The sequence below is a fragment of the Salinarimonas sp. NSM genome (assembly GCF_052380005.1).
In the GTDB taxonomy this organism is placed as follows: domain Bacteria; phylum Pseudomonadota; class Alphaproteobacteria; order Rhizobiales; family Beijerinckiaceae; genus Salinarimonas.
In genome coordinates this window covers 1-44,192 of record NZ_JBQTCJ010000043.1, presented here as the reverse complement: position 1 = coordinate 44,192, position 44,192 = coordinate 1, and the positions used below count along the sequence as shown (strand labels likewise).

The following is a 44,192-nucleotide window of genomic DNA, read 5'->3' as shown; positions in this document are numbered from 1 at the left end:
AGGTTGGCGTGGCCCGGGTCCTGGACGAGCGCGAGCCGGCGCTGCACGGCCGCGGCCTCGACCTCGAGCGCGAGGAAGACCTCGACGGCGTCGCGCACCTCCGTGGCCGTACGGGCGGTGTCGAAGGCGAGATCGGCCGAGAGGCCGGTGAAGGGGACGACCGTCGGCTCGGGCCCGGGCTCGAGCGTCCGGGGCGGTGCGAGGGCGGTCGGCTCGAGGCCGGCGCCGCGCATCAGATGGGCGAGCGCCGAGCCCACCGGCGCGTCCGCGAGGACGAGCGGCGTGCCGCGCCCGCGCGAGAACCGCAGCATCGCGTCGAGCACCGGCCCGGCGGCCTCGGCATCGAGGAGCGGGGTCGCGGCCGGCAGGAGGTCGACCCGCCAGGGCACGAGCCGCTTCGCGCCGAGCGGGCTGCGCGCGCCCGTCACCGGCGCGACGCCGACGAGGCGCGCACCGCTCCAGACGAGCAGCGTCTGAAGGTGGCGGCCTTCCGGCAGATGCCGCGCCGCCGCCGCCAGCAGCGCGTGCTCCGCGAAGGGGCTCGGCACCAGCGCCCGGCGCGCCAGCGCCGTCCAGGGTGCGGTGATCGCGTCGAGATCGAGGGGGCCGCGCAGCTCGATGCCGAAGCCGCCGACCTCGACGCGGGGGATCGCGGACGTCTCCGGCCGATGGCGCGTGCCGCCGCGGGACGTCTGGCCGAGGGGGGACGCGGACGCGAACATCATGACGGTGCTCCTGCCTGATCACGATCGTCCCGCTCCGGGACGACGGGTCGCTCGAAAGCCGTGCGCGCCGTTCACGTTTCAGAAACCATGCCAGCGCGGGCCGCGGGCACCGGCGGCGCCGCTGGACCCCCGCGCCTCGTCGCGCTAGGACGGCGCGTGCCCGACGCCCCCGCCCGCTCCCTCCGCCTCGTCGTCCACGCCGCGCTCCTCGTCACCGGCGCGGCGACGCTCGCGCTCGAGCTGATCGCGTCGCGGCTGCTCACGCCCTACGTCGGCGGCGGGCTCGTCGTCTGGACCGCGATCCTTTCGGTGACCCTCCTCGCGCTGGCGCTCGGCTACCATCTCGGCTCGCGCTGGTCGGCGGACGCGCCCGCGCGGCGCTTCGCGCGCATCCCGGCGCTCGCGGCGATCGTGCTCGGGCTCACCGGCGCGCTCGCGCCGATGCTGCTGCCGCAGCTCGCCGTGGGCGGCGCGCTCACGGGCGCCTTCGTCGGCGTGGTGGTGGTGCTCGCGCCGACGCTCGTGCTGCTCAGCGCCATGGGGCCGCTCGCGATCGCGCTGCTCTCGACCGGCTCCGGCGATTCGGGTGCGGGCGAGGTCTTCGCCATCAGCACCGTGGGCTCGGTCGCCGGAGTCTTCCTCGCGGCCTTCGCGCTCCTGCCCTTCATGGCCCCGCCGGCGACGCTCGCCGTGCTCGCGGGCGCGCTCGTCGCCGTCGCTCTCGTGGCGGCGCACCGTCTCGGCGAGCTGCGGGCGGTCGCGATCCTGCTTCCCGGCGCCCTCGCGGCGATCGCGCTCGCGGGCGCCGCGCTCCTCGCGGCGCCGGCCGCGGTCGCATTCGGCCCCTATCGAGTGACGCACGTGGCGACCGAGCGCAGCGCGCACGCGACCGTCATCGTCGCCGACGTGACCCGGCCAAGCCGCGACGGCGCGGTGCGGCTCTATCTCGAGGAGAACCAGGTCCAGAGCGCGGCGGGCCGCGACCTGCCCGGCACGCCGCTGCTCTATGCCGCGATCGCGCAGGCGCTGATCGCGCAGACCACACCGCCCGGGGGACGCGTGCTCGTGCTCGGCCTCGCCGGCGGGGTGATCGCGAGCGACCTCGCCCGGGCGGGGTTCGCGGTCACCGCGGTCGACGTCAACCCGGCCGCGGCGGACGTCGCCCGGCGCTGGTTCGGCCTCGCGCCGGAGATCGACCTGCGCATCGCCGACGCACGCCTCTTCCTGGAGGACTGCGAAAGGCCCTTCGACGCGATCTTCATCGACGTGTTCTCGGGGCTCGAGATCCCGGAGCACCTCGTCACCCGCGAGACCTTCGCCGCGGCGGACGCGTGCCTCGCGCCCTCCGGCGCCCTCGTCGTCAACGCGGTGGTGCCGCCCCTCGACACCCGGCCGACGCGCCGGCTCCTGGCGGCGATCGCGGCGGCGACGGGCGGCCCGCTCGCCGTCTACGAGGACGCGCGCGGGGCGGCCGGCCGGCTCAACCGGATCGTGCTCGCCGGCCCGGCGGCGCGCTCCGCGCCGACGCTCGCGCTGGCGGACTACCCGAGCGATCTCTTCGCCCGCGCGCCCCGCCGGCTCGTGCCCGAGCTCGTCACGCCCACCGACCTCGCCGGAGCGGCGCCGCTCACCGACTGGAGCAACGACTTCGCCCTCGCCATCGCCCGCGCGACCCCGGCGCCGTCGGTCTTCCCCGTGCCGGCGTCGTGGTATTGAGGTGGGCGTCTGCCGATTATGGAGAAGAAGACGTTGGTGGAGCTGAGGGGATTCGAACCCCTGACCTCTGCAGTGCGATTGCAGCGCTCTCCCAACTGAGCTACAGCCCCGACCGGTCGGGCCGGACGTCGAGGGCGGCGCTTGGGGGCGCCGCCGTCCGGGTGGGCGGTTGATAGAGGGGTCCGCCGCCGCTGTCAACGCGATTCGCGCGGGTCGCAGCCCGGCTCGCCGTCCCTCGCCCGAGGGTCGCGACGCCGGGTCGCTTCGCGCATTGTTTCGCGCGGCGAAGCCCGCTAAACGAAGCGCGGCGGTCCGCGGCGGGCCGCGGGACCCGTAGCCAGGACGACCTCATGATCGCGCTCTTCCAAACGATCGACCTGATACTCGGCCTCTTGACGTGGTTGATCATCGGGTCGGCGATCCTCAGCTGGCTGATCGCCTTCGGCGTCGTCAACATGAACAACGACGTCGTGCGCACGATCTACGACGTGCTGAGCCGGCTGACCGAGCCGCTGCTGCGGCCGATCCGGAGCATCCTGCCCAACCTCGGCGGCATCGACATCTCGCCGATCGTGCTCCTGCTGATCCTCTTCTTCCTGCGCAGCTTCCTCATCAACGACGTCGCGCCCGCGATGATCTGAGCCGCGCCTCCCGATGGGACGCGGCCGTCTCCGCGGGCGCCGTCAGGAGGGCTTGCCGCGCTCGCGGATGTAGTCCTCGCTCGTGCGCGGGCGGGGGCGCTCGGTCGCGTGCGGGTCGAAGCTCTCGTTCACGACCGCCTGCACGCGGCAATCCTCGCACATCTGCAGGACGCGCAGGCGGCGCTCGCCGTCCTCGCCGGCGAACATCCAATGGCGCCCGCCGAGCTTCTCCATCACGCGCTCGATCGTGGAGCGCGTCCCGAAGGCCTTGCCGCATTCCACGCAACAGAAGGGCTCCTCCTCCTTGATCACGCGCTTGGGCGCGTCCCAGGCGGCGAAGTCGAGGCGGGGCTCGAGCGTGATCACGCCCTCAGGGCAGGTCGCGGCGCACAGGCCGCACTGCACGCACAGGCTCTCGGTGAAGCGCAGCATCGGGCGCTCGGCATTGTCGGAGAGCGCGTCCGCCGGGCAGGCGGAGACGCAGGAGAGGCAGAGCGTGCAGCCCTCGACGTCGACCACGATCCCGCCGAAGGGCGCGCCCGCCGCGAGTGGCACCACCGGCACCGGGGCCGGCGCGACGCGGTGGAGCTCGCGGAAGGCGATCTCGAGCAGCTGGCGCTTCTTCGGCTGGGCGAGGAACGAGGCCGGCACCGCCGCGCCCGTCCCGGCGCGGGCCTGCGCCGCCTCGCGCACGGCCGCGCCGAGCGCGTCCGGATCGTCGGTCTCGATCACGGCGACGGGGGTCTCGCCGAAGCCGAGCGCCGTCAGGATCGTGCTCACCGTCTCCACCGTGCGCGCGAGCCCGTCGAGCGGGTGCTTGGGCTTCGCCCGCGCCAGTAACAGCACGCCCGCCGCGCCGTAGGCGAAGAGCGCCGCGAGCGTCTCCGGCCCGATCTGGGTGATCTCGTTGACCGCGACGGGGATCACGCGCGCGGGCAGGCCGTCGCCGAAACGGGCGAGCGCGTCGATCAAGGGCTCGCCGTGCTCGGCGTCGTGGAAGAGCACCACGGCGTCCGCCCCGCCCGCCTCGCGATAGGCGCGCATCATCACCCGCAGCCGCGCCACGAGGTCGCCGGCGCCGGGGAGCGCGTAGGAGGCCGCGCCCGTCGGGCAGGCGGCGGCGCACTGCCCGCAGCCGGCGCACACCGCCGGGTCGATCGCGACGTGATCGCCGGCGGGCGTGATCGCGCCGGTCGGGCACAGGTCGAGGCAGCGCGTGCAGCCGACGATCTTCGAGCGGGAATGCGCGCACAGGCCCGCGTCGAAGTTGACGTAGCGCGGCTTGTCGAAGGTGCCGACGAGGTTGGCCGCCTCGAACAGGACGCGCTCGACGGCGACCGGGTCGCGCGGGTCGGCGCGCAGGTAGCCCGGGCGCAGGTCGTGGGCGGGGAAGAGCGGCGTCCCGCCGGTGAGGTCGACCACGACGTCGCAGGCGGACGTCGCGCCGTCGCGCGCCGGCCCGAAGACGAGGCTCGCGCGCGAGGCCGGCGAGGGCGCGGCATAGTCGTCGATCGTGAGCTCGAAGGCGCCGAGATGGCCCGTGGCGTTGCGCACGCGCCCCTTCAGGACGGGGAAGTCCGCCCTCCGAGGGGGCGCGATCGCGCCGGGTCGCTCGAGCAGCACGGTGACGTCGAGGTGGTCGGCGAGGCGCCGGGCCGCCTCGATCGCGACCTCGTCGCGGCCGAGCACCAGGGCGACGCCCTCGCTCTCCAGCGTGACGAGGGCGGCGTCGGCCATCGGCACGCTCGCCATGGCGAGGAGCGCGGCCATCTTCGGCCCGGCGGCGGCCGCGTCGGCGGACCAGCCGCCGGTTTCGCGGACGTTGGCGAGCGCGTAGGCCGCGGCGTCGCCCGCCGCCTCGGCGGCCTCGGCGAAGGCGGCCTCCTCCTGGGTGCAGCCGATCGTCACCGGCGCGCCGGTCGCGAGGGCGGCCTCGAGGCGCCCGATCTCGGCACGGCAGAGCTGCGTCGCCGTCTCGAGCCGCCCGCCGCACCCCGCCTCTACGCCCTTGGCGAGGGCGTCGGCGTCGAGCGGCATGGTGCGCTCGCAGGAGCAGGCGAAGACGATGCGATCGGGCTGTGACATGACGCTGCGGACCTTCGGGAGCGTGGTGCGATGCTCTTGCCCCAAAACGGTTTATATTGGAATAGACCCAAGGAAGGGCGCTGGATAGCCGCCCAGACGAGGAAACGCCGCGTGCCGTCGTCCCACATGGTCGCAGCCGCCCCCGGGCTCGACCTTCCCCCCCTGTTCACCCCCGTGCGCCTGCGCGAATCGGGCGACGCCTTCGCCCACGCCAGCGCGATCGCGGCCGAGGCCGAGGCCGGCGCGGGCACGTTCGTGCATGTCGGTCGCTACGATCTCGTGGAATTCGCCGTCGTGCTCGAGCCCGAGGAGCCCCTCGCCTCGGCGCGGCGCGCCGTCTTCGCGGGCATGGCCGCGCTCGCCGACGCCATCGCGGCGCATTGCCCGCCGGAGAAGGCGGTGGAGTTCGTCTGGCCGGACACGATCCTCTACGACGGTGCGCTGATCGGCGGCGGCCGGCTCGCGTGGCCGGATGAGTGCGCGGAGGACGAGGAGCCGGCCTGGCTCGTGTTCGGTGCGCAGCTCATCGCGGCGCGGCTGATGGTCGGCGAGGCCGGGCTCGCCCCCGATTCGACCTCGCTCGAGGAGGAGGGCTTCGCCGATCCCCACGCCCTGATGGGCAGCTTCGCACGCCACCTCATGCTGCACGTCGACGCCTGGACGAACCGCGGCTTCCGCAAGGTGGCGGACCCGTATCTCGCGCGGCTGAAGAAGGAGAAGGCGGGCGAGCGGCGCGGGATCGACGGCAACGGCGATCTCCTCGTCCATCGGCACGGCGTCGGCGGCGCCGAGCGCCGGCCGCTCCTGCCGGGCCTCGCCGCTTGCGCCTGGTACGACCCGAGCCGGAAGGGACCTCGACTGATGGGGCCGCGCCCGTGAAGCTGCCGCGCACCATCCGACTCGATCCGTCCGACACCTTCGTCTTCGCCACGCCGGCGGAGCCGGGGCGCTTCGCCGTGACGGGCTCGTTCCTGTTCCTCGACGCCGACCCGGAGACGATGACGGGCAAGGAGCGCGCCGCCTTCCGCGCAGGCTTCGCCGACGTCGAGGCGCTCGGCTTCTCCACGCTGGTGACGGTCGTCGCCGCCACGCCGCAGGAGCACGGCGAGGCGGTCGAGGCGCTCGCGCGGCAGATCGCCGTGCGCTTCGCCGCGCCGAGCCTCGAGCACGCCCGCGCCGCGGCGGCGGAGGAGATCGCCTACGCCGCCTCGTTGTGCGAGGAGCACGCCGAGGGCACGCTCATCGCGCTGCATCGGACGATCCGAGACGGCCGGCTCGTCGAGCAGTTCCGCACCCTGCGCCATCGCGACGCTGGCGCGCCCGGCGCCGACCGGCTGCACAGCCACGCCAAGGCGTTCATCGTCGTCGAGAGCGAGGACGAGGACGCGCCGGACGAACGCGTGGATCTCGTGGACATGATGAAGGGCCGCGCGCCATGAGGGAGTTCTGGGTCTCGAGCGGCCACCACCTCACCCGGCGCACGCCGGAGGGCGCGTTGGCGGTGACGGACGAGCTGCTGCTCGCCTATCTCGCGCGCCCCGAGATCCTGCCGCCGGAGGAGGCCTGCGACGCCGAGCGGGCGCTCCACGCCGCGCTGATGCGCGAGCCGCGCCGGCCGATCGCGCCCGCGGAGATCGCGGCGCTCGCCGACGCGGACGCACGGGAGAACTGGGAGTTCCTCGCCGGCTTCCGCGACCGGCTCGTCGCGGCGGGCACGGTGGAGGCGGCGTATGCCGGCATCGTGCGCGCGGGCGCGGCGGTGCCGCCGCTCTTCCTGTCGCAGATGGTGCACCTCGTCCTGCGCAACGCGCTCGACGGCTGCGGCGACCCCTACACCCTGCGCGCCGCCGAGCTGTTCTTCCGCCCGCAGAGGGTCTCGACCTGGGAGGGCGCGACGCTGCTGGCCGATCTCGAGCTGATCGAGGAATTCGAGGGCAAGGCGCCGGTCTCGCCCCTCGTCGGCATGCTCGGCAAGTCCATGGCCGACGAGCTCGACGTCCTCGACGACGGCAATTCCTGGACCTACTGGAGCCGCTCGGACGCCCACACGATGGCGCTCCCCCTCGGCTCCGCGCCCAAGGCCCGCGCGGGCCTCGCACGGGCGATCGAGGCCTTCGTGTCGCACATGCACGGCGTGTCCTGCACGGTGACGCCGGTCGAGCGGATCGAGGACCCCTCCTGGCGCTGGTTCGTCGGCCTCGATGCGGAAGCGACCGCCATCGGCAACCGCCTCTGGCGCGGCGAGCCGGTGGGATACGACGACCACGCGCGCATCCTGTGCCTGCTGCGCCTCGATCTGGGCAACGACGCGTCCGTCGAGCCGCGGGTGAAGGGCGCGCCGGTCTGGCTGATCCTCGCCATGAGCGACGACAAGGTGGTGCGGGTGAAGCCGCAGAACCTGGTGACGGGGCTGCCGCTGGTGGGGAGAACGTCATGACCCACCTCACCCTCGGCATCGTCGCGCGGCGACGTGAGACCGGCAATCGCTGGGCGCCCGTGTCCTGGGCGCCCTCGGCCGTGCTGCCCACCGCGCCGGAGACCGCGCCCTGGACGCGGCTCGCCTCGCAGGGGACGCAGGAGACCTGGTACGTGGGGCCCGCCACGCTCGATCTGCACCCCGGCGAGACGGCGCACTATCGCGACAATCTCGGCTCGGGCCGCCCGTCGGTCTGGGTGGCGCTGCGGCGCGACGGCGAGCGGCTCGGCGTCGCCGCGGTCAGCGTCGACCCCTACGAGGGCGAGGCGCTCGCCGGCGACGAGGCGCTCCTGCTCGAGGCGCTGCCGATGCCGGCCGAGGTGGAAGCGCTCGTGGCGGCCTTCGTGGCCGCGTTCCACGTCGAGCGGGAGTTCTACAAGCGCAAGCGCAAGCCCGCCGACCCGAACGCGCTCGCCCGCCGGGCACCCCGCGTGCTCGGCCTCGATCCGGACGAGGAGGACGGGCGGTGAGCGGGGAGGGCTTCCTCTCGCGCTGGTCGCGCCGAAAGCGGGAGGAGCTTCGCGAGCCGGCGCAGGAGCCGCAGGCGGACGCCGCCCTCCCCGCGCACGCCCCCGAGCCGGAGCTGGAGCCGACCCTCTCCGAGGAGGAGCTCGCAGCCCTTCCCCCGGTCGAGACGATCGACGCGACGACCGACATCACCGGCTTCCTGCGCAAGGGCGTCCCCGCCGCCCTGAAGAACGCCGCGCTACGCCGCGCCTGGGCGACGAACCCCGCGGTGCGAGACTATCTCGATCCCGCCCGCGAGTACGCGTACGACTGGAACGTCCCCGGCGGCGTCCCCGGAGACGGGCCGCTCGGGCCGGGCTTCGACGCGAAGGCCCTGGCGGATCGGCTGTTCGGCAGGCGCGAGCAGGACGTCGCCGAGGCGCCGCACCCGCCCGCGGAGCCCTCCGCCGACATGCGCGAGATGCCAACACCGCCTGAGCAGAATGCGCAACACAATAGGGACACAAATCACACGGAATCCGCGGAGGTCCCGACCGGGTACACGGCGCCTCCGACGGAAAGCACGGCCGCGCTTGAGTTTCGCGAGCCGGCTGCGGACCCTGTGCCGGCTCCGCCGCGTCGGAACGCTGCGGAAACCCGCCCGCGCCCGCGCCGTCACGGCGGCGCGACCCCCGTCTAAAGTCGTTCAAAAGAAGCTTGCCGAGGAACTATAGCCACGTACTATGGAACCGTTCGAAGGAGGCCGTCCCGAGAAGGCGGCAGGACGAGAAGACGGACTGGGGAAGCGCATGCGGGACGAAGGGCTCGATCTGGCGATCCGCGCCGCGGGCGGCGTCGGCGCACTCGCGCGCACGCTCGGCATCTCGCAGCCCTCCGTCTCGAACTGGAGCCGCATCCCGGCCGAGCGCGTGCTCGCGGTCGAGACCGCCACGGGCGTCTCGCGCTCGCTGCTGCGCCCGGATCTCTACCCGCAGGGGGGTGAGGGCGACGAGCCCGAGGGCGCGGTCGACGAGATCGATCTCCTGCGCGGCCGCGAGTACGACCTCCTCGCCCACCTGCTCGGCAAGGCTCCCACCGCGCAGACTCTGGAGGCGCTGCGCGGCCTCAAGGGTGATTCGAGCCCGCTCGGGATGGCGCATCTGGCGCTCGCCGATGCGGCGGCGCGGATCACGCCCGAGGCTGCGAGCCGCGAGTATTTCGATCTCTTCGTCGGGCTGGGGCGCGGCGAGCTGCTGCCCTACGCCTCCTTCTATCTCACGGGCTTCCTGCACGAGCGGCCGCTCGCCGCGGTGCGCGCCGACCTGAAGTCGCTCGGTCTCGAGCGCGAGGGCGGGCTGAAGGACCCGGAGGACCACATCGCCATCCTCTGCGACGTGATGGCCGGCCTCGCCGGGCGTCGCTTCGATGCGGAGGACAGCGCCGAGCGCGGCTTCTTCGAGCGGCACCTGAAGCCGTGGGCGCCGCGCTTCTTCGCGGATCTGGAGATCGCCCCGTCGTCGCGGCTCTACAAGGCCGTCGGCGTGGTGGGCCGGACCTTCCTCGAGATCGAGGCGGAAGCCTTCGAGATCGGGGACTGAGCGGGACGGGCGCGTGCGCGGGCGCGCCGGCTGACGATCGGAGGCGGTCCGCACCGCCCCAGGGAAACGGGTCCGCCCCCCCCACGGATCCGATGTGGAGGACCGGGAATGCGCAAGACGCAAACGGACGAGAGCGCCCGCGAGGCGCTCGATCGGCGCGGCTTCCTGCGGGCCGTCGGCGGAGCCGGCAGCCTCGCGGCGGCGGTCGTCGTCTCGCCCCTCGCCGGCGGCGAGGCACAGGCGACCGAGAGCGCCGACGAGAAGGTCAAGGCGCGCTACCAGGAAACGGCGCACGTCCAGGCCTTTTACCGCACCAACCGCTACTGAGGAGGCGGGTTCCATGCTCGTCAAGCGCAAGACGCAGGGCACGTCCGGCGAGGCCCGCCGCGCCCGCCATCCCGCCATCGTCGCGGGGCTCGTCAACCAGGCGATCGATCGCCGCACCTTCCTGCGCCGCTCCGGCCTCGCCGTCGGCGGGCTCGCCGCTGCGGGGACGCTCTCTCTGGGCGCGGTGCGCAAGGCCGAGGCCGGCCCGATGGTCGAGGGCGTCGCCGTCGAGACCCGCAAGAACATCTGCACCCACTGCTCGGTGGGCTGCACGGTGATCGCGGAAGTCCAGAACGGCGTCTGGGTCGGCCAGGAGCCGGCCTGGGAGAGCCCGATCAACCGCGGCACGCACTGCGCCAAGGGCGCGTCCGTCCGCGAGCTGGTCCACGGCGATCGCCGCCTGAAGTACCCGATGAAGATGGTCGGCGGGCAATGGGTCCGCACCACCTGGGACGAGGCGCTCACCGAGATCTCGGCGAAGCTCGGCACGATCCGCGAGCAGTCCGGCGCGGACAGCGTGTTCTGGCTCGGCTCGGCGAAGTTCTCCAACGAGGGCGCCTACCTCTACCGCAAGCTCGCCGCGTTCTGGGGCACGAACTCGGTCGACCACCAGGCGCGCATCTGCCACTCGACCACGGTGGCCGGCGTCGCCAACACCTGGGGCTACGGCGCCCAGACGAATTCCTACAACGACATCCGCAATTCCAAGACCATGATCATCATGGGCGGGAATCCCGCGGAGGCGCACCCGGTCTCGCTCCAGCACGTGCTTACGGGCAAGGAGCAGAACCAGGCGAACATGATCGTCATCGATCCGCGCTTCACGCGCACCGCCGCCCACGCCACGGAGTACGTCCGCATCCGTCCCGGCACCGACATCCCGGTGATCTGGGGCATGATGTGGCACATCTTCGAGAACGGCTGGGAGGACAAGGACTTCATCGCGCAGCGCGTCTACGGCATGGACGAGGTGCGCAAGGAAGTCGCCAAGTGGACGCCGGAGGAGGTCGAGCGCGTCTCCGGCGTGCCGGGCGAGCAACTGAAGCGCGTCGCCGAGATGTTCGCGACGCAGAAGCCCTCCACGCTGATCTGGTGCATGGGCGCGACGCAGAAGACGGTCGGCACCGCCAACGTGCGCGCCTACTGCAACCTGCTGCTCGCCACCGGCAACGTCGGCTCCGAGGGCACGGGCGCGAACATCTTCCGCGGCCACTGCAACGTGCAGGGCGCCACGGATCTGGGCCTCGACGTCACCTCGCTGCCGCTCTACTACGGCCTCGCCGAGGGCGGCTGGCGGCACTGGGCGCGTGTCTGGGAGGTCGAGTACGACTGGCTGCAGGCCCGCTTCGACGAGGTGCCCGCCAAGGGCGGCCGCGAGGGGCGCGACCGCAAGGCCAACATGGAGACCCCCGGCATCACCACCACCCGCTGGTTCGATGCGGTCATGCTGGACCCCGAGCAGGTCGACCAGCGCGACAACATCAAGGCGATGATGGTGTTCGGCCACGGCGGCAACACCGTCACGCGCATGCCCGAGGTGGCCGAGGGCTTGAAGCGCCTCGATCTCCTCGTCGTCGCCGACCCGCACCCGACCACCTTCGCGGTGCTCGGCGAGCGGACCGACAACACCTACCTCCTGCCGATCTGCACCCAGTTCGAGTGCTCGGGCTCGCGCACGGCCTCGAACCGCTCGATCCAGTGGGGCGAGAAGGTGGTCGAGCCGATCTTCGAATCGGCGAACGACTACTGGGTGATCTACCAGCTCGCCGAGAAGCTCGGCTTCGCCGACCGGATGTTCAAGAACATCACGATGGTCGATGGCAAGTTCGGCCCCGAGCCGCAGCCCGAGAGCGTGCTCTCCGAGATCAACCGCGGCGGCTGGTCCACCGGCTATTGCGGCCAGTCTCCCGAGCGGCTCAAGGCGCACATGGCCAACCAGGGCGCCTTCGACCTCGTCACCCTGCGTGCGCCGCGGGACGTGGCGGACGTCGGCGGCGACTATTACGGACTGCCCTGGCCGTGCTGGGGCACGCCGGAGATCCGCCATCCCGGCACGCACATCCTCTACAACACGAACCTGCACGTGAAGGACGGCGGCGGCGCCTTCCGCGCCCGCTTCGGCGTGGAGCGCGAGGGCGTGACGCTGCTCGCGGAGGGCTCGGCGCCGATGGGCTCGGAGCTGACCGACGGGCATCCCGAGTTCACCTACGGCGTCCTCAAGACGCTGGGCTGGGACGGCGACCTCACGCCCGCGGAACGCGCACGCATCGAGCGTCAGGGCGGCGAGAACGCCGATGCGGTCTCCTGGTCGACCGACCTCTCGGGCGGCATCCAGCGAGTCTGCCTCGAGCGCGGCGCGATCCCGTTCGGCAACGGCAAGGCCCGCGCCATGGCCTGGAACCTGCCCGACCCGGTGCCGGTCCATCGCGAGCCGATCTACACCGCGCGCCCCGACCTCGTGGCGCAGTACCCGACCCGCGACGACTTCCGTCAGCAGCGCGTGCCGAACATCGGCCACACGGTGCAGAAGACGGCGATCGAGAAGAACGTCCCGCGCGACTTCCCGATCATCCTCACCTCCGGCCGCCTGGTCGAGTACGAGGGCGGCGGTGAGGAGACGCGCTCCAATCCGTGGCTCGCCGAGCTCCAGCAGGACATGTTCGTCGAGATCAACCCGGCGGACGCGGCCGAGCGCGGGATCGCGGAAGGGCAGCTCGTCTGGGTCACCGGCCCGGAAGGCGGCGCGAGGACGCGGGTCAAGGCGCTCGTCACCGAGCGCGTCGGCCGCGGTGTGGCGTTCATGCCCTTCCACTTCGCCGGCTGGTTCCAGGGCGTCGACCAGCGCGCGAAGTACCCGCAGGGCACGGACCCGATCGTGCTCGGCGAATCCGTGAACACCGTGACCACCTACGGCTACGACCCCGTGACCGGCATGCAGGAAACGAAGGTCACGCTCTGCCAGATCGCGGCCGCGTGATCGGAGGATATCGACAATGGCTCGGATGAAGTTCCTCTGCGACGCGGACCGGTGCATCGAGTGCAACGCCTGCGTCACCGCCTGCAAGAACGAGCACGAGGTGCCCTGGGGCATCAACCGCCGTCGCGTCGTCACCATCAACGACGGCACGCCCGGCGAGCGCTCGATCTCGATGGCCTGCATGCACTGCACGGACGCGCCCTGCGCGGCCGTGTGCCCGGTCGACTGCTTCTACACGACGGCGGACGCGGTCGTGCTGCACTCCAAGGACCTGTGCATCGGCTGCGGCTACTGCTTCTACGCCTGCCCGTTCGGCGCGCCGCAATACCCGCGCGTCGGCAATTTCGGCTCGCGTGGCAAGATGGACAAGTGCACCTACTGCGCGGGCGGGCCCGAGGCGGACGTGACGATGGCGGAGTACGAGAAGTACGGCGCCAACCGTCTGGCCGAGGGCAAGCTGCCGATCTGCGCGGAGATGTGCTCGACCAAGGCGCTGCTCGCCGGCGACGGTGAGATCATCGCCGAGATCTACCGCGAGCGCGTGGTCACCCGCGGCTACGGCTCGGGCGCCTGGGGCTGGCAGACGGCCTACAAGGAGACGGTCGCGATCTGAGGCGCGGCTCGACAGAGGCGGCGGGGCGAGGCTCCGCCGCCGGACCGCCTCGTATTCGATAGGTTAGGGAAGGAACGTCCCATGCTCCGCGCGAGCCTCACCTCAATCGCCAAGGCCGGCCGCGTCGCGCTGGCGGCGGTCGCGCTCCTCGGCCTCGCCGCCCTCGCGGCGCCCGAGCCGACCCTGGCGCAGTCCGTCAACCCCACCGCCTCCGCGGTCACCGAGGAGCAGCTGCTCCAGGCGCTCCAGCCCGGCGGCGAGATCGCCGGCCGCGTCTCGATCCCCGACCAGAAGGCGACGGGCCTGATCAAGCCCGGCGGCCAGGACTGGCGCGCCTTCCACCAGGGGGCGATGTTCTGGATCACCGCGATCGCGCTCGTCGGCATGCTGGCCATCGTCGTCGCCTTCTACGCCGTGCGCGGCAAGATCACGATCGATTCCGGCCTCTCGGGCATGAAGATCCTGCGCTTCAACGCGTTCGAGCGCTTCGTCCACTGGCTCACCGCCGGATCCTTCCTGATCCTGGCGCTGACGGGGCTCAATCTCGTGCTCGGCCGCTACGTGCTGATCCCGCTGTTCGGACCCGAGACCTTCGCCACGGCGACCCAGCTCGGCAAGTACGCGCACAACTACCTCGCTTGGCCGTTCATGGCGGGCCTCGTGTTCATGCTCGCCGTGTGGATCAAGGACAACATCCCCGACCGCACGGACGTCGCGTGGCTCAAGGCCGGCGGCGGGCTCCTGAAGAAGGGCGTCCACCCGGAGGCGAAGAAGTTCAACGCGGGGCAGAAGGGCATCTTCTGGTCCGTCATCGTCGGCGGCGCGGCGCTCTCCGTCACGGGCGTGCTGCTGCTCTTCCCCTATCTCGCCGGCGGCTATGCCGACTGGCAGCTCGTGCAGATCATCCACGGCGTCGTGGCCGCCGTTCTCGTCGCGATCATGGTCGGGCACATCTACATCGGCTCGGTCGGCATGCAGGGCGCCTTCGACGCCATGGGGTCCGGCGAGGTCGACCTCAACTGGGCGCGCGAGCACCACTCGCTCTGGGCCGAGGAGGCCCGTCGCAAGCAGGGCGGCGCCTCCGCAGGGACGCCCGGCGCGCGACCGGCGCCGCAGCCCGCCGAGTGACGGGTCCGCGGCCTCGCGCATAGCGACACGAACGAAGGCCCGGCGCGGGGGACCGCGCCGGGCCTTCGCATGTTTCGGATCGGCCGCGCCGGTCAGAGCGCGAAGGGCGTCCCCTCGCCCGTGCCGGGAACGCGGAGCCAGTGGGCCACGGCGGCGCCGATGTCGGCGAAGCTCTCCCGCCGGCCCAGATCGCGCGACGCGATCCCCGGCCCGAAGGCGAGCACGGGCACGTGCTCGCGGGTGTGGTCCGTGCCGGTCCAGGTCGGGTCGTTGCCGTGGTCGGCGGTGAGCACCACCAGATCGCCGGGCGCGAGCGCCGCCTCGATCTCGGGCACGCGCGCGTCGAAGTTCTCCAGGCAGGCGGCGTAGCCGGGCACGTCGCGGCGATGCCCGAACTCCTGGTCGAAGTCGACGAGGTTGGCGAAGACGAGCCCGCCGTCCGGCAGCCGCGCGAGGGCCGCGAGCGCCGCGTCGAGATTCGCCGCGTTGCCGTGGCCCTTCACCTCCTCGCCGGTGGCGCGGTGGGCGAAGATGTCGCCGATCTTGCCCACCGAGACCAGCGCGCGCCGCTCACGCGCGAGCACGTCGAGGAGCGTGTCCGCCGGCGGGGGCAGCGCGTAGTCCCGGCGGTTGCCGGTGCGCTTGAAGCCGCTCTCCGGGGTGCCGACGAAGGGCCGGGCGATGACGCGCCCGACCTTGTACTCGGTGCACAGCTCCCGGGCGATCTCGCAGACGGCATAGAGGCGCTCGAGCCCGAAATGCTCCTCGTGCGCGGCGATCTGGAAGACGGAATCCGCGGACGTGTAGCAGATCGGCGCGCCGGTGCGGATGTGCTCGGCCGCATGCTCCTCGATGATCGCCATGCCGTTGGCGTGCTTGTCGCCCAGAATCCCCGGGAGCCCCGCCCGGGCGATCAGCGCGTCGGTCAGCGCCTCGGGGAAGGTGGGCTCGGTTCGTGGGAACGTTCCCCAGGCGAAGTGCACCGGGCAGCCCATGATCTCGTAGTGGCCCGACGGCGTGTCCTTGCCCGCGGAGGTCTCCACCGCGAAGCCGAAGGCGCCGGCCGGCCCGCTGGGCGGCGGCGCGAGCTCGGGCAGCGACGCGGCGTCGCCGGTCGAGGCGGCGTGCGCGAGGCCGATGCCGAGCCGCGCGAGGTTCGGCACGCGAAGCGGTCCCTCCCGCAGGCCGACGCGGTCGCCGCGCCCGTCGCGGCAGGCCGCGACGATGTGGCCGAGCGTGTCCGATCCGGCGTCGGAGATCTCGTCTCCGTAGGCATACGCGTCCTCGGCGCCGCCGATTCCGACGGAGTCGAGGACGATGACGAGGGCGCGGGGCATCGTTCGGGCTTCCTTCCTTGCACGCGAGGCTAGCCTCCGGAGGCCGGGATGTCATCCGGCCCATTCCCGTCGTCCAGGCCGCGAACGCGATCTCCCCGGATCGCGGCGAGCTTGGCCATTCCCTTGCAACCCCTGGCGAAAACGCCCGCCGGACCCCGTGGCGTGAGACTTCGTTAACCCTATCGCGCTCTCATCGGAGGACAGGCTGCGGGTGCTTCGTCCCGTGCCGCTTCCGTTGACGACCATACACGCCCATGGTATCCCAAATCATCCCGGTCACGGTGCTTCGCCAGCCGCACGGATGCCGCTCACGCGGCCCCGAGCGTATGCGCGCGCCCTCGTGGACGGGCTCCGGCGGCGTACCTGCCGGCGGGTTCGGTTCGGGGAGCGTCAGGGCGGCCGATGAACCGCTTCGTATCCAACTTCACCAATCGGCTGGATGCGAAGGGGCGCGTCTCCATCCCGGCGCCGTTCCGGGCCGTGCTGGCCCGCGACGGGTTCGAGGGGCTCTACGTCCATCCGGCGCTCGACGCGCCGGCACTGGATGCGGGGGGCAATCGTCTGCTCGAGGAGATCGACGCGTTCCTGTCGAGCCTCACGCCCTATTCGGACGAGCGCGACCAGCTTTCGACGGCGCTCTTCGGGACGAGCGAGATCCTCAAGGTCGACACGGAGGGACGAGTCATCCTGACGGAGAGCGTGAAGGCCCATGCGGGGATCGCGGACAGCGTGAGCTTCGTGGGCCTGGGCCACAAGTTCCAGATCTGGGAGCCCGAGCGTTTTCGTGCGCATCTGGAGGAGGCGCGTACGAAGGTGCGGGAGCTCAAGCGATCGATCGGAACGGCCGCGCTCGGGTCGTCCTCCAGGCCGGGGGACGCCGCGGCGGGAGACGGTTCTCCGGGAGCACGAGTGCGATGACGGGCCGCGGCGACGGCCTGGCCGGAGCCGCTGGCGGACCGGCCCGTCACGCACCCGTGCTCCTCGCGGAGGTGGTCGCGGCCCTCGCGCCGGCCGCGGGCGGCACGATCCTGGACGGTACCTTCGGTGCCGGCGGCTACACGCGCGCGCTGCTCGATGCGGACGCGCGCACGGACGTCGTCGCCCTCGATCGCGACCCGACGGCGATCGCCGGCGGCGCCCCGCTCGTGGCAGCGTATGGGCCGCGCCTGACCCTGGTCGAGACCCGCTTCGGCGCGCTGGAGCGGATCGCCGCCGAGATCGCGCCCGACGGCCTCTCCGGCGTCGTCCTCGACATCGGCGTCTCCTCGATGCAGCTCGACGAGGCCGAGCGCGGCTTCTCGTTCCGCACCGAGGGCCCCCTCGACATGCGCATGGAGCAGTCCGGCCCCAGCGCGGCGGACATCGTCAACGAGGCGGACGAGACGACGCTCGCCGACATCTTCTACCACTACGGCGAGGAGCGCCGCTCCCGAGCGATCGCCCGGGGCATCGTCGAGGCGCGCCGGAAGACGCGCTTCGAGACGACGACGCAGCTCGCCGACCTCGTCTCGCGCTTCGTGCGCGCCGAGCCGCACGGCCCGCACCCGGCGACGCGGACCTTCCAGGCCCTGCGCATCGCCATCAACGACGAGCTGGGCGAGCTCGTGCGCGCGCTGCACGCCGCCGAGCGGGTGCTCGCGCCCGGCGGGCGGCTCGTGGTCGTCACCTTCCATTCGCTGGAAGACCGGATCGTCAAGCAGTTCCTCGCCGCGCGCGCCGGGCGGACGCCCGCCGGCTCGCGCCATCTCCCTGCGGGCGAGGCACCGCAGCCGAGCTTCCGCCTCGCGACCAAGGGGCCGGTCGTCCCCGGGGAGGCCGAGCTTTCCGCCAACCCGCGCGCCCGCTCGGCGAAGCTGCGCGCCGGCGAGCGGCTCGACGCCCCCGCGCAGGCGCCCCTCTCGGCGCTCGAGACCCTCGCCACCCTCCCCGCCCCCGCCCGTCCGCGAGCCCGCCGATGATCAAGATCCTGCACGTCGCGGCGATCGCGGGGCTGATCGGCTCGGCCGTCTGGGCCTACTCCATCAAGTACGAGACCATCCGCCAGACCGAGGAGCTCACGCGGCTGGAGCGCGAGATCGCGCGCGAGCGCGAGATGATCGCGGTGCTGCGCGCCGAATGGGCCTTCCTCAACCGGCCCGACCGGGTCGAGGCGCTGGCGGACGCGCACCTGCCCGAGATCGTGCCGTTCACGGTCGAGCACCTCGCGCGCTTCGAGGACCTGCCGGAGCGTCCGCCCGCGGCCGACGAGATCGGCGCGAAGCTCGAGGCGCTCGGCCTCGCGGCGCCCACGGCGACTCCGGGCACGACGGGCTCGATCCCCGCCCGCGCCGCCGTGACGCCCACCACCCGCACGCCTGCGAGGTAGACCGTGCCCACGCGTAACGCGACGCAGCGACAGACCACCGAGCCGGAGGCCGCCGCCTCGCCGCGTCGGGGCTTCATCGGCGGGCTGTTCCGGCTGCGCGCCGACAAGAGCCGCGCGCGCATCGCGCTCGGCATGGTCTGCTTCGCGGGCCTGTTCGGCATCATCGCCGGGCGGCTCGTCCTGCTCGGCATCGAGCCGGACGCCGAGACCGGGCCGCGCCGCGCCGCCTCGAGCGAGATCGGCACCGTGCGTCCGGACATCCTCGACCGCAACGGGGAGATCCTCGCCACCGACATCACCATGGCCTCGGTCTTCGCCGAGCCGCGCAACATCATCGATCCGGACGAGGCGACCGAGCTGCTCACCGCGGTCTTCCCCGACCTCGACGCGACCAAGCTGCGCGACGAGCTCTCGACGGATCGCGGCTTCATCTGGGTCAAGCGCGAGATCACGCCCCGCGAGCAGGCTGAAGTGCACGCGCTCGGCATCCCGGGCGTGGGCTTCCTGCCGGAGAACAAGCGCGTCTACCCCAACGGCGTGGCCGCCGCCCACGTCCTCGGCTTCGCCGACATCGACAACGTCGGCATCGCCGGCATCGAGCAGTGGATCGACGCGCAGGGCCTGGCGCTCTCCGGTGACGAGATCGCGCCCGGCGAGAACCCGGACCCCGCGCCGGTGCGGCTGTCGATCGACCTGCGGGTGCAGCACGCGGTGCGCGCCGAGCTCGTCGCGGCCATGGAGAAGTTCTCCGCCATCGCCGCCGCGGGCCTCGTCCTCGACGTGCGCACCGGCGAGGTGATCAGCCTCGTCTCGCTGCCCGACTTCGACCCCGGCGTGCCCACGGACGCGCTCCAGCCCGACCGGATCAACCGCATCAACGTCGGCGTCTACGAGATGGGCTCGGTGATGAAGGCGGTGACGACCGCCCAGGCGCTGGAATCGGGCCGCTTCACCATCAACTCCGTGATCGACGCCCGCGGCTCGCTGCGCTTCGGGCGCCAGACGATCAGCGATTATCGCGGCGAGAACCGCCCGCTGACCGTGCCGGAAGTGTTCATCCACTCCTCCAACGTCGGCACGGCGCGCATGGCGCTGGCACTCGGCCCGCAGCACCAGCAGGACTTCCTGCGCGAGCTCGGCCTGCTCGGGCGCCTGCGCACGGAGCTCGCCGAGAGCGCCGCGCCGATCGTGCCGGGGCGCTGGGGCGAGATCAACACGGCGACGATCTCCTTCGGCCACGGCATCGCCGTGCAGCCGCTCGCCGCGACGATGGCGACCGCCGCCATGGTCAACGGCGGCTACCTCATTCCGCCGACCTTCCTCCAGCGCGCGGAGGAGGATGCGCAGGCGATCGCCGACCAGGTGATCTCCCGCGAGACCAGCGAGGCGCTGCGCTACGTCATGCGGCTCAACGCCGAGCGGGGCTCGGCCCGCTCCGCGGCGATCGCCGGCTTCTACGTCGGCGGCAAGACCGGCACCGCCGAGAAGGTGGTGGACGGCCGCTACGCCCGCGACAGGCGGCTCAACACGTTCTTCGCGGTCGCGCCGGCGGACGATCCGCGCTATCTCTTCCTCACCATCCTCGACGAGCCGAAGGCGCTGCCGGAGACGCACGGCTTCGCGACGTCGGGCTGGAACGCCGCCCCGACCACCGGCAAGATCATCGAGCGCGTCGCGCCCATGCTGGACATCCCGCCCCGCTTCGATCCGCCCGTCTCACCCTTCCCGACGATGGCGCGCGCGGGCGCCTGGGGGACGACGCAGTGAGCTGGAAGCGGCTCGCAGACCTCCTCGACGAGACCCCTGCGGAGCTGGCGGGCGTCACCGTCTCCGGCGTCGCGGTCGACAGCCGGGTTGTGACACCGGGCGGCCTCTTCGTCGCGGTCCCCGGCACGAAGGTCGACGGCCTGCGCTTCGTGCCCGCGGCGATCGCCGCCGGCGCGACGGCGGTCGCCGGCGAGGCCGCGCGGCCCGCCGATCTCGACGCGTCGGTCGCCTGGGTGCGCGTCGCGGACGCCCGCGCGGCGCTCGCCCAGGCCGCCGCGCGCCTGCATCCGCGCCAGCCGGAGACGATCGTGGCCGTCACCGGCACGGCCGGCAAGAGCTCGGTCGCCGACTTCGTGCGCCAGATCGAGGACGCCCGCGGGAACGCCTCCGCGAGCCTCGGCACGCTCGGCATCGTCACGTCCGCGGGCGCGAGCTACGGCGGGCTCACCACGCCCGATCCGGTCGCCCTGCACAGGACGCTCGAGCGGCTGGCCGGAGACGGGATCACCCACCTCGCCGTGGAGGCGTCCTCACACGGCCTCGACCAGAAGCGCCTCGACGGCGTGCGGCTCGCGGCCGCCGCCTTCACCAATCTCGGCCGCGACCACCTCGACTACCATCCGACGATGGAGGCCTACTTCGAGGCGAAGATGCGCCTGTTCCGGGTGCTGCTTCCCGCGGATCGGCCGGCGGTGATCAACGCCGACGGCGACTGGTCCGACCGCGCCGAGGCGGTCGCCCGCGAGACCGGGCGGCGCGTCCTCAGCACCGGCGTGAAGGGCACGGACCTGCGGCTCTTGTCGGCGACGCGCACCGGCTTCTCGCAGCGGCTGCGGATCGCGCACACGGGCGGGGAGACCGAGGTCGACCTGCCCCTCATCGGCGATTTCCAGGTCGAGAACGCACTCGTCGCCTCCGGGCTCGCCATCGCGGCGGGCGCCGAGCCGGAGGCCACGTTGGCGGCGCTCGCCCGCTTGCGCGGCGTACCCGGGCGCCTCGAGGCGGTCGGAGAGACGAACGGCGCGCTGTGCCTCGTCGACTACGCCCACAAGCCGGACGCCCTGCGCCACGTGCTCGCCACGCTGCGGCCGTTCGCCACGGGCAAGCTCGTCGTCGTCGTCGGCTGCGGCGGCGACCGCGACCCCGGCAAGCGGCCGATCATGGGTCGTGTCGCGGTCGAGGGCGCGGACGTCGCGATCGTCACCGACGACAACCCGCGCAGCGAGGATCCGGCCGCGATCCGCGCCGCGATGATGGCGGCGGCGCCGGAAGCGCGCGAGATCGGCGATCGCGCCGAGGCGATCCGCGCGGGCGTGGCGATGCTCGGCCCGGGAGACGTGCTGGTCGTCGCCGGCAAGGGCCATGAAACCGGCCAAATCGTGGGCGACCGGACTCTGCCGTTCTCCGACCACGCCGAGGTTCGGGCGGCGATCGAGGCGAGGACGCGATGACGACGAACGACGCGCGGACGCACACCGCCCCCCCTCTCTGGACGGGTGCCGCCGCGCGCGATGCCATGGGCGCGACCGTGCACGGGACGCTGCCCGGGCGGATCGAGGGCGTCTCCATCGACACGCGCACGCTGGAGCCCGGCGACCTCTTCGTCGCCATCGTCGGCGAGAGCAACGACGGGCACGCCTACGTCGCCGACGCCTTCGCGAAGGGCGCGGCGGCCGCGCTCGTGGCGCACGACCGCGCCGCGGGGCTCGCCGGCACGGGGCCGCTCTTCGCCGTTCCCGACACACTGCGCGGGCTCGAGGACCTCGGCCGCGCGGCGCGGGCGCGCACGAGCGCGAAGATCGTCGCCATCACCGGCTCCGTCGGCAAGACCGGCTCGAAGGAGGCGCTGCGGGTCGCGCTCGCCCGTTCCGGCCGCACCCATGCCGCCCAGGCGTCGTACAACAATCACTGGGGCGTGCCGCTGACGCTCGCGCGGATGCCGGCGGACGCCGAGTTCGGCGTCTTCGAGATCGGCATGAACCACGCCGGCGAGATCGCGCCCCTCTCGCGCATGGTGCGCCCCCACGTCGCCATCGTCACCACCGTCGAGGCGGTGCACATCGAGAACTTCCGCGACGTGCGCGGGATCGCCGACGCCAAGGGCGAGATCTTCCTCGGGCTCGAGCCCGGCGGCGTCGCGATCGTCAACCGCGACAACCCCCATTGCGACCGGCTGATCGCGCTCGCCTCCGCCGCCGATGCGGGGCGAATCCTCACCTTCGGCGAGGACGCGCGCGCGGACGTGCGGGCCGTGACCATCGTCACCCGCCCCGATCTCTCCATCGTCGACGCGAGCGTGCTCGGCCAGCGCTGCGCCTACCGGATCGGCATGGCCGGCCGGCACATCGCGCTCAACACGCTCGCCCTCCTCGCGGCGGCGAAGGCGCTCGGGCTCGACGTCGCGCTCACCGCGCTCGCGCTCGCCGACGTCGAGCCGCCCGCCGGGCGCGGCGCCCGGCGGGAGCTCGCGCTCGTGGGCGGCACGGTCACCCTCGTCGACGAGAGCTACAACGCCAACCCGGCCTCCGTGCGCGCGGCGCTGGAGACGCTCGGCCAGATGGAGCTGCCCTGGCGCGGGCGGCGCATCGCCGTGCTCGGCGACATGCTCGAGCTCGGCCCCGACGGGCCCCGTCGGCACAGTGAGCTCGCCCCCGTCGCGCTCGGCGCGGGGGTGGACCTCGTCTTCACCGTGGGCGAGCTGATGAAGGGCCTCCACGCGGCGCTGCCGCCCGAGCGCCGCGGCGGCTGGGCGGCGACCTCGGAGGGGCTCGTCGGCACCGTCGTCGGCGCGCTCAGGCCGGGCGACATCGTGATGATCAAGGGATCGCGCGGCGTGCGCACGGAAAGGATCGTCAAGGCGATCGAGGAGCGCTATAGCGAGGCCGCCGCGCCGCGCGCGGCCGCCGAGGCCGCGCCCGTGGGGCGCCGAGGATAACCCGCTCCCATGCTCGTCTGGCTCTCCGAATTCTCCGAGACGATCGGCCTGCTCAACGTCCTGCGCTACATCACCTTCCGAACGGGGATGGCGACGGCGACGGGCTTCCTGTTCGTGTTCTGGTTCGGCCCCTCGATCATCGCGGCGCTGCGCGTGCGCCAGGGCAAGGGCCAGCCGATCCGCGAGGACGGGCCGCAGTCGCACCTGCTGACGAAGCGCGGCACGCCCACCATGGGCGGGCTGATGATCCTGGCCGGCCTCATCGTCTCGACGCTCCTGTGGGCCGACCTAGAGAACGCCTACGTCTGGATCGTCCTGATGGTGACCGTCGGCTTCGGCGCGATCGGGTTCTACGACGACTACCTGAAGGTGACGAAGCAGTCCCACAAGGGCTTTTCCGGCCGCTCGCGGCTGGCGATCGAGGGGCTGATCGCCGGCACCGCGATCGTGGCGATCGCCTACACGGCCACGCCGGCGCTGGCGAACCACCTCGCGCTGCCCTTCCTCAAGGACGTGCTCCTGAACCTCGGCTGGTTCTACGTGGTCTTCGGAGCGCTCGTGATCGTGGGCGCCGGCAACGCCGTGAACCTGACCGACGGGCTCGACGGGCTCGCCATCGTGCCGGTGATGATCGCCACCGCGAGCTTCGGCTTCATCGCCTACCTCGTCGGCAACGCCATCTTCGCGAACTACCTGCAGATCCACTTCGTGCCCGGCACCGGCGAGCTCGCCGTGATCTGCGGGGCGCTGATCGGGGCCGGGCTCGGCTTCCTGTGGTTCAACGCGCCCCCGGCGCAGGTCTTCATGGGGGACACGGGCTCTCTCGCGCTGGGCGGCATGCTCGGCACGATCGCGGTGGCGACGAAGCACGAGATCGTGCTCGCCATCGTCGGCGGGCTCTTCGTGCTCGAGGCAGCGTCCGTGATCATCCAGGTCGTGTCCTTCAAGCTCACCGGCCGGCGCGTCTTCAAGATGGCGCCGATCCACCATCACTTCGAGCAGCTGGGCTGGACGGAGCCGCAGGTGGTGATCCGCTTCTGGATCATCGCCGTCGTGCTCGCCATGGTCGGGCTCGCCACGCTCAAGCTGCGTTGAGGAGAGCCGCGCGATGACGCCCGTGACGACCTTCGCCGGGCGGTCGGTCGCCCTGTTCGGGCTCGGCGGCTCGGGGCTCGCGACGGCGCGGGCGCTCGTCGCGGGCGGCGCCGCCGTCGCCGCCTGGGACGATGCGGAGGCGAAGCGCGCCGAGGCGGCTGCGGCGGGCGTCCCCGTCGTCGACCTCGCCCAGGCGGACTGGGCCGGGTACTCCGCCCTGGTGCTCTCGCCCGGCGTTCCCCTCACCCACCCCGCCCCGCACTGGACGGTGGAGAAAGCGAGAGTGGCGGGCATCGAGATCATCGGGGACATCGAGCTGTTCTGCCGGGAGCGTCGGGCGGTCGCGCCGGACGCGCCCTTCGTGGCCATCACCGGCACGAACGGCAAGTCGACGACCACCGCGCTCCTCGCCCACGTCCTGCGCGAGGCGGGCGTCGACGTCGCCATGGGCGGCAACATCGGCACGCCGATCCTCGCACTGCCGCCGCCCTCCGAGGAGCGCGTGCACGTGGTCGAGGTGTCCAGCTTCCAGATCGACCTCGCGCCCACCCTCGACCCGACGATCGGCTGCCTGATCAACATCACCCCCGACCATCTCGACCGCCACGGCACGCTCGAGGCCTACGCCGCGATCAAGGAGCGGCTCGTAGCGGGCGCGCGCACGGCGCTGGTGGGCGTCGACGACGACCTGACGAACGCCATCGGCAAGCGGCTCTCCGAGCGGGAGGGGTCGGACGTCTACCCCGTCTCGGCGCGGGGCGAGCGGCCCTGGGGCTTCTTCGCGTCGGGCACCGAGATCCGCGCCCGCAACGCCGGCGAGACGCTCGCGGACGCGCTCGTGCTCGCCGATCTCGCGGGCGTCGAACCCCTGCGGGGGCGCCACAACGCCCAGAACGCCGCCTTCGCCTGCGCCGCCGCCTGGCTGTCCGGCGCGCCGCCCGAAGCGATCGCCGCGGCGGTGCGCACCTTCCCCGGCCTCGCCCATCGCATGGAGCAGGCGGGCGCGCGCGGGCGGGTGCGCTTCGTCAACGATTCGAAGGCGACGAACGCGGACTCGACCGAGGTGGCCCTCGCGGCCTACGACCGCGTCTTCTGGATCGCCGGCGGCAAGCCGAAGGCCGGCGGCATCGCGTCGCTCGCGCCCCATTGGGGAAAGATCGCCAAGGCCTACCTGATCGGCGCGGCGACCGATGCGTTCGCCGCAACGCTCGACGGGCATGTCGCCTACGAGCGCTGCGGCACGCTCGACGTCGCCGTGGTACGGGCCGCCGAGGACGCGGCGGCGACGGGGGAGGACGAGGTCGTCCTGTTCTCCCCGGCCTGCGCGTCCTTCGACCAGTTCCGGAATTTCGAGGAGCGCGGCGAGCGGTTCAAGGCACTGGTGGCCGGGCTGGGGTGAGGCTGGCCTGCGCTGCCTCTCACCCCTGCCGCACCAGCACCCGCGCCCCCACCGGCACGCGCTCGTAGAGATCGACGATGTCCTCGTTGAGCATGCGCACGCAGCCCGAGGAGACGGCCTCGCCGATGGACCAGGGCTCGTTGGTGCCGTGGATGCGGAAGAGCGTGTCGCGGTCGCCCTGGTAGAGGTAGAGCGCGCGGGCGCCGAGCGGGTTCTCGAGGCCGCCTTCCATGTAGGTCGGCAGGTCGGGATTGATGCGCAGCATGTTGTCGGTGGGGCCCCAGCCGGGCCAGACGCCCTTGCGGCCGACGCGCGCCGCGCCGCGCCAGGAGAAGCCGTTGCGGCCGACCCCGATGCCGTAGCGCATCGCCTTGCCGCCCTCCTCCACGAGGTAGAGGAAGCGCCCGTCGATATCGACGACGATCGTGCCCGGCGCCTCGCCGCCCGTGTAGGAGACCTGCTGGCGCATCAGCTCGGGGCGCATCAGCGAGCGGTTCACGAGCGGGATGTCGAAGGGCTCGTCGTCCCTGTAGCCCGTGTACCAGGCGGTGGTGCCGTCGAGCGAGACCGCCTGCGCGAGCACCGCGGGGGACACCCAGTCCCCCCGCGCGGGCCCATCCGCCGTCGTGGCGGTGTTGCACGCCGCGAGGGCGCCGATCGTGAGCACGAGGAGGAGACGCGCGAGCATGGAGGACGGACCCGGGAGAGCGATGGCACGCGCCCGCGTGAATCGCGAGCACCCGCATGGTTAAGGAACGTCCTTAAGGATCGCTTACCGCACCGCAAGCGCCGCCATGGGGGCGGAGTGTTTTCCTCTGTCGCTGTGGCCTTATTGCCGCATGTAGAGGATGCGCGCGCGGATGGTGCCTTCGAGCGCCCGCAGCGCGGAGAGGATCTCGCGGCTGTCGGCGGGCACCCCGTCCACCTCCACCACCACGTAGCCGATCTCGCCGTCGGTCTGGAGATACTGGCTCGCGATGTTGATGCCGCGGTCGGCGAACACGCCGATGAGCCGCGAGAGGATGCCCGGCACGTTCTGGTGGACGTGGATGTAGCGCGTGCCCCGGGCGCGCCCGGGCAGCTGGGCCTGCGGGAAGTTGACCGCGCCCACCGTCGCGCCGACGTCGGAATACTCGACGAGCTTGCGCGCCACCTCGACGCCGATGCGCTCCTGCGCCTCGACCGTCGAGCCGCCCACGTGCGGCGTGAGGATGACGTTGTCGATGCCCTGGAGCGGGCTCTCGAAGGGCTCGTTGTTCGAGCCCGGCTCCTTGGGGAAGACGTCGACGGCGGCGCCGCGCAGGTGCCCGTCCCGGAGCGCCGCGGCGAGCGCGTCGATGTCGACCACCGTGCCGCGGGAATTGTTGATGAGGTAGGCGCCCGGCTTCATGGCGCGGATCTCGCGCGCGCCGATCATGCCCTCGGTCTCGGGCGTCTCCGGCACGTGCAGCGTGACCACGTCCGCCTTCGCGAGCAGCTCCTGGAGCGTGTCGACCGGCTCGGTGTTGCCGTGGCGCAGCTTCTCGGTGCGGTCGTAGTACATCACCCGCATGCCGAAGCTCTCGGCCAGCGTCGAGAGCTGCGAGCCGATGTTGCCGTAGCCGACGATGCCGAGGCACTTTCCGCGCACCTCGTGGCTGTCGGTGGCGGACTTGTCCCACCCGCCCTCGTGGGCGGCGTTGGAGCGCGGCACGGCCCTGCGCATCAGCATGACGACCTCGGCCAGCGTCAGCTCCGCCACCGAGCGGGTGTTCGAGAACGGCGCGTTGAACACGGGCACGCCCCGCAGGCGGGCGGCGTCGAGGTCGACCTGGTTCGTGCCCACCGAGAAGCACCCGACCGCGATCAGCCGGTCCGCGGCCTCGAAGATCTCGCGCGTCAGCTGCGTGCGCGATCGGATGCCGAGGATGTGGACGCCCTTCACCGCCTCCTTCAGCGATTCCCCGTCGAGCGCCGTCTTCAGCCGCGTGATCGAGGCGTAGCCCGCGGCCTCGAGCAGCGCGACGGCGCTGTCGTTGACGTTCTCGAGCAGGAGGATGCGGATCTTGTCCTTGGACAGGGAGAGCGGAGCGGTCATCGAGCAATCTCTGGTGCGTGTCGGCGCCGGCGCGGCACGGCTTCCATGTCGCAGCCGCGGGTGGAGGAATCAAGGTGGGGCGGCGCATGGGGGGCCGGCGTGGGGCGCTGCCGTTTCGTCCACGATGTTCGTGTCTCACCCGACGCGACGCGCCCCGTCGAACGGACTAGGAAGAGGCCCGACGCAGCCGAGCCGATGCCCTTTCGATGTCCCAGCCCGCCACCGAGCCCTCCCCCGAAGCCTCCTCCAAGGCCTCCTCCAAGGCCTGCTCCAAGCCCGAGACTCTCTACGACGCCATCGGCGGTGCCCCGGCGGTCGCCGCGCTCGCGGCGCGCTTCTACGCGCTGATGGACGTGCTGCCGGAGGCCGCGGCCTGCCGCGCGATCCATCCCGAATCGCTCGAGGGCAGCGAGGAGACGCTCCGTCTCTACCTCACGGGCTGGCTCGGGGGGCCGCCGCTCTACGTCGAGCGGCGCGGGCCGCCGATGCTGCGCCGGCGGCACCTCCACGCCCCGATCGGCACCGCCGAGATCGAGGGCTGGCTCGCCTGCTTCGAGCGGGCTTGGGCGGAGACGGTGCCGGATCGCGCGCTCGACGCCGTCCTGCTGCCCAAGGTTCGGGCACTAGCCCGGCACATGCGCAACCAGGACGCCTGACGCGTCGCCGCGGCCGGCGTCAGCCGCGGCCCTCGACGATCTCGCGCTCGCGGAAGACGAGCGGGCGCGCCGTCGGGCGCCCGGTCTTGCGGCGGGTGAGAAAGCGCGGCCGGCGCCCGGACAGGAGCCCGTGGCGGCGGCGCTGGCGAACCTCGCCGAGCGCGAGCGGCCCGATCTGCGGATAGGGCGCGGCGAGGCTGCCGTCGGGGTTCTGGATCATGAGCGGCAGGCCGCTCTCCTGGCCGAGCCGACGCCACACGGCGACGATCTCCTCCTCGTCGAAGCGGCCGAGCACGGTCGCGATCTCGCCCGTGCGGGCGATCGCCGCGATCTCGAAGGCCGGCGCACCGGCGGGCTCGTCCGCCCCGCGCTCGGCGATGCGCATCGCGAGACCGGCGAGGCGGCCCGGAGGCACGCACAGGCCCAGCGTGTCGCAGGCGCTCTCGTCCGTCTCGAGAAAGCCGGAGCCGTCCATCGGGACGGCTCCGGCCGCGTTTGATCTGTCCGCCATCATGCTCGACGCCCTGTCAGCGTTGGGTGGCCGGCGGCTTGTTCTTGGATGATCGCCGCTCGATCCATGAGCCGATCATGCGGATGCTTCGCGTTCGCGGGCTTAAGCTTTTCGGTTAAAAGACGCTCAATCCGGGCGATGCTGAACGAATGCTTGCGAGGTTTGTGGAAAATCGCGGCATCGACCCGGCCACGGCGGCCGCCGAGCTTGCGTCCGCCCCGCCGCGTCCCTACCTTCGTCGATGAGCGGACGTGCCGTCGCGGCCGCCGCGGACGAGACCTCGATGCCCCTTTCCCCACAGACACGCGCCGATCTCGCCTCCGCCCTGGAGGAGGCCGCCCGCGAGGCGGGCGAGATCGCCCGCGGCTGGTTCCGCGAGGGCGACAAGACCACCGCGCGGGTCTGGAACAAGGCCGGCGGATCGCCTGTGACCGAGGCGGACGTCTCCGTCGACGCCTTCCTCAAGGTGCGGCTGTCGCAGATCCTGCCGGAGGCCGGCTGGCTCTCCGAGGAGACGCGCGACGATCCGGCGCGGCTCGACAGGCGCCTCGTCTGGATCGTCGACCCGATCGACGGCACCCGCGCGTTCCTGAACGGCATTCCGGACTGGTCGGTGGCGATCGCGCTGCTCGTCGACGGCGCGCCGACGCTCGGCGTCGTCCACGCCCCGGCCCGGGAGGGCTTCTACGAGGCGCAGGCCGGCGCCGGCGCGCGGCTCAACGGCACGCCGATCGCCACGGGCGTCCGCGAGGCGCTGGCGGGCGCAAACGTGGCCGGTCCCAAGCCCATGGTGGACGCGCTCGCGCGCCGCAGCGGCCCCTTCGGCGCCGTCACCAAGGTGCCCTCCCTCGCGCTGCGGATCGCGCGCGTCGCGTCAGGCGAGCACGACCTCGCCCTCGTGACCGCGAACGCACGCGACTGGGATCTCGCGGCCGCCGATCTCGTTCTCGCGGAGGCGGGCGGCACGCTGTCGGACCCGACGGGCGTCGCGCCGGTCTACAATCGGCCGGAGCCGGTGCACGGGGTTCTCGTCGCGGCCTCGCGCGCCTTGCATCCGCGCCTCGTTGAGGCCATGACGAGCGACGATACCGACACGCGGCGGCCGGCCGCCGCGGGCTGAGCCCGCGCTTCGCGGCCCGCCCCGTGCTTCCGGGCGACCGCGACGCGCGAGCCCCGAGCGCAACGAGAGCAGCATGACCGAGATCGACACCCGCGCACCCACGCCCGCTCAAACCGCGGCGCAGCCCGCCGCCCACAAGGGCGAGCAGCTCCTCCACCTGGTCTTCGGCGGCGAGCTGGACGACCCCGAGCACGTCCGCTTCCGCGACCTCGACGCGCTCGACATCGTCGGCATCTACCCCAATTATGCAACGGCCTTCGCCGCCTGGAAGGCGAAGGCTCAGGCGACCGTCGACAACGCCCATATGCGGTACTTCATCGTCCATCTGCATCGCCTGCTCGAGCCGCCGGTCGGCTGAACCACGGGCCGGCCGAGAAAAGTAACGGGCATGTCCCTCCTCAAGCGCATCGGCAGGCATCCGCGTGTCCAAGCCGCGGCGGGCTACGCCTTCGCGCGCTACCTCGGGCTCGTGCGCCTGACCAACCGCTTCACGATGGATCCGCCGGACGCGCACGATCGCGTCGGGCCGCTGATGCCCGTGATCGCGGCGATGTGGCACGGCCAGCACTTCCTCGTGCACCTCGCCCGGCGCCCGCAGGACCCCACCGCCTGCCTCGTCTCGCGCTCAGGCGACGGCGAGCTCAACGCCATCGCGCTCGAGCATCTGGGCGTGCGCCCGATCCGCGGCTCCGGCGATCGCGGACGCGGGCGGGTGCGCGAGAAGGGCGGCGCGCAGGCCATGCGCGCCATGCTGCGCGCGCTCGCGGGCGGCGAGAGCGTGGTGATGACCGCCGACGTCCCCAAGATCGCCCGCCGCGCCGGCGAGGGCATCGTCACGCTCGCGCGGCTCTCCGGCCGGCCGATCGTGCCCGTGGCCGTGGTGACGAGCCGGCGCAAGGTCTTCGACAGCTGGGATCGCGCGGCGCTCGGCCTGCCCTTCGGGCGCGGGGCGATCGTCATCGGCGATCCGGTCTTCGTCGCGCGCGACGCCGGGCCGGACGCGATCGAGGCCGCACGCCGGGCGGTGGAGGCGGGCCTCGACGGCGTGCATGCGCGCGCCTATGCGCTCATCGGCGCGACGGACCCGGGATGCGACCTGCGCGCCGCGCCCTCGGGAGGCGGCGCATGAAGCGCGGCTCCCGGCTGCTCGCGGGCTATCGCCTCGGCGTGTCGCTCCTCACCCCCGCCGCCGCCGGGCTCCTGCTGTGGCGGCGCGGCAAGGGCAAGGAGGACCCGGCGCGGCTCGGCGAGCGCCGCGGCCATCCGGGCCGCTCGCGGCCCGAAGGTCCGCTCGCGTGGCTGCACGGCGCCTCCATCGGCGAGACGCTGGCCATCCTGCCTCTGGTCGAGCGGCTGACGCGCCGCGGCATCACCGTGCTCGTGACGTCGGGCACGCGCACCTCGGCGCAGCTCGTGGCGCGACGCCTGCCGCCGGGCGCGATACACCAGTTCGTGCCCCTCGACGTGCCGCTCTACGTCAAGCGGTTCCTCGACCATTGGCGGCCGGATCTGGCGCTGTTCGCCGAATCGGAGCTGTGGCCGAACTTCGTCCACGCGCTCGACCGGCGCGGCATTCCCCTCGTCCTCGTCAACGGCCGGCTCTCCGAGCGCTCCTTCCGGCGCTGGATGCGTGCGCCGGTGGCGGCGGAGGCGATCCTGTCGCGCTTCGCCTTCTGCCTCGCGCAGACGCAGGCCGACGCGGAGCGCCTGGCGCGGCTCGGCGCGCCGCGGGTCGCGGTGGCGGGGAACCTCAAGTTCGATTCACCGGCACCGCCCGCCGATCCGCGCACGGTGGCGAGCCTCCAGGCGCTCACCGCCGGGCGCCCGATCTGGATGGCGGCATCGACCCACCCGGGCGAGGAGGAGGCGGCGATCGCGGTGCATCGTGCGCTCGCCAGGCGCTATCCGAGCCTCCTGACCATCATCGCCCCGCGCCATCCCGATCGCGGGCCGGACATCGCCGCCACCGCGCTCGAATCGGGCCTCGTCGCCGTGCGGCGGGCGGACGGGATGCAGCCCGACCGGTCCGTCGACCTCTACGTCGCCGACACGATCGGCGAGCTCGGCCTGTTCTACCGGCTCGCGCCCGTCGTGTTCATGGGCGGCTCGCTCATACCGCACGGTGGGCAGAACCCGATCGAGCCGGCGAAGCTCGGCGCGGCGATCCTGCACGGGCCGCACGTCCACAACTTCACTGACGTCTATGCCGCGATCGACCGCGCCCGCGGCGCGCTGCCGGTCGAGGACGCCCGCGCGCTCGCCGCCGCTCTGGCCCAGCTCCTCTCGGACCCGGGGCGGATGCGCACGATGGGCCGCGCCGGCACGGTGGCCGTGGACGCGCTGGGCGGCGCGCTCGAGCGCACGATCCGGGCGATCGATCCCTTCCTCGTCGATCTGCGCGCGGGCTCGTCCGGCTGATGCGGGCGCCGGGCTTCTGGACGGCGGCGACGCCGAGCCTCCGCGCCCGCCTGCTGGCGCCCGCCGGCGCCGTGTACGGTGCCGTCGCCGCTCGGCGGATCGCCCGTCCCGGCGCGCGCGCCGCGCTCCCCGTGATCTGCGTGGGTAACTTCACCGCCGGCGGCGCCGGCAAGACGCCCACCGCCCTGGCGCTCGCGGCGCTCCTCGCGCAGAGCGGCCTCGCCGCGGCCTTCCTGACGCGCGGCCACGGCGGGCGGGCGCGCACGCCGCTCCTCGTCGATCCCGCCCGCCACGACCATCGCGTGGTGGGCGACGAGGCGCTTCTGCTCGCCCGCGCCCGGCCGACGATCGTCTCGCGCGACCGCGTCGCCGGCGCCGCGATGGCCGCCGAGACGGGGGCCGACGTGATCGTCATGGACGACGGCCTGCAGAACCCCACGCTCGCCAAGGACCTCGCCTTCGCCGTCGTGGACGGCGAGACCGGGGTCGGTAACGGGCTGTGCCTGCCCGCGGGGCCGCTGCGCGCGCCGCTTCGCGCGCAATGGCCGCGGGTCGACGCCCTCGTGCTGATGGGACGCGGCGCGCCCGGCGCGCGGCTGGCCGAGGAGGCCCGCGCCCGCGGCAAGCCGGTCTTCCAGGCGCGCCTCGCGCCGGAGCCCGCGCTGGCCGACCGGCTCGACGGCACGCGCGTCCTCGCCTTCGCCGGCATCGGCCGGCCGGATAAGTTCTTCCGGACGCTCGAGGATTGCGGCGCGAGCGTCGTCGAGCGCGTCGCCCTGCCCGACCACCACGTCTATCGGCGTGGCGAGGCGGAGGCGCTCCTCGCGCACGCACGGACCCGCGGGCTCGTCCCCGTCACGACCGAGAAGGACGCAGCGCGCCTGCCGGCGCTGGAGGGGCTCCTCGCGCTGCCGGTCGCGGCACGGTTCGAGGACGTAGAGGGCGTGGGGGCGCTGCTCGCCGCGCGCCTGCGCGTCGCGACGTCGGCCTAGACCTGCGCCGGGGGCGCGTCCTTCGCGTAGCCGAGGCGCACCAGCGCCGCCTGGGGGCTCGCGTAGGCCTCCTGGCGAGGGACGCTCCAGTAGCGCAGCCGCTCGAGCGGGATCGCCTCGCCGGTGACGCCGCAGCGCACGAAGGTCCCCGGCTTCACCACGCGAAAGCTCGAATCCAGGTATTCGACCTCGGCCTCGCCGCCCGGCCGCTCGATCTTGTTCATCGCGTCATCCGTTTCGCGCGCGGTGGACCCGCCGCTCCTCGGAGCAATAGCGGAAAGAGGGGTGTGGGTTCAACTCGGCGCGGCCGCCGCACGGGTCACCTCCCGCTGCCCTCCAGCATCCGCGAGAGCACCTTGGCCGTGTAGTCCACCATCGGCACGATACGTGCGTAGTTGAGCCGAGTCGGGCCGATGACGCCCAGCACGCCGACGATCTTCTGGCCGCCGTCGCGGAAGGGGGCTGCGACGAGGGAGGAGCCCGACAGGGAGAAGAGCTTGTTCTCCGAGCCGATGAAGATTCGCACGCCCTCCCCCGCCTCGGCGCGGCCGAGGAGGTCGATCACGTCGGTCTGGGTCTCGAGGTCCTCGAACAGCAGGCGGATGCGCTCGAGGTCCTCGAGCGCCTGCAGGTCGGCGAGCAGGTTCGCCTGGCCGCGCACGATCAGGTGGCGCTCGACGGCGCCCTCCGTCGGCAGCGCCACGCCCGCCTCGATCAGCCGCGCGGTGAGCGCGTCGAGCTCGCGCTCCATGGCCTCGCGCAGGGCGCGGGTCTCGTCGCGGACCTCGGCGAGCGTCTTGCCGCGGATGCGGGCGTTGAGGAAGTTCGCGGCCTCGGTCAACGCCGAGGCGGGCAGACCCGGCGGCAGGTCGAGGAGGCGGTTCTCGACGGAGCCGTCCTCCGAGACCAGCACGACGAGGGCGCGGGCGGGATCGAGGCGCACGAACTCGATGTGCTTGAGCCGCGGGTCCTGCTTCGAGGTGACCACGACGCCCGCCCCGCGCGAGAGGCCCGACAGCATGGCGGAGGCCTCCGCCAGCGCGCTCTCGAAGTCGCGCGCCTGGGCGGCGGCGCGCATCTGCGCCTCGATGTTGCCGCGCTCCTCGAGCGACAGGTCGCCGAGCTCCAGCATGGCGTCGACGAAGAAGCGCAGGCCCGTCTCGGTCGGAAGCCGCCCGGCCGACGTGTGCGGCGCGAAGATCAGGCCGGCCTGCTCGAGGTCGGCCATGACGTTGCGCACGGAGGCCGGCGACAGCGGCGCGTGCAGGAGCTTCGAGATGTTGCGCGAGCCGACCGGCTCGCCGGTGGCGAGGTAGCTCTCGACGATCTGGCGGAAGATCTCGCGCGAGCGCTCGTTGAGCTCCGCGAGCGCCTGCGCTTGGCCGAACGTCTGGCCGAGAGGCTGGCCGAGCGGGCGGCCGATGAGGTCCGTGCGGGATGGGCTGTCGCCTGTCATCGCATTCGATCGGGGATGGCGTGCTGCATACCCGATTATGTGACCCGCCCCCCGCCCGCGCGCAAGCGGCGGATCGGCGCGGTCCCGTCAGTTGGAGGCGCCGCGCGCCACGCCGCCGCCGTCGATCGACACCCGCGAGGCCTCGATGATGCTCATGCCGATCTGCGTGCGCACCTCGATTCGCATCGGCAGCAGCACGCCGCCCGCCTCGACCGGTGCGAGCCACACGGCCATGTCGCGGTTGTCCTCCATGAAGCGCACCGCCTCCTTGCCGTCGCGATGGCCCGAGACCGCCCGGAAGCGGGCCTTGCAGATCAGCACCGGGCCGGAGTAGCCCGGCTTGTCGAGATCGCGCGTGCCGCCGTAGCTCAGCACGATGTCGAAGCGCGAGGCGCCGTCGAAGACGGGGATGGTGCGCTCGCACTGGCCCGGGTCGGTCGCCGCGAGGCGCCCGCGCGCCGGAAACAGGAAGGCGCTCACCGGATCGACGACGCCGCGCCGATGTGCGGCGCGCACCGGCACGCGATCGGGGTGCTCCGGGAGCGGCGGCAGGATCTCCACGGCCGCGACCGCGCCGCCGGAGAGGCCCATGCGCACGGTGCGGCTCGCGCGGCTCGAGGCCGAGTTGACCGCGAAGCTCGCCGGCGTCACCCGCTCGCCGTCGACGCGCCCGGTCGCGGTGGCCGCGCCGCGCCCGTCGGTGATCAGCCCCGCGAGCCCGACGAGCCGCGCCTGGACCGAGATCTCGTAGCGCCGCCCGTCGGAGGAGGAGGTCACGTCCGCCTCGCCGATCGGGAAGCCGGCGAGCCAGATGCCGTAGGTCGCGTCGAAGGACGAGCCGCTCGCGGAGGCTCCGCCGGGCGACGCGGCGAGGACCGCCCCGAAGGCGGCGGCGAGGAGGGCTCGGGCGAGGCGGCGCGCGCGCATGGGCGTTTCCTTGGGTCCCGTCGGGTCCCGTCCGCGCCGGAAGCCCGCGCACGACGGCGTCGTGAGAGGCTCCTCGGCGAATCGGGCGTTGTCGAGGCGATCTCGACCATCGATCCGGAAGGTTAATGCTCTCCTATCCTTGACGCGCCGGGGGCTTTGCGCCTATAGGCTCCAACCTTCCAGGGACACCGGTGTCCGGTCGCCCCGCATCGGCGCGCGTTGCGCGCGGGAGCGTGGGGGAGAGACGCGGCCGCACCTCATCGACGATAGGACGTAAGAGATCATGTCGCGCCGTTGCGAACTGACCGGCAAGGCCGTTCTGACCGGCCACCTCGTGAGCCACTCGAACCGCAAGACGAAGCGTCGCTTCCTGCCCAACCTCGTCAACGTGACGCTCCAGTCCGAGTCGCTCGGCCGCTCGGTGCGCATGCGCATCTCGGCCGCGGCCCTGCGCACGGTGGAGCATCGCGGCGGGCTCGACGCCTTCCTCGCCAAGGCGAAGGACGTGGAGCTGTCGCAGACGGCGCTCGGCGTGAAGCGCGAGATCGAGAAGAAGCAGATGGCGGACGCCGCCGCCGGCTGACCCGCCGCGCGCGCCTCCCTCATCGGTACGAGATCGACGGGCGGCCTCGCGGTCGCCCTTCGCCGTTTCCAGCAGCCGAAGGCTCGACCATGCCCGCCCTGCGCAGCGACCACCGCAGCCCCATCCTCCTCGCCGTCGCGGCGATGGCGCTCGTGGTGCTCGCCTCGAACATCCTCGTGCAGCACCCGATCCAGGCTTTCGGCCTGCAGGACTGGCTGACCTGGGGCGCCTTCACCTATCCTTTCGCCTTCCTGGTGACGGACCTCGCCAACCGCCGCTTTGGCCCGGCCGCCGCGCGCAAGGTGGTCCTCGCCGGCTTCGCGCTGGCGGTCGCGCTGTCGATCTACTTCGCCACGCCGCGGATCGCGATCGCGTCGGGCGTGGCCTTCCTCACGGCGCAGCTCCTCGACGTCGCGATCTTCAACGGCCTGCGCGCCAAGGCCTGGTGGATCGCGCCGCTGACCTCCTCGGTGCTCGCCTCGGCGCTCGACACGGCGCTGTTCTTCTCCCTCGCCTTCCATTGCGGGCCCGTCCTCGGCGACACGACGATCACGCAGATGCTGGGCGCGGTCGGCATCGCCGACGAATGCATCGCGCTCCCCTGGCAGACGCTGGCGCTCGCCGACTGGGCCGTGAAGCTCGCCGTCGCCGCGGTTGCGCTCGTCCCCTACGGCGCGCTCGTCTCGCGGCTGCGCCGCTGGGAGGACGTCCACGGGGCCGCGTGATCGCGCCCGGATCCATCGCACCACGGGAGAGGGCGCCGAGCCGTGAGCCGGACTCCGAGCGACGATCGTCTGGCGGGTGTCCTCGCCTTCCTGCGCGCCGCCGAGGCGCTCAAGGTCCGGCATCGCTCGGGCCGGACGTCCGACGGCGCGCCGGAGAGCATCGCCGCGCATTCCTGGCGCCTGGCGCTCGCGGCGATCGTGCTCGGGGATGCGCTCGGGGAGCACGATCGGCTGCGGCTCCTCGAATTGTGCGTCCTGCACGACCTCGGCGAGGCGATCTCCGGCGACGTGCCCGCCATCCACCAGCGCCCGGACGACGGCCGCGCCGCCCGCGAGCGGGCCGATCTCGAGACGCTCGGCGCGCCGCTGCCGGCGGAGATACGTGCGCGGCTGCTCGCGCTGCACGACGAGTACGAGGCCGGCGCGACCCGCGAGGCGGTCCTCGCCAAGGCGCTCGACAAGATCGAGACCATCCTCCAGCACCTGCAGGGCGACAACGGCCCCGATTTCGACCACGGCTTCAACCTCGGCTACGCCCGCGCCCGCACGGATGCCGATCCGGTCACGGCGCGGCTGCGGGCGATGCTCGACAAGGAGACGCGAGCGCACGTCCGCGCGGCCGATCCGGCCGGGCGCGGCGCCTCTTCCCCGGCGGCGCCGCCGCGCTAGGTCCTCGTCGGATCGCAGACCGTCGGGAGCGACCCGTGTCGCAGAGCGCCCTCATCGTCATCGGCGAGTTCTCGCTGCTCGTCGCGCTCCTCGGCTTCGCCGCCTGGGAGGTCTGGAAGCTTCGGCGCGAGAAGCGCTGAGCGCGCGCCCGTGAGCCTCCCCCGCGCGTGTTTTCGTTGACACGCGGCGGGCTTCCCATAGAATTCTCCTGCTGCCGCCCCTCTCGGGGCGGCGCTTTCATTTGTGGGCGCGCCGGAAGCACGCGCCCGCCCGCGAAGAGGATGGAGCCCGTGACCTCTGCGATCCTGCCGACCTACGCACGCGCCGACGTGGCCTTCGAGAAGGGCGAAGGGGCCTGGCTCGTGTCGCGACGCGGCGAGCGCTATCTCGACTTCGGCGCGGGCATCGCGGTCAACTCGGTGGGCCATTCGCACCCGCACGTGGTCGCCGCGCTCGTGGAGCAGGCGGGCAAGCTCTGGCACACCTCGAACCTGTTCGAGATCCCCGAGGGTGAGCGCCTGGCGCAGCGTCTCGTCGACGCCACCTTCGCCGATCGGGTGTTCTTCACCAATTCCGGCGCGGAGGCCAACGAGGGCGCGATCAAGATGGCGCGCCGCTGGCAGCACGTGAACGGCCATCCGGAGCGCTATCGCATCCTCACCTTCGAGGGCGCCTTCCACGGCCGCACGCTGGCGACCATCGCCGCCGGCGGCCAGAAGAAGTACCTCGAGGGCTTCGGCCCGAAGGTGGAGGGCTTCGATCAAGTGCCCTTCGGCGACCACGAGGCCATGCGCGCGGCGATCGGGCCGGAGACGGCGGCGATCCTCGTCGAGCCGATCCAGGGCGAGGGCGGTATCCGGGCGGTGCCGCACCAGTGCCTGCGCGGCCTGCGCGCGCTGTGCGACGAGGCCGGCCTCCTCTTGATCTACGACGAGGTGCAGACCGGCGTCGGTCGCACCGGCAAGCTGTTCGCACACGAGTGGGCCGGGCCGGAGGCGCGCCCCGACATCATGACGGTCGCCAAGGGCATCGGCGGCGGCTTCCCCATGGCCGCGATCCTGTGCACCGAGGACGCGGGACGGGCGCTCGCGCCGGGAACCCACGGCACGACGTTCGGCGGCAACCCTCTGGCGATGGCGGTCGGCAACGCCGTGCTCGACGTCGTCCTCGCCGACGGCTTCCTGGAGGAGGTGCGCCGCACCGGCCTGCTGCTCAAGCAGGGGCTCGCGGCGCTGCGCGACCGGCATCCGGACGTGATCGAGGAGGTCCGCGGCGAGGGGCTGATGATCGGCCTGCGCTGCCGTGTGCCCAACGGCGACCTCGTCTCCGCCATGCGGGACCAGAAGATGATCGGCATCGCCGCCGGCGACAACGTGGTGCGCCTGCTGCCGCCGCTCATCGTGCGCGACGCGGAGACGTCGGAGGCGCTGCACCGGCTGGAGGCCGCCTGCGTCGCCCTCGAGCGGGCGTCCGCGGACGCGCCGGTCGCCGCCGCGGTCGCGGGAGCACGCTGATGAACGCGCCCATCGCCAAGCCGATCGCGAAGCCGACCGCAGCCACCCGCCACTTCACCGACCTGACGACGCTGTCGGGCGAGGAGTTGCGGCGCATCCTCGACATCGGCGTGCGGATCAAGGCCGCGCGCCGCCGCGGCGAGCGCCAGGCCGACCGCCCGCTCGAGGGCAAGACGCTGGCGATGATCTTCGACAAGCCCTCGACCCGCACCCGCGTCTCCTTCGACGTCGGCATGCGCGAGCTCGGCGGCGAGTCGATCATGCTCACCGGCAAGGAGATGCAGCTCGGCCGCGGCGAGACGGTGGCGGACACCGCGCGCGTGCTCTCGCGCTACGTCGACGTGATCGTCATCCGCACCCTCGAGCACGACACGCTGCTCGAACTCGCGGCGAACGCCACGGTGCCGGTGATCAACGCGCTCACCAAGCTCTCGCACCCCTGCCAGATCATGGCCGACGTGATGACCTTCGAGGAGCATCGCGGGCCGATCGCCGGCGCGACCGTGGCCTGGGTGGGCGATTCGAACAACGTACTCGCTTCCTGGGTCCACGCGGCGGCGCGCTTCGGTTTCCGCCTGCAGGTCGCGACGCCCCCCGAGCTCACGCCGCCCGGGGAGCTGCTCGACTGGGCCCGCGCGGAGGGCGCCGACGTCGTCGTCGGCACGGACGGACAGGCCGCGGTCGCGGGGGCGGATGCCGTCGTCACCGATTGCTGGGTGTCGATGGGCGACGAGGACGAGGGGCGCCGCCACAATCTGCTCGCCCCCTACCAGGTGAACGAAGCCCTCATGGCGAAAGCCAAATCGGACGCCATATTCATGCATTGCCTTCCCGCCCATCGCGGCGAGGAGGTGACGGACGCGGTCATGGACGGACCGCATTCGGTGGTGTTCGACGAGGCGGAGAACCGGCTGCATGCGCAGAAGGGAGTCCTCGCCTGGTGCTTCGGGATAGAGGTATGACGCAGACGCAATTCGAGGGCGCGCAGTTCGAGGGCGCGGACGACGTCGTGCTCCCGTTCGCGGTCGAGTCGCTCGACGTGCGCGGACGGGTGGTGCGGCTCGGCGAGGCCGTCGACACGCTGGTGACCCGACACGGCTATCCGGACGCGGTGGCGCGCGTCGTCGGCGAGGCGGCGGCGCTGACCGCGCTGCTCGGCGCCTCGCTCAAGTTCGACGGGCGCTTCCAGCTCCAGACGAAGACCGACGGGCCGATCGAGATGATCGTCGTCGACTACGACGCGCCCGACCGGCTGCGCGCCTTCGCGCGCTTCGATGCCGGCAAGGTCGCGCAGACCGCCGGCGCGGGCGCGCCCCTGCGCGGGGCCGAGGTCGGCCGCCTGCTCGGGCACGGGCACCTCGCCATGACGATCGACCAGGGGCCGGAGCTGCGGCGCTACCAGGGCGTGGTGCCGCTCGAGGGCCAGGGCCTCGAGGAGGCGGCGCACCAGTACTTCCGCCAGTCGGAGCAGATCCCCACCCGCATCCGCCTCGCGGTCGCCGAGGAGCTGACCGGCGGGGAGGCGCGCGCCTACCGCGCCGGCGGCATGATGGTGCAGTTCCTCCCCTCCTCCAGCGACCGCCAGCGCCAGGCCGAGCTTCCGCCCGGCGACGTGCCGGAGGGCCATCCGGCGCACGACCGCGGCGAGCCGGCGGAGGACGACGCCTGGGTGGAGGCGAAGTCCCTCGTCGACACGATCCAGGATCACGAGCTGATCGACCCCTCCGTGTCGAGCGAGCGGCTCCTGTTCCGTCTCTTCCACGAGCGCGGCGTGCGCGTCTTCGAGGCGCAGGGCATCCGCGAGGCCTGCCGCTGCTCGCGCGAGCGCGTCGTCGACGTCCTCGGCCGCTTCCCCGAGGCGGAGCGGCGCGAGATGGTGGCCGACGACGGCTCGATCCAGGTGACCTGCGAGTTCTGCTCGCGCAAGTACGCCTTCGACCCGCGCGAGATCGAGGAGACGACCGCGCAGGAGGGGTGATCGGGGCGTCGACGCCCTAGAGGTGCGCGATCGCCATCCCCGTCTCCGCCCGGATCATGTCCGCGACGATCCGGCGGTGGCAGCCGCAGGCGCGGGCCTCGTAGCACAGGAGCGCGGCGGGGCGATCACAAGCCAGCGCCGTCGCCCTGGCGAGGCCGTGGCGCGCCTCGAGCGTCTCCATGTGGTCGCCGAAGATCGCCTCCATCTCGCCGATCCGCCCCTTGCGCGCCGCCTCGCGTCCCGCCTTGGGGGTTCCGAGCGACCTGAGGTGCTCGTAGGCGATCCCCTCCGCTTCCAGCGAGCTGCGCAGGATCGACTTGGAGAAGCCCGCGCGGCGGGAAGCGGCGACGGCGCGCACGTCGATGACCACCGCGACGCCCGCCTGCCGCAGGCGCGCGATCACCGCGGGCAGCGTCTCGGACTCGTAGCCGATCGTGTGCAGCACGCTGGTCATGGTCCCCTCCGCGCGAGGCCTCACACCCTCGGCCAGTCCCGCTGCGGCCCGCGCATGCGCTCGTAGGCCGCCGCCGCCCGCAGCACCGCCATGTCGGCGAAGCGCGGTCCCGCGATCTGGAGGCCGATGGGCAGGCCGCTCGCAGTATAGCCGCAATTCACCGAGATCGCCGGCTGCTCGGACATGTTGAAGCCCACCGTGAAGCCGATGTGCTCGAAGGGGCGCTGCCAGTCGTTCGTCGGCGAGGCCCAGCCCGCGGGGTAGCTCGGCATCGGCGCCGTCGGCGAGATCAGGAGGTCGTAGGGCGCGCTGGCGGAGAGCGTCGCCTTGCGCATGGCGTCGATCTGCGCGAAGCCGCGATAGACGACCTCCCCCGACAGCTCCGCCCCGCCCTGCGCCCAAGCGTGGATGTAGGGCAGGATCGCCGCGCGCTTCTCCTCCGGCAGGCCCGCGATGTCCGCCCAAGCCCGGGCGCGCCAGAAGCGGTCGAGGCCGTCGAGCATCTCGCGGGTCAGGAACGGCCCCGCCTCCTGCACGAACGCCCCCGCCTCGGCGAAGGCGGACGCCGCGCGCTCCACCGCGGCGCGCACCTCCGGCTCGACGGCGGCGCCCACCCCGCAATCCAGCACGAGGCCGACCTTCAGCCCCTCGACCCCGTGGTCGAGATCGAGCCAGGGCAGGTCCGCTGGGGGCAGGCACATCGTGTCGCGCGCGTCCGGGCGCGAGAGGACGCTCATGTAGAGCGCGCTGTCGGCCACCGTGCGGGTCATCGGCCCGGCGACGCGGCCGAGGAAGGGCGGGTCGATCGGCACGCGCCCGAAGCTCGGCTTGAAGCCGACGACTCCGCACCAGCCCGCCGGCAGGCGGATCGAGCCGCCGATGTCGGTACCGATGTGGAGCGGACCGTAGCCCGCCGCCGCCGCCGCGCCGGCGCCGGCCGACGAGCCGCCGGGGTTCAGGTCCGTGTTCCAGGGGTTGCGGGCGAGCGCGTGGAAGCTCGACAGGCCGGACGACAGCATGCCGTAGTCCGGCATCGTCGTGCGCGCCAGGATCACGCCGCCCGCCTCGCGGGTGCGCGCCGCCGGCGGCGCGTCGACGGGCGACGGCACGAGATCGCGCGCGGCGGTGCCGAGCGGCATGCCGAGCCCCTTCGTCGCGATGTTCTCCTTGATCGTCAGCGGCACGCCGTCGATCGGCCCCGCCGGCTCGCCCCTGGCCCAGCGCGCCTCGGACGCCTTCGCCGCCTCCCGCGCCGCCTGCGGGTCGAAGGCCCAGAGCGCGTGCAGGGTCGGCTCGGAGGCCTCGATGCGGGCGATCACCGCCTCCGCCACCTCGACGGGGGAGAGGCGCCTTCCCTCGTAGGCGGCGACGAGATCGCAGGCCGTGAGATCGGCGAGATCGGCGGAAGCGGCGGCGGTCATCGGAGCGGGTCCTTCTTCGTTGTTCATTCGTCGACCCGCGCCCGGTCTCCCGCCCGGGCGCGCCGATGGCGGCCCGGGACGGCGGCGAGGAGCGTGCGGGTGTAATCGTGGGCGGGCGCGTCGAAGACGGCGTCGGTCGCCCCCTCCTCCACGATCCGGCCCGCCTGCATGACGCAGACCCGGTCCGTGATCACGCGCACGACCGAGAGGTCGTGGCTGATGAAGAGGTAGGCGAGGCCGAGCTCCTCCTGCAGGTCCATCATCAGGTTGAGCACCTGCGCCTGCACCGAGACGTCGAGCGCCGAGACCGGCTCGTCGCAGACGATCAGCGCGGGTCGTGTGACCAGCGCCCGGGCGATGGCGATGCGCTGGCGCTGGCCGCCGGAGAACTCGTGCGGGTACTTCTCCGCCGCGGACGCCGGCAGCCCGACCTGGTCGAGAGCCTCGCGCACGCGCTTTTCCCGCGTGGCGGCGTCGACGTCCGGCTCGAGCGAGCGGATCGGCTCGGCGACGATGCGCCCGACGGAATGGCGCGGGTCCAGAGAGCCGTAAGGGTCCTGGAAGATCGCCTGGAAGTGCTTGCGCTCGGCCCGCAGCTCGCTGCGCGAGAGCGCGAAGAGGTCGCGTCCGCGAAAGCGCACGCTGCCCTCCTGCGGCGTTTCCAGCGCCATGACGGTGCGTGCGAGCGTTGACTTGCCGCAGCCCGATTCGCCGACGATGCCGAGGCTCTCGCCGGGGCGCAGCCGGAGGCTCACCCCGTGCAAGGCGGTGAACGTGGGTGCCGGATCGAGGAGCGTGCGCCGCGGCAGGCGGTAGCGGCGCACGAGGTCGCGCACCTCGACGAGGGGTGCCGTCTCCTCGGCAGCGTCGATGGCGGAGGCGTTCATCGCGCGCCCTCCGGCGCCGCATGCCCGACGTCCATCGCCGCCGCCGGCGGGTGCGGATGCAGGCACGCGGCGGCGTGGTCCGCGCGATCCGGCCGGCCGAGCGGGCGCAGCGGCGGCGGCGCGGCGCGGCAATCGTCCTGCGCGCGCGGGCAGCGCGGGGCGAAGGCGCAGCC

44 protein-coding genes and 1 tRNA gene are annotated in these 44,192 nt (G+C 72.8%); 32 read left to right on the top strand and 13 right to left on the bottom strand.

The features are described from left to right. Window positions 1-725, bottom strand: a 725-nt coding sequence (locus ACTZWW_RS15540) for a GNAT family N-acetyltransferase (protein WP_458575409.1), incomplete at its 3' end; no start/stop codon positions are given. A gap of 156 nt (window positions 726-881) precedes the next feature. Here ACTZWW_RS15540 and ACTZWW_RS15535 point away from each other — a divergent pair. Then, complete coding sequence (locus ACTZWW_RS15535) at window positions 882-2,441, top strand: fused MFS/spermidine synthase (protein ID WP_444781879.1); 1,560 nt, start codon at window positions 882-884, stop codon at window positions 2,439-2,441. 34 nt (window positions 2,442-2,475) lie between these two features. Here the strand turns inward: ACTZWW_RS15535 and ACTZWW_RS15530 are convergent. Next, window positions 2,476-2,551: transfer RNA gene (locus ACTZWW_RS15530), tRNA-Ala, on the bottom strand. Between the two features lie 240 nt (window positions 2,552-2,791). Between ACTZWW_RS15530 and ACTZWW_RS15525 the strand changes: the two genes are divergently transcribed. Then, entirely contained in the window at window positions 2,792-3,082 is a 291-nt protein-coding gene (locus ACTZWW_RS15525; protein WP_444781878.1) for a YggT family protein, read from the top strand. 42 nt (window positions 3,083-3,124) lie between these two features. Here the strand turns inward: ACTZWW_RS15525 and ACTZWW_RS15520 are convergent, their stop codons facing one another. After that, window positions 3,125-5,167 carry a 4Fe-4S binding protein gene (locus ACTZWW_RS15520; protein ID WP_444781877.1) on the bottom strand — a complete coding sequence of 681 codons (2,043 nt, stop codon included), beginning with the start codon at window positions 5,165-5,167 and terminating at the stop codon, window positions 3,125-3,127. A gap of 111 nt (window positions 5,168-5,278) precedes the next feature. Between ACTZWW_RS15520 and ACTZWW_RS15515 the strand changes: the two genes are divergently transcribed. The 10 genes from ACTZWW_RS15515 to ACTZWW_RS15470 all read left to right on the top strand — a co-directional run bounded on the left by ACTZWW_RS15515 (window position 5,279) and on the right by ACTZWW_RS15470 (window position 14,733). Then, on the top strand, window positions 5,279-6,046 hold the full coding sequence (locus ACTZWW_RS15515; protein ID WP_444781876.1) for a biotin/lipoate--protein ligase family protein: 768 nt from the start codon (window positions 5,279-5,281) through the stop codon (window positions 6,044-6,046). Further along, a complete protein-coding gene (locus ACTZWW_RS15510) occupies window positions 6,043-6,606 on the top strand; it encodes a DUF6505 family protein (protein ID WP_444781875.1) in 564 nt (187 codons plus the stop codon). The genes ACTZWW_RS15515 and ACTZWW_RS15510 overlap by 4 nt, the downstream gene beginning before the upstream one ends. After that, window positions 6,603-7,604 carry a DUF6352 family protein gene (locus ACTZWW_RS15505; RefSeq protein WP_444781874.1) on the top strand — a complete coding sequence of 334 codons (1,002 nt, stop codon included), beginning with the start codon at window positions 6,603-6,605 and terminating at the stop codon, window positions 7,602-7,604. The genes ACTZWW_RS15510 and ACTZWW_RS15505 overlap by 4 nt, the downstream gene beginning before the upstream one ends. Next, window positions 7,601-8,113, top strand: a complete 513-nt coding sequence (locus ACTZWW_RS15500) for a DUF3305 domain-containing protein (RefSeq protein WP_444781873.1) — start codon at window positions 7,601-7,603, stop codon at window positions 8,111-8,113. The genes ACTZWW_RS15505 and ACTZWW_RS15500 overlap by 4 nt, the downstream gene beginning before the upstream one ends. Continuing rightward, window positions 8,110-8,790 (top strand): DUF3306 domain-containing protein, encoded by a 681-nt coding sequence (locus ACTZWW_RS15495; RefSeq protein ID WP_444781872.1) that lies wholly within the window; start codon window positions 8,110-8,112, stop codon window positions 8,788-8,790. The genes ACTZWW_RS15500 and ACTZWW_RS15495 overlap by 4 nt, the downstream gene beginning before the upstream one ends. Before the next feature lie 109 nt (window positions 8,791-8,899). Then, window positions 8,900-9,688 (top strand): Cro/CI family transcriptional regulator, encoded by a 789-nt coding sequence (locus tag ACTZWW_RS15490; RefSeq protein ID WP_444781871.1) that lies wholly within the window; start codon window positions 8,900-8,902, stop codon window positions 9,686-9,688. A gap of 108 nt (window positions 9,689-9,796) precedes the next feature. Then, window positions 9,797-10,015, top strand: coding sequence for a twin-arginine translocation signal domain-containing protein (locus tag ACTZWW_RS15485; protein ID WP_444781870.1), 219 nt, complete (start codon window positions 9,797-9,799; stop codon window positions 10,013-10,015). A gap of 13 nt (window positions 10,016-10,028) precedes the next feature. Beyond that, window positions 10,029-12,992 carry a formate dehydrogenase subunit alpha gene (locus tag ACTZWW_RS15480; RefSeq protein WP_444781869.1) on the top strand — a complete coding sequence of 988 codons (2,964 nt, stop codon included), beginning with the start codon at window positions 10,029-10,031 and terminating at the stop codon, window positions 12,990-12,992. A gap of 16 nt (window positions 12,993-13,008) precedes the next feature. Then, window positions 13,009-13,605 (top strand): formate dehydrogenase FDH3 subunit beta, encoded by a 597-nt coding sequence (gene fdh3B / locus ACTZWW_RS15475; protein ID WP_188914589.1) that lies wholly within the window; start codon window positions 13,009-13,011, stop codon window positions 13,603-13,605. 81 nt (window positions 13,606-13,686) lie between these two features. Next, window positions 13,687-14,733, top strand: coding sequence for a formate dehydrogenase subunit gamma (locus ACTZWW_RS15470; RefSeq protein ID WP_444781868.1), 1,047 nt, complete (start codon window positions 13,687-13,689; stop codon window positions 14,731-14,733). Window positions 14,734-14,825: 92 nt separating this feature from the next. Here the strand turns inward: ACTZWW_RS15470 and ACTZWW_RS15465 are convergent, their stop codons facing one another. Further along, on the bottom strand, window positions 14,826-16,070 hold the full coding sequence (locus ACTZWW_RS15465; RefSeq protein ID WP_444781867.1) for a phosphopentomutase: 1,245 nt from the start codon (window positions 16,068-16,070) through the stop codon (window positions 14,826-14,828). A 402-nt stretch (window positions 16,071-16,472) separates the two neighbouring features. On the opposite strand from ACTZWW_RS15465, the gene mraZ reads away from it, so the two are divergent. From mraZ to murD, 8 genes are read left to right on the top strand one after another with little or no spacing between them, the layout of a single operon-like run. Further along, window positions 16,473-16,988 carry a division/cell wall cluster transcriptional repressor MraZ gene (gene mraZ / locus ACTZWW_RS15460; RefSeq protein WP_444781866.1) on the top strand — a complete coding sequence of 172 codons (516 nt, stop codon included), beginning with the start codon at window positions 16,473-16,475 and terminating at the stop codon, window positions 16,986-16,988. Beyond that, on the top strand, window positions 16,985-18,028 hold the full coding sequence (gene rsmH / locus ACTZWW_RS15455; RefSeq protein WP_444781865.1) for a 16S rRNA (cytosine(1402)-N(4))-methyltransferase RsmH: 1,044 nt from the start codon (window positions 16,985-16,987) through the stop codon (window positions 18,026-18,028). The genes mraZ and rsmH overlap by 4 nt, the downstream gene beginning before the upstream one ends. Then, entirely contained in the window at window positions 18,025-18,435 is a 411-nt protein-coding gene (gene ftsL / locus ACTZWW_RS15450; RefSeq protein WP_444781864.1) for a cell division protein FtsL, read from the top strand. Before rsmH ends, ftsL begins: the two co-directional genes overlap by 4 nt. 3 nt (window positions 18,436-18,438) lie before the next feature. Continuing rightward, on the top strand, window positions 18,439-20,202 hold the full coding sequence (locus ACTZWW_RS15445) for a peptidoglycan D,D-transpeptidase FtsI family protein (RefSeq protein WP_444781863.1): 1,764 nt from the start codon (window positions 18,439-18,441) through the stop codon (window positions 20,200-20,202). Continuing rightward, a complete protein-coding gene (locus ACTZWW_RS15440) occupies window positions 20,199-21,653 on the top strand; it encodes a UDP-N-acetylmuramoyl-L-alanyl-D-glutamate--2,6-diaminopimelate ligase (RefSeq protein ID WP_444781862.1) in 1,455 nt (484 codons plus the stop codon). Before ACTZWW_RS15445 ends, ACTZWW_RS15440 begins: the two co-directional genes overlap by 4 nt. Beyond that, a complete protein-coding gene (locus tag ACTZWW_RS15435) occupies window positions 21,650-23,137 on the top strand; it encodes a UDP-N-acetylmuramoylalanyl-D-glutamyl-2,6-diaminopimelate--D-alanyl-D-alanine ligase (protein WP_444781861.1) in 1,488 nt (495 codons plus the stop codon). Before ACTZWW_RS15440 ends, ACTZWW_RS15435 begins: the two co-directional genes overlap by 4 nt. 9 nt (window positions 23,138-23,146) lie before the next feature. Next, complete coding sequence (gene mraY / locus ACTZWW_RS15430) at window positions 23,147-24,232, top strand: phospho-N-acetylmuramoyl-pentapeptide-transferase (protein WP_444781860.1); 1,086 nt, start codon at window positions 23,147-23,149, stop codon at window positions 24,230-24,232. Between the two features lie 13 nt (window positions 24,233-24,245). Continuing rightward, on the top strand, window positions 24,246-25,631 hold the full coding sequence (gene murD / locus ACTZWW_RS15425; protein WP_444781859.1) for a UDP-N-acetylmuramoyl-L-alanine--D-glutamate ligase: 1,386 nt from the start codon (window positions 24,246-24,248) through the stop codon (window positions 25,629-25,631). A 19-nt stretch (window positions 25,632-25,650) separates the two neighbouring features. Here the strand turns inward: murD and ACTZWW_RS15420 are convergent, their stop codons facing one another. Then, entirely contained in the window at window positions 25,651-26,319 is a 669-nt protein-coding gene (locus ACTZWW_RS15420; RefSeq protein ID WP_444781858.1) for a L,D-transpeptidase, read from the bottom strand. 141 nt (window positions 26,320-26,460) lie between these two features. Next, window positions 26,461-27,708 (bottom strand): phosphoglycerate dehydrogenase, encoded by a 1,248-nt coding sequence (serA, locus tag ACTZWW_RS15415; protein WP_444781857.1) that lies wholly within the window; start codon window positions 27,706-27,708, stop codon window positions 26,461-26,463. A 206-nt stretch (window positions 27,709-27,914) separates the two neighbouring features. Here serA and ACTZWW_RS15410 point away from each other — a divergent pair, with 206 nt between their 5' ends. Beyond that, window positions 27,915-28,364 (top strand): group II truncated hemoglobin, encoded by a 450-nt coding sequence (locus ACTZWW_RS15410; RefSeq protein ID WP_444781856.1) that lies wholly within the window; start codon window positions 27,915-27,917, stop codon window positions 28,362-28,364. 19 nt (window positions 28,365-28,383) lie between these two features. Here ACTZWW_RS15410 and ACTZWW_RS15405 read toward each other — a convergent pair whose 3' ends face one another. After that, complete coding sequence (locus tag ACTZWW_RS15405) at window positions 28,384-28,839, bottom strand: DUF6101 family protein (RefSeq protein ID WP_444781855.1); 456 nt, start codon at window positions 28,837-28,839, stop codon at window positions 28,384-28,386. Between the two features lie 319 nt (window positions 28,840-29,158). Here ACTZWW_RS15405 and ACTZWW_RS15400 point away from each other — a divergent pair, with 319 nt between their 5' ends. From ACTZWW_RS15400 to lpxK, 5 genes are all read left to right on the top strand, one after another. After that, window positions 29,159-29,995 carry a 3'(2'),5'-bisphosphate nucleotidase CysQ gene (locus ACTZWW_RS15400; RefSeq protein ID WP_444781854.1) on the top strand — a complete coding sequence of 279 codons (837 nt, stop codon included), beginning with the start codon at window positions 29,159-29,161 and terminating at the stop codon, window positions 29,993-29,995. A gap of 73 nt (window positions 29,996-30,068) precedes the next feature. Further along, the gene (locus tag ACTZWW_RS15395; protein ID WP_444781853.1) at window positions 30,069-30,353 is read left to right on the top strand and encodes a DUF4170 domain-containing protein; all 285 of its coding nucleotides are present in this window, start codon (window positions 30,069-30,071) and stop codon (window positions 30,351-30,353) included. A 30-nt stretch (window positions 30,354-30,383) separates the two neighbouring features. Beyond that, complete coding sequence (locus ACTZWW_RS15390; RefSeq protein WP_444781852.1) at window positions 30,384-31,124, top strand: lysophospholipid acyltransferase family protein; 741 nt, start codon at window positions 30,384-30,386, stop codon at window positions 31,122-31,124. Then, a complete protein-coding gene (locus tag ACTZWW_RS15385) occupies window positions 31,121-32,413 on the top strand; it encodes a 3-deoxy-D-manno-octulosonic acid transferase (RefSeq protein WP_444781851.1) in 1,293 nt (430 codons plus the stop codon). The genes ACTZWW_RS15390 and ACTZWW_RS15385 overlap by 4 nt, the downstream gene beginning before the upstream one ends. Continuing rightward, window positions 32,413-33,405 carry a tetraacyldisaccharide 4'-kinase gene (gene lpxK, locus ACTZWW_RS15380; protein WP_444781850.1) on the top strand — a complete coding sequence of 331 codons (993 nt, stop codon included), beginning with the start codon at window positions 32,413-32,415 and terminating at the stop codon, window positions 33,403-33,405. Before ACTZWW_RS15385 ends, lpxK begins: the two co-directional genes overlap by 1 nt. Here the strand turns inward: lpxK and ACTZWW_RS15375 are convergent. From ACTZWW_RS15375 to ACTZWW_RS15365, 3 genes are all read right to left on the bottom strand, one after another. After that, window positions 33,402-33,629, bottom strand: a complete 228-nt coding sequence (locus ACTZWW_RS15375; RefSeq protein ID WP_444781849.1) for a DUF2093 domain-containing protein — start codon at window positions 33,627-33,629, stop codon at window positions 33,402-33,404. The genes lpxK and ACTZWW_RS15375 overlap by 4 nt on opposite strands. Before the next feature lie 95 nt (window positions 33,630-33,724). Then, the gene (gene hrcA / locus ACTZWW_RS15370; protein WP_444781848.1) at window positions 33,725-34,861 is read right to left on the bottom strand and encodes a heat-inducible transcriptional repressor HrcA; all 1,137 of its coding nucleotides are present in this window, start codon (window positions 34,859-34,861) and stop codon (window positions 33,725-33,727) included. Between the two features lie 87 nt (window positions 34,862-34,948). Then, complete coding sequence (locus tag ACTZWW_RS15365) at window positions 34,949-35,788, bottom strand: DUF3108 domain-containing protein (RefSeq protein ID WP_444781847.1); 840 nt, start codon at window positions 35,786-35,788, stop codon at window positions 34,949-34,951. Between the two features lie 283 nt (window positions 35,789-36,071). Between ACTZWW_RS15365 and rpmB the strand changes: the two genes are divergently transcribed. From rpmB to ACTZWW_RS15335, 6 genes are all read left to right on the top strand, one after another. Continuing rightward, window positions 36,072-36,371: a 50S ribosomal protein L28 gene (rpmB, locus tag ACTZWW_RS15360; RefSeq protein ID WP_444781846.1), complete on the top strand. Its 300-nt coding sequence runs from the start codon at window positions 36,072-36,074 to the stop codon at window positions 36,369-36,371. An 89-nt stretch (window positions 36,372-36,460) separates the two neighbouring features. Then, window positions 36,461-37,096: a queuosine precursor transporter gene (locus ACTZWW_RS15355; protein ID WP_444781845.1), complete on the top strand. Its 636-nt coding sequence runs from the start codon at window positions 36,461-36,463 to the stop codon at window positions 37,094-37,096. A 42-nt stretch (window positions 37,097-37,138) separates the two neighbouring features. Further along, a complete protein-coding gene (locus tag ACTZWW_RS15350; protein WP_444781844.1) occupies window positions 37,139-37,765 on the top strand; it encodes an HD domain-containing protein in 627 nt (208 codons plus the stop codon). A gap of 290 nt (window positions 37,766-38,055) precedes the next feature. Beyond that, window positions 38,056-39,279: an aspartate aminotransferase family protein gene (locus tag ACTZWW_RS15345; RefSeq protein WP_444781843.1), complete on the top strand. Its 1,224-nt coding sequence runs from the start codon at window positions 38,056-38,058 to the stop codon at window positions 39,277-39,279. Then, window positions 39,279-40,241, top strand: coding sequence for an ornithine carbamoyltransferase (argF, locus tag ACTZWW_RS15340; RefSeq protein WP_444781842.1), 963 nt, complete (start codon window positions 39,279-39,281; stop codon window positions 40,239-40,241). Before ACTZWW_RS15345 ends, argF begins: the two co-directional genes overlap by 1 nt. Continuing rightward, complete coding sequence (locus tag ACTZWW_RS15335) at window positions 40,238-41,257, top strand: Hsp33 family molecular chaperone (RefSeq protein ID WP_444781841.1); 1,020 nt, start codon at window positions 40,238-40,240, stop codon at window positions 41,255-41,257. Before argF ends, ACTZWW_RS15335 begins: the two co-directional genes overlap by 4 nt. A gap of 16 nt (window positions 41,258-41,273) precedes the next feature. Here ACTZWW_RS15335 and ACTZWW_RS15330 read toward each other — a convergent pair whose 3' ends face one another. The 3 genes from ACTZWW_RS15330 to ACTZWW_RS15320 are packed head-to-tail and all read right to left on the bottom strand — an operon-like array spanning window position 41,274 to window position 44,019. Beyond that, on the bottom strand, window positions 41,274-41,711 hold the full coding sequence (locus ACTZWW_RS15330) for a DUF488 domain-containing protein (RefSeq protein ID WP_444781840.1): 438 nt from the start codon (window positions 41,709-41,711) through the stop codon (window positions 41,274-41,276). A gap of 20 nt (window positions 41,712-41,731) precedes the next feature. Then, the gene (locus ACTZWW_RS15325; RefSeq protein ID WP_444781839.1) at window positions 41,732-43,132 is read right to left on the bottom strand and encodes an amidase; all 1,401 of its coding nucleotides are present in this window, start codon (window positions 43,130-43,132) and stop codon (window positions 41,732-41,734) included. Between the two features lie 23 nt (window positions 43,133-43,155). Then, complete coding sequence (locus ACTZWW_RS15320) at window positions 43,156-44,019, bottom strand: ATP-binding cassette domain-containing protein (RefSeq protein WP_444781838.1); 864 nt, start codon at window positions 44,017-44,019, stop codon at window positions 43,156-43,158. Window positions 44,020-44,192: the final 173 nt, after the last annotated feature.

What these genes read in the sequence shown, in the direction of transcription:
- ACTZWW_RS15525 (WP_444781878.1), top strand. Translation starts at nt 2,792, where the DNA reads ATGATCGCGCTCTTCCAAACGATCGACCTGATACTCGGCCTCTTGACG.
- ACTZWW_RS15520 (WP_444781877.1), bottom strand. Translation starts at nt 5,167, where the DNA reads ATGTCACAGCCCGATCGCATCGTCTTCGCCTGCTCCTGCGAGCGCACC.
- ACTZWW_RS15505 (WP_444781874.1), top strand. Translation starts at nt 6,603, where the DNA reads ATGAGGGAGTTCTGGGTCTCGAGCGGCCACCACCTCACCCGGCGCACG.
- ACTZWW_RS15500 (WP_444781873.1), top strand. Translation starts at nt 7,601, where the DNA reads ATGACCCACCTCACCCTCGGCATCGTCGCGCGGCGACGTGAGACCGGC.
- ACTZWW_RS15490 (WP_444781871.1), top strand. Translation starts at nt 8,900, where the DNA reads ATGCGGGACGAAGGGCTCGATCTGGCGATCCGCGCCGCGGGCGGCGTC.
- ACTZWW_RS15485 (WP_444781870.1), top strand. Translation starts at nt 9,797, where the DNA reads ATGCGCAAGACGCAAACGGACGAGAGCGCCCGCGAGGCGCTCGATCGG.
- ACTZWW_RS15480 (WP_444781869.1), top strand. Translation starts at nt 10,029, where the DNA reads ATGCTCGTCAAGCGCAAGACGCAGGGCACGTCCGGCGAGGCCCGCCGC.
- fdh3B (WP_188914589.1), top strand. Translation starts at nt 13,009, where the DNA reads ATGGCTCGGATGAAGTTCCTCTGCGACGCGGACCGGTGCATCGAGTGC.
- ACTZWW_RS15470 (WP_444781868.1), top strand. Translation starts at nt 13,687, where the DNA reads ATGCTCCGCGCGAGCCTCACCTCAATCGCCAAGGCCGGCCGCGTCGCG.
- ACTZWW_RS15465 (WP_444781867.1), bottom strand. Translation starts at nt 16,070, where the DNA reads ATGCCCCGCGCCCTCGTCATCGTCCTCGACTCCGTCGGAATCGGCGGC.
- mraZ (WP_444781866.1), top strand. Translation starts at nt 16,473, where the DNA reads ATGAACCGCTTCGTATCCAACTTCACCAATCGGCTGGATGCGAAGGGG.
- rsmH (WP_444781865.1), top strand. Translation starts at nt 16,985, where the DNA reads ATGACGGGCCGCGGCGACGGCCTGGCCGGAGCCGCTGGCGGACCGGCC.
- ftsL (WP_444781864.1), top strand. Translation starts at nt 18,025, where the DNA reads ATGATCAAGATCCTGCACGTCGCGGCGATCGCGGGGCTGATCGGCTCG.
- ACTZWW_RS15435 (WP_444781861.1), top strand. Translation starts at nt 21,650, where the DNA reads ATGACGACGAACGACGCGCGGACGCACACCGCCCCCCCTCTCTGGACG.
- mraY (WP_444781860.1), top strand. Translation starts at nt 23,147, where the DNA reads ATGCTCGTCTGGCTCTCCGAATTCTCCGAGACGATCGGCCTGCTCAAC.
- murD (WP_444781859.1), top strand. Translation starts at nt 24,246, where the DNA reads ATGACGCCCGTGACGACCTTCGCCGGGCGGTCGGTCGCCCTGTTCGGG.
- ACTZWW_RS15420 (WP_444781858.1), bottom strand. Translation starts at nt 26,319, where the DNA reads ATGCTCGCGCGTCTCCTCCTCGTGCTCACGATCGGCGCCCTCGCGGCG.
- serA (WP_444781857.1), bottom strand. Translation starts at nt 27,708, where the DNA reads ATGACCGCTCCGCTCTCCCTGTCCAAGGACAAGATCCGCATCCTCCTG.
- ACTZWW_RS15410 (WP_444781856.1), top strand. Translation starts at nt 27,915, where the DNA reads ATGTCCCAGCCCGCCACCGAGCCCTCCCCCGAAGCCTCCTCCAAGGCC.
- ACTZWW_RS15405 (WP_444781855.1), bottom strand. Translation starts at nt 28,839, where the DNA reads ATGGACGGCTCCGGCTTTCTCGAGACGGACGAGAGCGCCTGCGACACG.
- ACTZWW_RS15400 (WP_444781854.1), top strand. Translation starts at nt 29,159, where the DNA reads ATGCCCCTTTCCCCACAGACACGCGCCGATCTCGCCTCCGCCCTGGAG.
- ACTZWW_RS15395 (WP_444781853.1), top strand. Translation starts at nt 30,069, where the DNA reads ATGACCGAGATCGACACCCGCGCACCCACGCCCGCTCAAACCGCGGCG.
- ACTZWW_RS15390 (WP_444781852.1), top strand. Translation starts at nt 30,384, where the DNA reads ATGTCCCTCCTCAAGCGCATCGGCAGGCATCCGCGTGTCCAAGCCGCG.
- ACTZWW_RS15385 (WP_444781851.1), top strand. Translation starts at nt 31,121, where the DNA reads ATGAAGCGCGGCTCCCGGCTGCTCGCGGGCTATCGCCTCGGCGTGTCG.
- lpxK (WP_444781850.1), top strand. Translation starts at nt 32,413, where the DNA reads ATGCGGGCGCCGGGCTTCTGGACGGCGGCGACGCCGAGCCTCCGCGCC.
- ACTZWW_RS15375 (WP_444781849.1), bottom strand. Translation starts at nt 33,629, where the DNA reads ATGAACAAGATCGAGCGGCCGGGCGGCGAGGCCGAGGTCGAATACCTG.
- hrcA (WP_444781848.1), bottom strand. Translation starts at nt 34,861, where the DNA reads ATGACAGGCGACAGCCCATCCCGCACGGACCTCATCGGCCGCCCGCTC.
- ACTZWW_RS15365 (WP_444781847.1), bottom strand. Translation starts at nt 35,788, where the DNA reads ATGCGCGCGCGCCGCCTCGCCCGAGCCCTCCTCGCCGCCGCCTTCGGG.
- rpmB (WP_444781846.1), top strand. Translation starts at nt 36,072, where the DNA reads ATGTCGCGCCGTTGCGAACTGACCGGCAAGGCCGTTCTGACCGGCCAC.
- ACTZWW_RS15355 (WP_444781845.1), top strand. Translation starts at nt 36,461, where the DNA reads ATGCCCGCCCTGCGCAGCGACCACCGCAGCCCCATCCTCCTCGCCGTC.
- argF (WP_444781842.1), top strand. Translation starts at nt 39,279, where the DNA reads ATGAACGCGCCCATCGCCAAGCCGATCGCGAAGCCGACCGCAGCCACC.
- ACTZWW_RS15335 (WP_444781841.1), top strand. Translation starts at nt 40,238, where the DNA reads ATGACGCAGACGCAATTCGAGGGCGCGCAGTTCGAGGGCGCGGACGAC.
- ACTZWW_RS15330 (WP_444781840.1), bottom strand. Translation starts at nt 41,711, where the DNA reads ATGACCAGCGTGCTGCACACGATCGGCTACGAGTCCGAGACGCTGCCC.
- ACTZWW_RS15325 (WP_444781839.1), bottom strand. Translation starts at nt 43,132, where the DNA reads ATGACCGCCGCCGCTTCCGCCGATCTCGCCGATCTCACGGCCTGCGAT.
- ACTZWW_RS15320 (WP_444781838.1), bottom strand. Translation starts at nt 44,019, where the DNA reads ATGAACGCCTCCGCCATCGACGCTGCCGAGGAGACGGCACCCCTCGTC.